Origin of the sequence: Pseudomonas berkeleyensis, from assembly GCF_014109765.1 — a bacterium.
GTDB lineage: Bacteria > Pseudomonadota > Gammaproteobacteria > Pseudomonadales > Pseudomonadaceae > Aquipseudomonas > Aquipseudomonas berkeleyensis.
Genome location: NZ_CP059139.1, coordinates 2,223,388 through 2,279,777, shown reverse-complemented (window position 1 = coordinate 2,279,777; position 56,390 = coordinate 2,223,388). Strand labels below are relative to the sequence as shown.

Annotated in this window: 54 protein-coding genes, 1 tRNA gene and 1 riboswitch (2 of these 56 only partly in view); of the genes, 17 read left to right on the top strand and 38 right to left on the bottom strand. The window is 63.5% G+C overall.

Going from position 1 to position 56,390, the window contains the following annotated elements; translation table 11 throughout:
- A protein-coding gene (locus tag HS968_RS10685) for a glutathione S-transferase family protein (RefSeq protein ID WP_182371225.1) crosses the window boundary here: on the top strand, positions 1 to 392 show its 3' portion. The gene continues 271 nt to the left of window position 1, outside the view; 392 of the gene's 663 nt are visible here — the last part of the coding sequence; its start codon lies off the left edge, out of view; the stop codon is at positions 390 to 392.
- Between the two features lie 29 nt (positions 393 to 421).
- On the opposite strand, the gene ligA is transcribed toward HS968_RS10685, so the two are convergent.
- The 4 genes from ligA to HS968_RS10665 form a co-directional block, all read right to left on the bottom strand.
- Positions 422 to 2,782 carry an NAD-dependent DNA ligase LigA gene (ligA, locus tag HS968_RS10680; protein WP_182371224.1) on the bottom strand — a complete coding sequence of 787 codons (2,361 nt, stop codon included), beginning with the start codon at positions 2,780 to 2,782 and terminating at the stop codon, positions 422 to 424.
- Between the two features lie 60 nt (positions 2,783 to 2,842).
- A complete protein-coding gene (gene zipA / locus HS968_RS10675; RefSeq protein WP_182371223.1) occupies positions 2,843 to 3,664 on the bottom strand; it encodes a cell division protein ZipA in 822 nt (273 codons plus the stop codon).
- 214 nt (positions 3,665 to 3,878) lie between these two features.
- Complete coding sequence (gene smc / locus HS968_RS10670) at positions 3,879 to 7,367, bottom strand: chromosome segregation protein SMC (protein WP_182371222.1); 3,489 nt, start codon at positions 7,365 to 7,367, stop codon at positions 3,879 to 3,881.
- 6 nt (positions 7,368 to 7,373) lie between these two features.
- A complete protein-coding gene (locus tag HS968_RS10665) occupies positions 7,374 to 8,033 on the bottom strand; it encodes a GntR family transcriptional regulator (RefSeq protein ID WP_119695092.1) in 660 nt (219 codons plus the stop codon).
- 234 nt (positions 8,034 to 8,267) lie between these two features.
- On the opposite strand from HS968_RS10665, the gene HS968_RS10660 reads away from it, so the two are divergent.
- The 5 genes from HS968_RS10660 (at position 8,268) to guaD (ending at position 16,089) form a co-directional block, all read left to right on the top strand.
- Positions 8,268 to 9,401 (top strand): alkane 1-monooxygenase, encoded by a 1,134-nt coding sequence (locus HS968_RS10660; protein WP_182371221.1) that lies wholly within the window; start codon positions 8,268 to 8,270, stop codon positions 9,399 to 9,401.
- Between the two features lie 381 nt (positions 9,402 to 9,782).
- Positions 9,783 to 11,222 (top strand): xanthine dehydrogenase small subunit, encoded by a 1,440-nt coding sequence (gene xdhA, locus HS968_RS10655; protein ID WP_182371220.1) that lies wholly within the window; start codon positions 9,783 to 9,785, stop codon positions 11,220 to 11,222.
- 17 nt (positions 11,223 to 11,239) lie between these two features.
- Positions 11,240 to 13,636 (top strand): xanthine dehydrogenase molybdopterin binding subunit, encoded by a 2,397-nt coding sequence (gene xdhB / locus HS968_RS10650; RefSeq protein WP_182371219.1) that lies wholly within the window; start codon positions 11,240 to 11,242, stop codon positions 13,634 to 13,636.
- A gap of 209 nt (positions 13,637 to 13,845) precedes the next feature.
- Positions 13,846 to 14,676, top strand: a complete 831-nt coding sequence (gene xdhC, locus HS968_RS10645) for a xanthine dehydrogenase accessory protein XdhC (protein WP_182371218.1) — start codon at positions 13,846 to 13,848, stop codon at positions 14,674 to 14,676.
- A gap of 105 nt (positions 14,677 to 14,781) precedes the next feature.
- Positions 14,782 to 16,089, top strand: a complete 1,308-nt coding sequence (gene guaD / locus HS968_RS10640; RefSeq protein WP_182371217.1) for a guanine deaminase — start codon at positions 14,782 to 14,784, stop codon at positions 16,087 to 16,089.
- A gap of 80 nt (positions 16,090 to 16,169) precedes the next feature.
- Here the strand turns inward: guaD and HS968_RS10635 are convergent, their stop codons facing one another.
- The 3 genes from HS968_RS10635 to rnd are packed head-to-tail and all read right to left on the bottom strand — an operon-like array spanning position 16,170 to position 18,529.
- The gene (locus HS968_RS10635; RefSeq protein ID WP_182371216.1) at positions 16,170 to 17,102 is read right to left on the bottom strand and encodes a D-2-hydroxyacid dehydrogenase; all 933 of its coding nucleotides are present in this window, start codon (positions 17,100 to 17,102) and stop codon (positions 16,170 to 16,172) included.
- 3 nt (positions 17,103 to 17,105) lie between these two features.
- The gene (locus HS968_RS10630; RefSeq protein WP_119695085.1) at positions 17,106 to 17,399 is read right to left on the bottom strand and encodes a YcgL domain-containing protein; all 294 of its coding nucleotides are present in this window, start codon (positions 17,397 to 17,399) and stop codon (positions 17,106 to 17,108) included.
- Positions 17,396 to 18,529: a ribonuclease D gene (gene rnd / locus HS968_RS10625; protein ID WP_182371215.1), complete on the bottom strand. Its 1,134-nt coding sequence runs from the start codon at positions 18,527 to 18,529 to the stop codon at positions 17,396 to 17,398. Before rnd ends, HS968_RS10630 begins: the two co-directional genes overlap by 4 nt.
- Before the next feature lie 162 nt (positions 18,530 to 18,691).
- On the opposite strand from rnd, the gene HS968_RS10620 reads away from it, so the two are divergent.
- A complete protein-coding gene (locus HS968_RS10620) occupies positions 18,692 to 19,744 on the top strand; it encodes an SMP-30/gluconolactonase/LRE family protein (protein ID WP_182371214.1) in 1,053 nt (350 codons plus the stop codon).
- Positions 19,745 to 19,823: 79 nt separating this feature from the next.
- Here HS968_RS10620 and HS968_RS10615 read toward each other — a convergent pair whose 3' ends face one another.
- Both HS968_RS10615 and HS968_RS10610 read right to left on the bottom strand, forming a co-directional pair.
- The gene (locus HS968_RS10615; RefSeq protein ID WP_182371213.1) at positions 19,824 to 20,300 is read right to left on the bottom strand and encodes a PaaI family thioesterase; all 477 of its coding nucleotides are present in this window, start codon (positions 20,298 to 20,300) and stop codon (positions 19,824 to 19,826) included.
- A gap of 29 nt (positions 20,301 to 20,329) precedes the next feature.
- Positions 20,330 to 21,073, bottom strand: a complete 744-nt coding sequence (locus HS968_RS10610) for a sulfite exporter TauE/SafE family protein (RefSeq protein WP_182371212.1) — start codon at positions 21,071 to 21,073, stop codon at positions 20,330 to 20,332.
- A 93-nt stretch (positions 21,074 to 21,166) separates the two neighbouring features.
- Between HS968_RS10610 and HS968_RS10605 the strand changes: the two genes are divergently transcribed.
- The gene (locus HS968_RS10605; protein ID WP_182371211.1) at positions 21,167 to 22,066 is read left to right on the top strand and encodes a LysR family transcriptional regulator; all 900 of its coding nucleotides are present in this window, start codon (positions 21,167 to 21,169) and stop codon (positions 22,064 to 22,066) included.
- A 70-nt stretch (positions 22,067 to 22,136) separates the two neighbouring features.
- Here the strand turns inward: HS968_RS10605 and gdhA are convergent, their stop codons facing one another.
- Positions 22,137 to 23,474 (bottom strand): NADP-specific glutamate dehydrogenase, encoded by a 1,338-nt coding sequence (gene gdhA / locus HS968_RS10600; RefSeq protein WP_182371210.1) that lies wholly within the window; start codon positions 23,472 to 23,474, stop codon positions 22,137 to 22,139.
- Positions 23,475 to 23,782: 308 nt separating this feature from the next.
- On the opposite strand from gdhA, the gene HS968_RS10595 reads away from it, so the two are divergent.
- The 4 genes from HS968_RS10595 (at position 23,783) to HS968_RS10580 (ending at position 27,417) form a co-directional block, all read left to right on the top strand.
- A complete protein-coding gene (locus HS968_RS10595) occupies positions 23,783 to 24,637 on the top strand; it encodes a sulfurtransferase (RefSeq protein ID WP_182371209.1) in 855 nt (284 codons plus the stop codon).
- Between the two features lie 200 nt (positions 24,638 to 24,837).
- Positions 24,838 to 25,317, top strand: a complete 480-nt coding sequence (locus HS968_RS10590; protein WP_182371208.1) for a hypothetical protein — start codon at positions 24,838 to 24,840, stop codon at positions 25,315 to 25,317.
- Between the two features lie 150 nt (positions 25,318 to 25,467).
- Entirely contained in the window at positions 25,468 to 26,742 is a 1,275-nt protein-coding gene (locus HS968_RS10585; RefSeq protein ID WP_182371207.1) for an OmpP1/FadL family transporter, read from the top strand.
- A gap of 63 nt (positions 26,743 to 26,805) precedes the next feature.
- Positions 26,806 to 27,417, top strand: a complete 612-nt coding sequence (locus HS968_RS10580) for a response regulator transcription factor (protein ID WP_182371206.1) — start codon at positions 26,806 to 26,808, stop codon at positions 27,415 to 27,417.
- On the opposite strand, the gene HS968_RS10575 is transcribed toward HS968_RS10580, so the two are convergent.
- The 22 genes from HS968_RS10575 to moaB form a co-directional block, all read right to left on the bottom strand.
- Positions 27,418 to 29,166 (bottom strand): hybrid sensor histidine kinase/response regulator, encoded by a 1,749-nt coding sequence (locus HS968_RS10575; RefSeq protein ID WP_182371205.1) that lies wholly within the window; start codon positions 29,164 to 29,166, stop codon positions 27,418 to 27,420.
- Positions 29,167 to 29,177: 11 nt separating this feature from the next.
- Positions 29,178 to 30,236, bottom strand: coding sequence for a lipase secretion chaperone (locus HS968_RS10570; RefSeq protein ID WP_182371204.1), 1,059 nt, complete (start codon positions 30,234 to 30,236; stop codon positions 29,178 to 29,180).
- Between the two features lie 44 nt (positions 30,237 to 30,280).
- Positions 30,281 to 31,207 carry an esterase/lipase family protein gene (locus HS968_RS10565; RefSeq protein WP_119695072.1) on the bottom strand — a complete coding sequence of 309 codons (927 nt, stop codon included), beginning with the start codon at positions 31,205 to 31,207 and terminating at the stop codon, positions 30,281 to 30,283.
- A gap of 267 nt (positions 31,208 to 31,474) precedes the next feature.
- The gene (locus tag HS968_RS10560) at positions 31,475 to 32,026 is read right to left on the bottom strand and encodes a glutathione peroxidase (protein WP_106736089.1); all 552 of its coding nucleotides are present in this window, start codon (positions 32,024 to 32,026) and stop codon (positions 31,475 to 31,477) included.
- A 62-nt stretch (positions 32,027 to 32,088) separates the two neighbouring features.
- Positions 32,089 to 32,214, bottom strand: a complete 126-nt coding sequence (locus HS968_RS26515) for a hypothetical protein (RefSeq protein ID WP_267895744.1) — start codon at positions 32,212 to 32,214, stop codon at positions 32,089 to 32,091.
- Positions 32,211 to 33,416 (bottom strand): MFS transporter, encoded by a 1,206-nt coding sequence (locus HS968_RS10555; RefSeq protein WP_106736091.1) that lies wholly within the window; start codon positions 33,414 to 33,416, stop codon positions 32,211 to 32,213. Before HS968_RS10555 ends, HS968_RS26515 begins: the two co-directional genes overlap by 4 nt.
- A 52-nt stretch (positions 33,417 to 33,468) precedes the next feature.
- On the bottom strand, positions 33,469 to 33,873 hold the full coding sequence (locus HS968_RS10550; protein ID WP_182371203.1) for a MarR family winged helix-turn-helix transcriptional regulator: 405 nt from the start codon (positions 33,871 to 33,873) through the stop codon (positions 33,469 to 33,471).
- Positions 33,874 to 33,946: 73 nt separating this feature from the next.
- Entirely contained in the window at positions 33,947 to 34,678 is a 732-nt protein-coding gene (locus HS968_RS10545) for an adenosylcobinamide-GDP ribazoletransferase (protein WP_182371202.1), read from the bottom strand.
- Positions 34,675 to 35,250 carry an alpha-ribazole phosphatase family protein gene (gene cobC, locus HS968_RS10540; protein WP_202884214.1) on the bottom strand — a complete coding sequence of 192 codons (576 nt, stop codon included), beginning with the start codon at positions 35,248 to 35,250 and terminating at the stop codon, positions 34,675 to 34,677. The genes HS968_RS10545 and cobC overlap by 4 nt, the downstream gene beginning before the upstream one ends.
- Positions 35,247 to 36,302, bottom strand: a complete 1,056-nt coding sequence (gene cobT / locus HS968_RS10535) for a nicotinate-nucleotide--dimethylbenzimidazole phosphoribosyltransferase (protein WP_182371200.1) — start codon at positions 36,300 to 36,302, stop codon at positions 35,247 to 35,249. The genes cobC and cobT overlap by 4 nt, the downstream gene beginning before the upstream one ends.
- Positions 36,299 to 36,820: a bifunctional adenosylcobinamide kinase/adenosylcobinamide-phosphate guanylyltransferase gene (gene cobU / locus HS968_RS10530; protein WP_182371199.1), complete on the bottom strand. Its 522-nt coding sequence runs from the start codon at positions 36,818 to 36,820 to the stop codon at positions 36,299 to 36,301. Before cobU ends, cobT begins: the two co-directional genes overlap by 4 nt.
- 57 nt (positions 36,821 to 36,877) lie before the next feature.
- A complete protein-coding gene (locus HS968_RS10525; protein ID WP_182371198.1) occupies positions 36,878 to 38,329 on the bottom strand; it encodes a cobyric acid synthase in 1,452 nt (483 codons plus the stop codon).
- Positions 38,329 to 39,339 carry a threonine-phosphate decarboxylase CobD gene (gene cobD, locus HS968_RS10520; protein WP_179621874.1) on the bottom strand — a complete coding sequence of 337 codons (1,011 nt, stop codon included), beginning with the start codon at positions 39,337 to 39,339 and terminating at the stop codon, positions 38,329 to 38,331. The genes HS968_RS10525 and cobD overlap by 1 nt, the downstream gene beginning before the upstream one ends.
- Positions 39,332 to 40,240: an adenosylcobinamide-phosphate synthase CbiB gene (cbiB, locus tag HS968_RS10515; RefSeq protein ID WP_182371197.1), complete on the bottom strand. Its 909-nt coding sequence runs from the start codon at positions 40,238 to 40,240 to the stop codon at positions 39,332 to 39,334. Before cbiB ends, cobD begins: the two co-directional genes overlap by 8 nt.
- A gap of 3 nt (positions 40,241 to 40,243) precedes the next feature.
- Positions 40,244 to 40,897 carry a 5,6-dimethylbenzimidazole synthase gene (gene bluB / locus HS968_RS10510; RefSeq protein WP_182371196.1) on the bottom strand — a complete coding sequence of 218 codons (654 nt, stop codon included), beginning with the start codon at positions 40,895 to 40,897 and terminating at the stop codon, positions 40,244 to 40,246.
- Positions 40,894 to 42,186, bottom strand: a complete 1,293-nt coding sequence (locus HS968_RS10505) for a cobyrinate a,c-diamide synthase (protein WP_182371195.1) — start codon at positions 42,184 to 42,186, stop codon at positions 40,894 to 40,896. The genes bluB and HS968_RS10505 overlap by 4 nt, the downstream gene beginning before the upstream one ends.
- Positions 42,186 to 42,797: a cob(I)yrinic acid a,c-diamide adenosyltransferase gene (gene cobO / locus HS968_RS10500; protein WP_182371194.1), complete on the bottom strand. Its 612-nt coding sequence runs from the start codon at positions 42,795 to 42,797 to the stop codon at positions 42,186 to 42,188. The genes HS968_RS10505 and cobO overlap by 1 nt, the downstream gene beginning before the upstream one ends.
- A 192-nt stretch (positions 42,798 to 42,989) precedes the next feature.
- A riboswitch (cobalamin riboswitch) is annotated at positions 42,990 to 43,199 on the bottom strand.
- A gap of 33 nt (positions 43,200 to 43,232) precedes the next feature.
- Positions 43,233 to 43,553: a hypothetical protein gene (locus HS968_RS10495; RefSeq protein WP_182371193.1), complete on the bottom strand. Its 321-nt coding sequence runs from the start codon at positions 43,551 to 43,553 to the stop codon at positions 43,233 to 43,235.
- A 6-nt stretch (positions 43,554 to 43,559) separates the two neighbouring features.
- Positions 43,560 to 44,084 carry a C40 family peptidase gene (locus tag HS968_RS10490; protein WP_182371192.1) on the bottom strand — a complete coding sequence of 175 codons (525 nt, stop codon included), beginning with the start codon at positions 44,082 to 44,084 and terminating at the stop codon, positions 43,560 to 43,562.
- A gap of 128 nt (positions 44,085 to 44,212) precedes the next feature.
- Positions 44,213 to 44,833: a C40 family peptidase gene (locus HS968_RS10485; RefSeq protein ID WP_182371191.1), complete on the bottom strand. Its 621-nt coding sequence runs from the start codon at positions 44,831 to 44,833 to the stop codon at positions 44,213 to 44,215.
- 149 nt (positions 44,834 to 44,982) lie between these two features.
- On the bottom strand, positions 44,983 to 46,197 hold the full coding sequence (locus tag HS968_RS10480; RefSeq protein WP_182371190.1) for a molybdopterin molybdotransferase MoeA: 1,215 nt from the start codon (positions 46,195 to 46,197) through the stop codon (positions 44,983 to 44,985).
- Positions 46,194 to 46,733, bottom strand: coding sequence for a molybdenum cofactor biosynthesis protein B (moaB, locus tag HS968_RS10475; RefSeq protein ID WP_182371189.1), 540 nt, complete (start codon positions 46,731 to 46,733; stop codon positions 46,194 to 46,196). The genes HS968_RS10480 and moaB overlap by 4 nt, the downstream gene beginning before the upstream one ends.
- Before the next feature lie 68 nt (positions 46,734 to 46,801).
- Between moaB and mobA the strand changes: the two genes are divergently transcribed.
- The 3 genes from mobA to HS968_RS10460 all read left to right on the top strand — a co-directional run bounded on the left by mobA (position 46,802) and on the right by HS968_RS10460 (position 47,910).
- The gene (gene mobA, locus HS968_RS10470; RefSeq protein WP_182371188.1) at positions 46,802 to 47,392 is read left to right on the top strand and encodes a molybdenum cofactor guanylyltransferase MobA; all 591 of its coding nucleotides are present in this window, start codon (positions 46,802 to 46,804) and stop codon (positions 47,390 to 47,392) included.
- Positions 47,393 to 47,480: 88 nt separating this feature from the next.
- A complete protein-coding gene (locus HS968_RS10465; protein ID WP_106736126.1) occupies positions 47,481 to 47,702 on the top strand; it encodes a YgdI/YgdR family lipoprotein in 222 nt (73 codons plus the stop codon).
- Positions 47,703 to 47,833: 131 nt separating this feature from the next.
- Positions 47,834 to 47,910: transfer RNA gene (locus HS968_RS10460), tRNA-Pro, on the top strand.
- 62 nt (positions 47,911 to 47,972) lie between these two features.
- On the opposite strand, the gene HS968_RS10455 is transcribed toward HS968_RS10460, so the two are convergent.
- Both HS968_RS10455 and HS968_RS10450 read right to left on the bottom strand, forming a co-directional pair.
- On the bottom strand, positions 47,973 to 48,209 hold the full coding sequence (locus tag HS968_RS10455; protein ID WP_106736128.1) for a glutaredoxin family protein: 237 nt from the start codon (positions 48,207 to 48,209) through the stop codon (positions 47,973 to 47,975).
- A 48-nt stretch (positions 48,210 to 48,257) separates the two neighbouring features.
- Positions 48,258 to 49,397: a DUF5610 domain-containing protein gene (locus tag HS968_RS10450; RefSeq protein ID WP_182371187.1), complete on the bottom strand. Its 1,140-nt coding sequence runs from the start codon at positions 49,395 to 49,397 to the stop codon at positions 48,258 to 48,260.
- Between the two features lie 320 nt (positions 49,398 to 49,717).
- Here HS968_RS10450 and HS968_RS10445 point away from each other — a divergent pair, with 320 nt between their 5' ends.
- Entirely contained in the window at positions 49,718 to 50,965 is a 1,248-nt protein-coding gene (locus HS968_RS10445) for an OprD family porin (protein WP_182371186.1), read from the top strand.
- A 121-nt stretch (positions 50,966 to 51,086) separates the two neighbouring features.
- The gene (locus HS968_RS10440) at positions 51,087 to 51,359 is read left to right on the top strand and encodes a Rho-binding antiterminator (protein WP_119695049.1); all 273 of its coding nucleotides are present in this window, start codon (positions 51,087 to 51,089) and stop codon (positions 51,357 to 51,359) included.
- Positions 51,360 to 51,462: 103 nt separating this feature from the next.
- Here HS968_RS10440 and HS968_RS10435 read toward each other — a convergent pair whose 3' ends face one another.
- The 4 genes from HS968_RS10435 to rlmD form a co-directional block, all read right to left on the bottom strand.
- Positions 51,463 to 52,002, bottom strand: coding sequence for a DUF2058 domain-containing protein (locus HS968_RS10435; RefSeq protein ID WP_182371185.1), 540 nt, complete (start codon positions 52,000 to 52,002; stop codon positions 51,463 to 51,465).
- A gap of 179 nt (positions 52,003 to 52,181) precedes the next feature.
- On the bottom strand, positions 52,182 to 53,012 hold the full coding sequence (gene mazG, locus HS968_RS10430; protein ID WP_182371184.1) for a nucleoside triphosphate pyrophosphohydrolase: 831 nt from the start codon (positions 53,010 to 53,012) through the stop codon (positions 52,182 to 52,184).
- A gap of 12 nt (positions 53,013 to 53,024) precedes the next feature.
- Positions 53,025 to 55,268 carry a GTP diphosphokinase gene (gene relA, locus HS968_RS10425; protein WP_179621889.1) on the bottom strand — a complete coding sequence of 748 codons (2,244 nt, stop codon included), beginning with the start codon at positions 55,266 to 55,268 and terminating at the stop codon, positions 53,025 to 53,027.
- Positions 55,269 to 55,402: 134 nt separating this feature from the next.
- Positions 55,403 to 56,390: the 3' portion of a 23S rRNA (uracil(1939)-C(5))-methyltransferase RlmD gene (gene rlmD, locus HS968_RS10420; protein WP_182371183.1), read on the bottom strand. It continues 371 nt past the right edge of the window; only the last 988 of its 1,359 coding nucleotides appear in the window; its start codon lies off the right edge, out of view — the gene reads right to left on this strand; the stop codon is at positions 55,403 to 55,405.

Sequence of the window (56,390 nt, the reverse complement as noted above, 5' to 3'; positions counted from 1 at the left end):
AGGTACGCTGGCTGGAGAAGTACGCCGACTACGAGCTGGCGCCGCTATGCACCTTTACCGTGTTCCGTAACCGCGTACTGAAAGCCACCATGGGCCTGCCCTGCGACGAGGACAAGGTGCAGCAGGCGCTCAAGGACAAGCTGCCCAACCACTTCGATTACTTCGAAGCGAGCCTGGGCAATGAGCCCTACTTTCTCGGCCAACAACTATCCATGGCCGACCTGGCATTGGCCAGCCAATTGATCAACATGGAACACGGCGGCGAAAACCTGGACGCCGCTCGCTGGCCGAAGCTGTTTGCCCACTATCAGCGCATCAAGGCGAGCGCCTCCGTACAGCAGGTGCTGCCGCGCGAACTGCGCACGCTGGAGAAGATCGGCGCCAAACACTAACGCGCACGAAGCCCCCCAGGCGCTATCGTTCAGGCGTCGATACCGTAGGCCTTGAGCTGGTCGATAAACTGCGCCTCGTCCAATACCTTCACGCCCAGCTCGCTGGCCTTGGCCAGCTTCGAACCGGCGCCAGGCCCGGCCACCACGCAGTGGGTCTTGGCCGACACCGAGCCGGCTACCTTGGCGCCCAGGCTCTCCAGCTTGCCCTTGGCCACATCGCGACTCATCACCTCCAGCGTGCCGGTCAGCACCCAGGTCTGGCCGGCCAGCGGCAAGCCTTCGGCGATCTTCTTCTCACTTTCCCAGTGCATGCCGAACTCGCGCAGCTGCTGTTCGATAGCACGGGCACGCTGGGCGTTTTCCGCGCTGTCGAAGAACTCGCGCACGGCCTTGGCCTGCTTCTCCGGCAAGGTCTGGCGCATGTCCAGCCAATCGCCGCCGAGTACACCTTCCAGGCTGGCGAAGCGCTCGGCGAGCTTCTGCGCAGCACCCGGGCCAACGCTGGGAATATTGAGTTTGTCGAGCATGCCGCCGAGGGTGGCGATGGCGGTGAACTCGGCACTCAGCTCGCCCTCCTCCTGCAATTGCAGGCCGCATTCACCCAGCAAGGCATCAATCACCTGCTCGTTGTGGTCATCTTCGAAGAAGCTGTGAATCTCGTGCGCCACTTCCAGGCCGATATCGGGCAGGTAGGTCAGCACTTCAGGCAACGCCGTGCGCACGCGCGCCAGCGCAGCCAGGGAGCGCGCCAGCACCTTGGCGGTTTCCTCCCCCACATCGGGGATGCCAAGCGCGTAGATGAAGCGTGCAAGCGTCGGTCGCTTGCTGTCTTCGATGGCCTTGAGCAGCTTGTTGCTGGAGACCTCGGCAAAACCTTCCAGGCCGATGATCTGTTCGTACTGCAGCTTGTACAGATCCGCTGGCGAGCCGATCAGCTTCTCGTCCACCAGTTGCTCGATGGTCTTGTCACCGAGGCCTTCGATGTCCATGGCGCGGCGTGAGACGAAGTGGATGATCGCCTGCTTGAGCTGCGCCTGGCAGCTCAGGCGACCGACGCAGCGGTACACCGAACCGTCGCTGACCGATTCCTTGCCCTTGCTGCGCTTGATCAGCTGGGTACGTTCCACGGCCGAACCGCATACCGGGCACTGCTCGGGAATATGCACCGGACGCGCGTCCGCCGGGCGCCGTTCGGGCACCACGGCCATCACCTGCGGGATCACGTCGCCAGCGCGGCGAATGATCACCGTGTCGCCGATCATCAGCCCAAGGCGCGCCACCTCATCCATGTTGTGTAGGGTGGCGTTGGCCACCATGACACCAGCCACCTTGACCGGGTTGAGCCGCGCCACTGGCGTGACGGCGCCGGTACGACCGACCTGGAACTCCACGTCGAGCAGCTCGGTGAGTTCTTCCTGTGCAGGGAATTTATGGGCGATGGCCCAATGCGGCGTACGTGCACGGAAGCCCAGCTGCTGCTGATCCTCGATATTGTTGACCTTGAACACCACGCCATCGATGTCATAAGCCAGGCTCATGCGCCGCGCGCCGATATCGCGGTAGTACTCCAGGCAGGCCTCGACACCCTTGGCCAGCTTCAGCTCGCGGCTGATGGGTACGCCCCAGGCCTTCAGCTGTTGCAACATCCCCACCTGAGTGGCTGGCAGCTCGCCGCTGACCTGGCCAACGCCATAGCAACAGAACTCCAGCGGGCGGCTAGCGGTAATGCGCGGATCAAGCTGCCGTAGGCTGCCAGCGGCGGCGTTGCGCGGGTTGGCGAAGGTCTTGCCACCGCTCTCCGCCTGGCGCGCGTTGAGTTCCTCGAAGCCGGACTTGGGCATGAACACCTCGCCACGCACTTCCAGCACCTGCGGCCAGCCCTCGCCCTGCAGCTTGAGCGGCACATTGCGGATGGTGCGCACGTTGCTGGTGATGTCTTCACCCGTACTACCGTCACCACGCGTGGCACCGCGCACCAACTGGCCATTCTCGTAGCGCAGACTGACAGCCAGACCATCGAGCTTGGGTTCACAGCTGTACTCGACCTCGGCGCCGCCGCCGAACAAATCGCCGCCCGAAAGGCCCAGGCCATTTTGCACACTACGGTCGAACGCCAGCAGATCATCTTCTTCGAAGGCGTTGCCCAGGCTGAGCATCGGCACTTCGTGACGCACCTCGCCAAAGGCGCTCAACGCCTCGCCACCGACACGCTGGGTCGGCGACTCCGGCGTCACCAGCTCCGGGTGCTCGGCTTCCAGCGCCTGCAACTCACGGAACAGACGGTCGTACTCGGCGTCGGGCACGCTCGGCTCGTCCAGCACGTAATAACGGTAGTTGTGCGCGTCCAGTTCATTGCGCAGTTCGGAAATACGTTGGGCGGCGTCGGTCATGCTCGGTCTCTCAAACGAAAAGAGCAGCCTTGGCTGCTCTCTTTTGACTTCGTGTACGGGTCAGCGTTTCTGTGTCAGTTGCCGGCGTTCGAACTCGACGATGCGCTGGCGGTAGTGTTCGATGGTCTGCGCGGTCATCACGCTGCGCTGGTCGTCCTTCAGCTCGCCACCCAGCTCATGAGCCAGTTTGCGCGCGGCGGCGACCATCACGTCGAAGGCCTGCTTGGGATGACGCGGGCCAGGCAGGCTGAGGAAGAAGCTCACGGCGCGGGTACTGAAACCTTCGATATCGTCGAGATCGAAAGTGCCAGGCTTGAGCGCGTTGGCCATGGAGAACAGCACCTCGCCATTACCGGCCATGCTCTCGTGGCGATGGAAGATGTCCATTTCGCCGAAACGCAGGCCGCTCTCGAGGATGTTCTGCAGCAGGGCCGGCCCCTTGAAACCAATCTCGTCACGCGCCACCACGTTGATTACCAGCACCTCTTCGACCGGTGTGGCATCGGCAGCCGGCTTGGCAGATTTCTTCGGTTCTTGCGGTTCATCATCGACCGGGTTGAGCAAGGTCGGTACCGGCTCGTCGACGGCCAGATTGAGGTCACCCTGCTGCGGCTCGTTGCGCGTGCGGCGCGGCAGATCCTTGGCGCTCATCGACGGCAGGTCGTCTTCATCCAGTTGCGGTTCGTGATCACGATTGACGACACGCGGTGGGCTGAGCAGATCCGGATCGCTGTCGTCATCCGGCATATTGGCGAAACTGCGATCCAGCTTGAACTTGAGCCGACCCTTGCCGCCGCGCATGCGACGCCAGCCGTCGAAAAGAATGCCAGCGATAACGATGATGCCAATAACGATCAGCCATTCGCGCAGACCGAATTCCATGAAATACCCGACCCTTTAAAAATTCTGGTGAAAAAAAGATCCAATCAACCGGATCACAACTCAACTATAAAACGCGGCGCCAACTCCATGTTCTATCTGACGTTTTCCGCGTGTAACAAAAGTGGGCAATAAGCTAGCACGACGAAAGACAACTTTACACAGGGAGCCACATAAGGTTTTGCCTATATTCAGTTAACCTAACAGCGTTCTGCCATCACGCATCCACCATGGCCAGCGCCTCCTCGACATCCACCGCCACCAGGCGCGAGCAACCCGGCTCATGCATGGTAACCCCCATCAATTGATCGGCCATTTCCATGGCGATCTTGTTGTGGGTGATGTAGATGAACTGCACCGTCGCCGACATCTCCTTGACCAGTCGCGCATAACGACCGACGTTGGCATCGTCCAGCGGCGCATCCACTTCGTCCAACATGCAGAACGGCGCCGGATTGAGCTGGAAGATGGAAAACACCAGTGCCAAAGCGGTCAACGCCTTCTCTCCACCGGAGAGCAAATGAATGGTGCTGTTCTTCTTGCCCGGGGGCCGCGCCATGATGGTTACACCGGTATCGAGTAAATCTTCGCCGGTGAGTTCCAAATAAGCGTTGCCGCCACCGAAAACTTTTGGAAAGAGTGCCTGCAAACCGCCATTGATCTGATCGAAGGTATCCTTGAAACGGTTGCGCGTTTCCTTGTCGATCTTGCGGATGACGTTTTCCAGGGTCTCCAGCGCCTCGACCAGATCGGCGTCCTGCGCATCCAGGTAGCGCTTGCGCTCGGATTGCTGCTGATACTCGTCGATGGCCGCCAGGTTGATCGGCCCGAGACGGGCGATACGCGCAGCCATGCGCTCCAGCTCCTCCTCCCAGGCGCTCTCGCTGGCTTCGGCCGGCAGCGTAGCGATCACCCCGTGCAGGTCGTAGTTATCCTCGGCGAGCTGATCGGCCAAAGCCTTGCGCCGCACGTTGAGCGACTGCCAGTCCATGCGCTGCTGCTCCAACTGGCCGCGCAGCAGTTGCGCCTGCTGCTCGGCCTGGGTGCGGCGCTTCTCCGCATCGCGCAGTTCGCGGTCGGCATCTTCCAGCGCCAGGCGCGCCAGCTTGAGTTCGTCCTCGACCGCCATGCGCCGGTCGAGCAGTTCCTCGAGCTTCATGCGCAGCTCTTCCAGCGGCGCCTCACCCTCCTCCAGATTCAGCGACAGCTGTTCGCGACGCTCATGCAGGCGCTCGGCCTGCATTTGCAACCGTTCCAGCGCCTGGCGGGTGGAGTCGTGCTGCGCCTTGAGCGAGCCGACCCGCACCGCCAACTGATGGGCGTGATCCTTGTGCTGACGCGCCTCCTGGCGCACGCGATCAAGCCGCTCGCGCAGGTTGTCGCGGCTGGCCAGCAGGCTTTCGCGCTGCTCGTTGTCCAGCTCCATTGCGTCCAGGGCATCCTGCAGTTGCAGGCGCGACTCGCCCAGTTGCTCCTGTTCGATCTCGCGCTGCTCAGCCGCTTCCTGCAACTCGTCCTGCAAGCGACGACGGCGCAGACCCAGTTGCTCGGCCTTGGCCTGACTGGCGGAAAGGCGCGCCTTCAACTCGCCAAGCTGGCGACCGAGCTCCTGCCCCTGACGGCGCTGTTGCTCACGTAATTCTTCCTGGCGGCGCTGTTCGTCGCGCAGCCCCAGCAGGCGTTCGTCCAGCTGCGCCAACCCCGCCTCACGCTCCTCGCGCTCCAACTGCAGACGCTCAAGCTCCTGGCCACGCGCCAGCACGCCGCTGTCCGCCTCGGCAGCGCGGCGCACTCGCAGAAAGTGCCGGCCAACCCAATAACCGTCGGGGCTGATCAGGCTCTCGCCTTCAGCCAACTGTGCGCGGGCAGCCAGGGCCTGTTCCAGCGACTCCACCGGTCGTACACCAGCCAACCAGGGCGCCAGGTCATGGCTCGACTCGACCTTGTCCAGCAGGCTACCGGCACGGCGCGTACCGCCTTTGCCGGGATTGGCCAGGCGCAGCTCGCCCTGTTCCAGCGCGGCGAAATCCAGCCCGGCGAAATCATCCAGCAGCACCGCTTGCAGATCGGCGCCAAGCACGGTCTCCACCGCCAGTTCCCAGCCGACCTCAACCCGCAGGCCTTCGGCCAGACGCGGGCGTTGTAGCAGGTTCTGCTCGCGCAGCCATTCACCAGCCCCCTGTCCCGGATCGAGAGCAGCCTGCTGCAAGGCTTCCAGCGAGGCCAAGCGACCGTTCAGACGTTGCAGCTCACCTTGGGCCTGCTGCTGGGCCTGGCCGGCCTGCTGCAGTGTTTCGCGCAGTTGCTGCAGGCGTTCGCCCTGTTGCTCTTCAGCCAGTTGCAGGGCTTCGTGTTCCAATTCGCCGGCGGCCAGTTGCTCGCTCAGTTCAAGAATGGCGGCGTCTTCTGGGTCTGCGGCCAGTTGCTGCAGTTCTTCATTGAGGCGTCGCTGGCGTTCGGCCACACGCTCCAGGCTTTGCTCCAGCTGGGCGATGCGCGACTGCTGCACTTCGGCCTGACGGCGCGGCTCGGCGCTGCGCTGATTGAAGCTGTCCCATTGTTCCTGCCAGCCATGCATGGCGGCTTCGGCCTCTTCCAGCGCGGCAGCGGACTCTTCGGCGGCGACGGCGGTCATCTCCTGCTCGGGCAGGAGCATCTCCAGTTCTTCGCCGAGGGTGGCCAGCAAAGTGCGGTCGTGGCCGAGGTGCGACTCGGTCTCCAGGCGCGCCTTCTCCGCTTCGCGCAGGTCGTCCTGCAGCTGACGCAGACGCTGCTGGCCGTGCTGGATGCTCTGCTCGACGCGGGCAATATCGCCGCCCACCGAGTAGAAACGGCCCTGAACCAGATTGAAACGTTCCGACAGCTCGTGATGACCGTCGCGCAGGCGTTCGATACTGGCATCGGCGCTGCGCTGCTCGGCCACCAGCGCCTCGAAGGCGACTTCCTGATCGCCGATCACCTGCTCGCGGCTGCCGACCTGCTGGTTCAGCGTCTGCCAACGCAGGGCCAGCAGTTGCGCCTTGAGCTGGCGCTCCTCGGCCTTGTACTCCTGGTACTTCTCCGCCGCCTGGGCCTGACGGTGCAGGCGTTCGAGCTGGCGCTCCAGCTCCTCACGCAGGTCGGTCAGGCGCGCCAGGTTTTCCTGGGTGCGGCGGATGCGGTTCTCGGTCTCGCGGCGACGCTCCTTGTACTTGGAGATGCCGGCCGCTTCCTCGATGAAGTTACGCAGTTCCTCGGGCTTGGCCTCGATCAGCTTGCTGATCATGCCCTGCTCGATGATCGAGTAGCTGCGCGGCCCCAGGCCGGTGCCGAGGAAGATGTCGGTGATGTCGCGGCGCCGGCACTTGGTGCCGTTGAGGAAATAGGTGTTCTGCCCGTCGCGAGTCACCCGGCGACGGATGGAAATCTCGGCGAAGGCCGCATATTCGCCCACCAGCGAGTTGTCGCTGTTGTCGAAGATCAGTTCGATGGAGGCCTGGGTCACCGGTTTGCGGGTGTTGGAGCCGTTGAAGATGACGTCGGTCATCGACTCGCCACGCAGGTTCTTCGCCGAGCTTTCGCCCATCACCCAACGCACGGCGTCGATGATATTGGACTTGCCGCAACCGTTGGGGCCGACCACGGCCGCCATGTTGCTGGGAAAGCTCACCGTCGTCGGATCGACGAAGGACTTGAAGCCCGCCAGTTTGATGCTTTTCAGGCGCATCGCGGCTTAGCGCTCGGCCAGGGTCGCCAGCACCAGCTGGCAGTTGTGCTGACCGTAGGCCTGCAGCACTTCGCGGGCACGCTCGTGGTCACGGGCGATAATCGCTTGCAGCAGGCTGGCGAAGGTGCCCATGAACTGGCCCATCTCGCCTTTGCGTCGCTCCAGCGCCAGGTGATAGGTGCGGCTGATGGCCGGCAGCAGATTTTCCAGGGTTTCCTGCAGATAAGGATTGTCGGCAAAGGGAAAGGCGGCGCGCATCACATCGAAACTGCCCTCGACGAAGGCACCGATGTCTCCACGTTCCAGGCTGCCCAGAAGACGCTGCTGGATATCGATGAACGGCGCCAGGTCGGTTTCCACCTTCCAACGCTCGATCACCGCGCGGGCCAGCATGACGTACAACTCGATGCTCAGTGCATAAAGGCTGGTGACCTGGTGCGGGGTCAGCTCGGTGACCTGGGCGCCACGGCGCGGCAGGATCACGATCAGGTGGCGACGTTCGAGAATCAGCAGCGCTTCGCGCACCGAACCGCGGCTGACGTTGAGTGCCTGGGTGACCTTCTGCTCCTGAATGCGCTCACGCTCCTTGAGCTCACCACGAATGATGCGTTCGGCCAGGTAATGGGCAATTTGCTCGGCGAGGCTGTCCGGGGCCTTGAACGTCATGACATTCCTTATTTGCGTCGATCTAGCGGGCAGGCGGTCGAGTCTGGGAGCCCCGCCACGGCTGGGCGCAGGCCAAAAAATCAGTTGGCGAGTGTAACACAGGGTGTTACCGGGCCAAGCGTCCCGGTGAAGCGCTTTCCGTTCGAAAGGCTGGGCCTGGAAGTCTGGTCACAAAAACTGATTGTCCTACAATCCTACATATCAACCACAACAACAATAAATGAGGATTTTCCAATGTTCGAACGCCTTCCCTCACGCTGGATGCTCGCCTTGAAAAAGGTCGGCTACTGGATCTGGCTGATCCCGGTACTGGGCATTCCATTGAGCTATCACTGGTCTCTGGACAGCGCCCATGCCGACGCCTGGGCCTGGCTGGTGATCACGGTGGTGTTCGGCGTCATTCCCCTGCTGGATTTCATCGTCGGCCGTGACCCGGCCAACCCGGATGAACGCGACGAAGTGCCGGCGCTGGAAGCGCAGGGCTACTACCGCCTGCTGAGCCTAGCCACAGTACCGCTGCTGCTGGCAATGCTGCTCTGGAGCGGCTGGATTTTCGTCAGCTACGAAGGCTGGAGTTGGGTCGGCCAGCTCGGCTGGGTGCTGTCGGTGGGCACGGTGATGGGCGCTATCGGCATCACCGTCTCGCACGAACTGATCCACAAGGACGCGGCGCTGGAGCAGAACGCCGGCGGCCTGTTGCTGGCCGCGGTGTGCTACGCCGGCTTCAAGATCGAGCATGTACGCGGTCATCACGTGCACGTTTCAACGCCGGAAGACGCCTCCTCTTCACGCTTCGGCCAGAGCCTCTATTCGTTTCTGCCACACGCCTACAAGCACAACTTTCTCAATGCCTGGAGACTGGAGGCCGAGCGCCTGCGTCGCCGCGGCCTGCCGGTGCTGCACTGGCGCAACGAACTGATCTGGTGGTACGCCATCAGTGCACTGTTTCTACTCGGCTTCACGCTGACCTTCGGCTGGCTCGGCGCGCTGTTCTTCATCGGCCAGGCGGTGATGGCGTTCACCCTGCTGGAGATCGTCAACTACGTCGAACACTATGGCCTGCATCGACGCAAACTGGAAAACGGCCGCTATGAACGCACCAACCCGCACCACTCCTGGAACAGCAACTTCCTGCTGACCAACCTGTTTCTGTTTCACTTGCAGCGCCACTCCGACCATCACACCTACGCCAAGCGCCGCTACCAGGTGCTGCGCCACTTCGACGACAGCCCGCAACTGCCCAACGGTTACGCCGGGATGATCGTCCTCGCTCTGTTTCCCCCGCTGTGGCGCGCCGTGATGGATCCCAAGGTTCGCGCCTACTACGCCGGCGAAGAGCACCAGCTGAGCGAATCGCAGCTGACCTGAGCCCTGCTCGCCCTCATCCAGCCAACCCCGGCAGCGCAAGCTCCCGGGGTTTTGTCTTTGTAGGGTGCCGCGGGCCGTCCAGGTCGTGCGCAACAGCCATTCGCCATCTGGCATCGGTGCGCACGGCGCCCCCTACGGGAAGCCTGCAGCAGAGCCATTCCTGGCACGAAAACCGCTAGTCTGAAGTAATGAATCCCGCCCGCTGCGCTCATAACCGAAGTGCATGACAAGCAGCTGACCACAAGGTCAAATATTTGTTGACCCAAAAGTCAGAAAACTCTAGATTGCCTTTTATGGCCAGCCACGCCAGGGCCTTGCAATGCGTGCACATCACCTGGCGAGCCAACCGATTCATAACAATAAAGTGCCTGGAGGTCGTCCTTGATCCAGTTTTTACTCAACCGGGAGCTGCGCACCGAGCATGCCCTGGATCCCAACGTCACCGTGCTCAACTACTTGCGTGAACACGTCGGCAAAACCGGAACCAAGGAAGGCTGCGCCTCCGGCGACTGCGGTGCCTGCACCGTAGTAGTGGGCGAGCTGATTGGGGAGCGCGTACGCTATCGCACGCTCAACTCCTGCCTGACGTTCGTCTCCAGCCTGCACGGCAAGCAGCTGATCACCGTCGAAGACCTCAAGCACCAGGGCAAGCTGCACAGCGTGCAGCAGGCGATGGTCGACTGCCACGGCTCGCAGTGCGGCTTCTGCACCCCCGGCTTCATCATGTCGCTGTTCGCCCTGCAAAAGAACTCCAGCGGCTACGACAAGGGCGCCACGCTGGAAGCGCTGGCCGGCAACCTGTGTCGCTGCACAGGCTACCGCCCGATCATCGACGCCGCCGAGCAGGCCTGCTGCCAGAAGCAGCCGGATCAATTCGATGCCTTCGAAAGCACCACCGTCGCCCAGCTCAAGAGCATCGCTCCGCGTGAAACCGCCGAACTCAACAGTGGCGACAAGCGTTGCCTGGTGCCGCTGACCGTAGCCGATCTGGCCGACCTTTACGCCGCCAACCCCGAAGCCCGCCTGCTCGCCGGCGGTACCGACCTGGCCCTGGAAGTCACCCAGTTCCACCGCGAACTGCCGGTGATGATCTACGTCGGCCATATCGAAGACATGAAGCGCATCGAGGTGACCGACAAGAACATCGAGATCGGCGCCGCAGCGGCCCTCTCCGACTGCTATGAAGCACTGGCCAGCGAGTACCCGGACTTCGGCGAGCTACTGCACCGCTTCGCCTCCCTGCAGATCCGCAACCAGGGCACCCTGGGCGGCAACATCGGCAACGCCTCGCCCATCGGCGACGCCCCGCCCCTGCTTATCGCTCTCGGCGCGCAGATTGCCCTGCGTCAGGGCAACAGCCGGCGCATCCTGCCACTGCAGGACTACTTCCTCGACTACAAGGTAACTGCCCGCCAGGAAGCCGAGTTCATCGAGAAGATCATCGTGCCGCGCGCCCAGCCGAATCAGGCCTTCCGCGCCTACAAGGTATCCAAGCGCCTGGACGACGATATCTCCGCCGTCTGCGCGGCATTCAATCTGACCATCGAAAATGGCGTAGTCAGCGAGGCCCGCATCGCCTTTGGCGGCATGGCCGCCATCCCCAAACGTGCCGCAGCGTGCGAAGCCGCGCTGGTCGGCTCGGCCTGGTATCCGGGCGTGATCGAACGCGCCTGCAACGCACTGGCTGAGGACTTCACCCCACTGTCGGACTTCCGCGCCAGCAAGGAATACCGCCTGCTCGCCGCGCAGAATCTGCTGCGCAAGTTCTTCCTGGAACAGCAATCGCCCGAGGTCGAAACCCGGGTCACTGCCTACGCATAAGAGTTGGGGATAGAAAGATGTCCAGTCATATTCAGCACAAATCCCAGGAAGAGCTGGCCGAACTGTTCCGCGCCGGCATGACCAGCGGCGTCGGCCGCAGCGTCAAGCACGAGAGCGCGGACAAGCACGTGTCCGGCGAAGCGATCTATGTCGACGACCGCCTGGAGTTCCCCAACCAGCTGCACGTCTATGCGCGCCAGTCCGACCGCGCCCATGCGCGCATCCTGCGCATCGACACGAGCCCCTGCTACGAATTTCCGGGCGTGGCCATCGCCATCACCAAGGATGACGTACCCGGCCAACTGGATATCGGCCCGGTGGTCGCCGGTGATCCGCTGCTGGCCGATGGCAAGGTCGAGTACGTTGGCCAGGTGGTGCTGGCAGTGGCCGCCGACAGCCTGGAAACCGCACGCAAGGCAGCCATGGCCGCCATCGTCGAATACGAAGACCTGGAACCGGTGCTCGACGTGGTCGAGGCCTTGCGCAAGAAGCATTTCGTGCTCGACAGCCACACCCACCGCATCGGCGACTCGGCCAGCAAGCTGGCCGGAGCCAAGCACCGCCTGCAAGGCAGCCTGCATATCGGTGGCCAGGAGCACTTCTACCTGGAAACCCAGATTTCCTCGGTAATGCCCAGCGAAGACGGCGGCATGCTGGTCTACACCTCGACGCAGAACCCCACCGAGGTGCAGAAGCTGGTGGCCGAAGTGCTCGGTGTGCCGATGAACAAGATCGTCATCGACATGCGCCGCATGGGTGGTGGCTTCGGCGGCAAGGAAACCCAGGCCGCCGGCCCGGCGTGCCTGTGCGCGGTGATCGCACACCTGACCGGTCGCCCGACCAAGATGCGTCTGCCGCGCATGGAAGACATGAGCATGACCGGCAAACGCCACCCCTTCTACGTCGAGTACGACGTCGGCTTCGATGACGACGGCCTGCTGCACGGCATCGAGATGGATCTGGCCGGCAACTGCGGCTACTCACCGGACTTGTCCGGCTCCATCGTCGACCGCGCCATGTTCCACTCGGATAACGCCTACTTCCTCGGCAACGCCACCATCAACGGTCATCGCTGCAAGACCAATACCGCGTCGAACACCGCCTACCGTGGCTTCGGCGGCCCGCAGGGCATGGTCGCCATCGAGGAAGTGATGGACGCCGTCGCGCGCAGTCTGGGCAAGGATCCGCTCGAGGTGCGCAAGCTCAACTACTACGGCAAGACCGAGCGCAACGTCACCCATTACCACCAGACCGTCGAACACAACGTCATCCACGAGATGACCGCCGAGCTGGAAGAAAGCGCCGAGTACGCCCAGCGCCGCCGCGACATCATCGCGTTCAACCAGAAAAGCCCGGTGCTGAAAAAAGGCCTGGCAATGACCCCGGTGAAATTCGGCATCAGCTTTACCGCCACCTTCCTCAACCAGGCCGGCGCGCTGATCCACATCTACACCGACGGTTCGATCCACCTGAACCATGGCGGCACCGAGATGGGCCAGGGCCTCAATACCAAGGTCGCCCAGGTGGTGGCCGAAGTGTTCCAGGTCGATATCTCGCGCATCCAGATCACTGCCACCAATACCGACAAGGTGCCCAACACCTCGCCCACCGCAGCCTCCAGCGGCGCCGACCTCAACGGCATGGCAGCGAAGAACGCAGCCGAAACCATCAAGCAGCGCCTGGTGGATTTTCTCGTACGCGAATACAAGGTCACCCCGGAAGACGTCGAATTCCGCAACGGCCAGGTGCGCGTGCGTGACCACTTCCTGTCGTTCGAGGAGATGATCCAGAAGGCCTACTTCGGCCAGGTGTCGCTGTCCTCCACCGGTTTCTACCGCACGCCGAAGATCCATTACGACCGCAACAAGGCTGCCGGCCGTCCCTTCTACTACTACGCCTACGGCGTGGCCTGCGTGGAAGTGCTGGTGGACACCCTGACCGGCGAGTACCGCATGCTGCGTGGCGACATCCTGCATGACGTCGGTGACTCGCTGAACCCGGCCATCGACATCGGCCAGGTCGAAGGTGCCTTCGTCCAGGGCATGGGCTGGCTGACCACCGAGGAGCTGGTGTGGAACGCCAAGGGCAAGCTGATGACCAATGGTCCTGCCAGCTACAAGATTCCCGCCATTGCCGATATGCCCATCGACCTGCGGGTGAAGCTGGTGGAAAACCGCAAGAACCCGGAAGACACCGTGTTCCACTCCAAGGCCGTTGGCGAGCCGCCGTTCATGCTCGGCATCGCCGCCTGGTGCGCCCTGAAGGACGCCGTGGCCAGCCTGGCCGACTACAAGGTGCAACCGCAGATCGACGCGCCAGCCACGCCCGAGCGCGTGCTGTGGGGCGTGGAGCTGATGCGCAAGTTGAAAGCACAGACCAAGGCGGCCAGCGCTGCCGAGGTCGAACCGGCCTGACACGTAGCCCGGATGAAATCCGGGGGAACCCTGCCCCGGATTGCATCCGGGCTACGACTGGAAACAATGAGGTGTACAACAATGACAAAACACACCGAACCGAATAATCCACCCGCTCGCCCGGCGCCGGAGCCGATTCTCGATCCATCGCCGAGCAACTGGCGCCTGCCGCGCCCGGGACAGACCACGCCTTCCTGGAGGCTGAGCAAATGAGCTGGATCAGCGCTCTCGCCGAGCTGCAAGACAAAGGTGAAGCCTGCGTGCTGGTGACCATCATCGAGGAGCGTGGCTCGACGCCGCGCAACGCCGGCTCGAAGATGGTGGTCACCGCCGAGCGCATCTTCGAGACCATCGGCGGCGGCCATCTGGAATACAAGGCCATGGAGCTGGCCCGCGAAATGCTCGCCAGCCGCAGCCTGGACACTCGCCTGGAGCGCTTCTCCCTCGGCGCCAGCCTGGGCCAGTGTTGCGGCGGCGCCACCGTGCTGCTGTTCGAACCCATGGGCCAGCCGCAGGCGCAGATCGCCGTGTTCGGTGCCGGCCACGTCGGCCGCGCGCTGGTACCGCTGCTCGCCAGCCTGCCGTGCAAGGTGCGCTGGATCGACTCGCGGGAAAACGAATTCCCCGAGCAGATACCGGCCGGCGCGGAGAAGATCGTCAACGATGAAGTGGTCGATGAAGTGGATAACATGCCGCCCGGCAGCTACTACATCGTCATGACCCACAACCATCAGCTCGACCTTGAACTGACCGCAGCCATCCTCAAGCGTGATGACTTCGCTTACTACGGCCTGATCGGCTCGAAGACCAAGCGCGTCAAGTTCGAGCACCGCCTGCGCGAACGTGGTTTCACCGAGGATGTGATGGCGCGCATGCGTTGCCCGATGGGTCTGCCCGAGGTGAAGGGCAAGCTGCCGGTGGAAATCGCCGTGTCCATCGCCGGCGAAGTGATCGCCACCTACAACGCCACCTTTGGCCAAGAGGTGAAGAAAGGCGAGTCCAGCGTCGCGAGGTTATTGCCGGCCTCACGCCGTTCCTGATCCGGGCCGCCATGGCGCGTAGGGTGTCGCGGGGCCGCCTAGGCTGCGCGCACCGCCCCTATTTTTCCGGTGCGCATGGCGCACCCTACCCATGAGATTCGAACGATGAGCAACACCCGCAAAGCCTACCGCGCCGCCATCCTGCACAGCCTCGCCGACCCGGCCGTCGTCGGCGTCGAGCAGTCCTACCAGTATTTCGAGGACGGCATCCTGCTGATCGAGAATGGCAAGGTCGCCCAGGTCGGCGCTGCTGCCGATTTGCTGCCGAAGTTGACCGGCGTCGACGTCCAGCACTACCGCGACGCGCTGATCACCCCCGGCTTCATCGACACCCATATCCACTACCCACAGACCGGCATGATCGCCTCCTACGGCGAGCAGTTACTGGACTGGCTCAATACCTACACCTTCCCCACCGAAAAACAGTTCGAAGACAAGGCGCACGCCGCCGAGGTCGCGGACATTTTCCTCAAGGAACTGCTGCGCAACGGCACCACGACTGCGCTGGTGTTCGGCAGCGTGCATCCGCAATCAGTGGACGCCTTCTTCGAAGCGGCGCAGAAGCTCGACCTGCGCATGATCGCCGGCAAGGTGATGATGGATCGCAACGCCCCAGACTATCTCACCGACACCGCCGAATCCGGCTATGCCGAGAGCAAGGCGCTGATCGAACGCTGGCATGGCAAAGGCCGCCTGCACTACGCCGTCACCCCGCGCTTCGCCCCTACCAGCACGCCACAGCAACTGGATCTGGCCGGCAAGCTGTTCGGCGAATATCCCGACCTGTACATGCACACCCATATCTCGGAGAACAAAGCCGAGGTGGCCTGGGTCAAGGAACTGTTCCCGGCGCGGAAGGGCTATCTGGACGTCTACGACCACCACAAGCTGATCGGCCCGCGCGCGGTGTTCGCTCACGGCGTGCACCTGTGCGACGAGGAATGCGCGCGACTGGCCGAAACCGGCTCGGCGGTGGCGTTCTGTCCCACCTCCAACCTGTTCCTCGGCAGCGGCCTGTTCGACCTGAACAAGCTGGAACAACACGGCGTGCGCGTCGGCCTGGGCACCGATGTCGGCGCCGGCACCAGCTTCAGCCAGCTGCAATCGCTGAACGAGGCGTACAAGGTGATGCAGTTGCAGGGCAAGAAGCTCGACCCGTTCAAGTCGCTGTACCTGGCCACCCTCGGCGGTGCCAACGCCCTGTATCTGGACGACAAGCTCGGCAACTTCCTGCCCGGCAAGGATGCCGACTTCCTGGTGCTCGATTACAACGCCACACCGCTGATGAGTTATCGCATGCAACAGGCGCGCAGCCTGGATGAAAAGCTGTTCGCCCTGACCATGCTCGGCGACGATCGCGCAGTGAAGGAAACCTTTGCCGCCGGGGTATCGGTGCACCAGCGCGAAGGCTGAAGGAAAGCACTAAACACCGTAGGGCGGGTGCAACCCGCCACAGCGCCAATGGCGGGTTACACCCGCCCTACGAGAGCAACTCAATAACCGCGTGAAAAATCCACTTCGCCGCGCAGGCTCTCACCGGCCTGCCAGCGCGCCAGGTTGTCGAGAAACAGATCGGCCATCAGGGACGGATCGGTAGGCGCCGAACTGTGGCCAGTGAGCAGCAGACGCGGCGCTGTCCAGAACGGATGATCCGCAGCTGGCGGCTCTTCACGACAGACGTCGATCACCGCCCCCGCCAGTTGCCCCTGCTCCAGCGCCGCGACCAGATCGGCATCCACCACCGCACTGCCGCGTCCGGCGTTGATCAACAGCGCCTGCGGACTGAAACGCGCCAACAGCGCGGCATCGTAGAGATCGCGTGTGGCCGGGGTGTCCGGCAACAGGTTGATCACGTAATCAGCCCAGCCGACCTGCTCCGGTAAATCCTGCACACCCAGCACTTCGGTAAACGGCGCCTGCTGACGCGGCTGGCTGGCGACGCCGCGCAGCACGATGCCGAACGGAGCGAGAAACTCGGCGACGCGCTGACCGATATCGCCGCAACCGACGATCAATACCCGGCGGCCACTCAGACTGCGTGGCAGGGCATGATCCCAACGCTGCTCCACCTGGGCCGCCAGGCGGGCGAACAGACGCCGCTCATGCGCCAACACATGGCCGAGCACATACTCGGCCATCACCTGACCGAAAATCCCTACGGCACGGCTCAAGCGGTAATCGCGCGGCAGATCAGCCGCCAGCAGCGGCGTGATGCCCGCCCAGGTGGACTGCAACCACTGCGGGCGGTGGCCCTGGCGTAGCAGCGGCACCAGCAGATCCGGCTGGCCCAGCCATACGTCGCAATTGCCTGCGGCCGAGCTCAGCGCCCGGACATCACCGCCAGTCACCAGTTGCACTTCGGGACAAACGGCGTTGACGCGCTTGGCGTAGAGCGCGTGGTCATCCTCGGCAATCAGCAGGCGCATGGCTCAGACCGGATCGTTGCGACGCAGCAACTCGTCCGGAAGGTGCTCGATGTACTCCTCCTCGGGCGGCGGCATCTGCAGGTGGTAGCCCTGTTTCTCCAGGTTATCCAACACCTGGGTGATGTCCTCGCGGGCCAGTTGCCGCTCGGGGCTCAGCACCAGGTCGAAAGCATGCGCAGGGGCGCCAAACACGCTCAGCAGACCTTCGGGAACACGGCTCAGGGCGTCGGCCTTGAGCACGTAGAGGTACATCTCGTTCTTGCGCGTACTCTTGTAGATGGAACAGATGCGTTTCACGCGGATTCTCCTTCGCTGGCCAGACAATCGAGTAGTGCCTGGCCCATCAACTCCCGGCGCCAGCCGCGCAGGGAATCGGGCAATTGATACGGGCCGTTGGGGTAACCGCTTTTCAGCAGGGCCTCCAGGGTTTTCTTGCGCAGCATCAGCTCGGGCACGATGTCCAGGCGCTCACCCTCCTGCTGGCCAATGGCGCGCAGTTTCTTCAGCAGGGCCGAGGCTTCGATCGGCAGCGGCTCGGGCAGTGCTTGCGGCCACTGTTCCGGCGGCAGCGCAGCAGCATCGCGAATCAGCTGCAGCAGGGTCTCGCCATCCTGACGCACGGTTTTCGGATGCATGTCCTCGATCCGCGCCAGCGCCACCAGGTTGTCCGGCTGGGTGCGCGCCAACGGCCACAGCGAATGCTCGCGCAGAATGCGGTTGCGCGGTTGATTGCGCGCACGCGCCTCACGCTCACGCCAGGCGCACAGCGCACGCAGCACAGCCTGCTGCTGACGCGACAGTTTCCAGGCCAGCTTGGCATCCCGCCAGGCATCTTCGGGAGCGACTTCACGACCGAGGTTGGCGACCAGTTCGGCGCCATCCTCCAGAATCCATTCGACCTTCTGCGGCGCCAGGCGGGCCATCAGCGCGCGGTACACCTCGACAAGGTGCAGCACGTCCTCGGCAGCGTAGCGCACCTGCAGTTCGGACAACGGCCGCTGCAGCCAGTCGGAACGGGTCTCGCCCTTAGGCAGTTCGATGTCCAGCAGCGCCTGCACCAGGCGCGAGTAACCCATGGAGAAACCGAGATTGAGGTAACCGGCTGCCAGTTGCGTATCGAACAGCGGTGTCGGCAGGCTGCCGGTCAGGCGCAGGAAGACTTCCAGATCCTCGCTGCACGAATGCAGCACCTTGACCACGCCCGGCGCCTGGAGCAATGCAGAGAACGGTGTCCAGTCACTGATGCGCAGCGGATCGATCAGATAGGCCTGTTCGCCACCGCTGACCTGCAGCAGCCCGGCGATGGGGTAGAAGGTGTCGACGCGCATGAACTCGGTATCGAGCGCGACGAAGGGCAGCGTCTGCCAGGCAGCGCAGTGTTCGGCCAGGCTGGCGTCGTCGAGTATCCAGTGAATGTCGTTAGCCACGCGGCTCTCCCGTAAAGAATGGCGCGCAGTATATATGCCCTGGCCGGATGCTGGGCATTCGGCCCGTCGATGCCCGCCGACAGCATTCATCGATACCTGTAAGCTTGGCCGCGACCAGGTCTGCCAGATACCTGGCAGTCTCCACGACACGGAACCCCAATAATGAAAAAACTGCTGCTCCTGCCGTTGGTCGCCGCCATCGGCTATATCGCCTTCTTCCCCAGCCCCATCGACCCGCTGGCCTGGGAAGCGCCCAAGGCGCCAGCCATGACCGGCGTACTGGAACCCAACGACACCCTGATGAAAGCCGAGCTGCTCGCGCGCGGCCAAGTGCATGGCCCGGAAGATACCGCCGTGGATGCCGAGGGTCGCGTCTATGCCGGCCTGCATGACGGGCGCATCGTTCGCGTGCTGAAGGACGACAGCGTGGAAACCTTCGCCGAGACCGGAGGCCGACCGCTGGGCATGGATTTCGACGCCAGCGGCAACCTGATCGTCGCCGATGCCTATAAGGGCCTGCTAAGCATCGATGCGCAGGGCAAGATCAAGGTGCTGAGCACCGAAGCCGACGGCCTGCCCTTCGCCTTCACCGACGACCTGGACATCGCCAGCGACGGCACCATCTACTTCAGCGATGCCTCCTCGCGCTTCGAACAACCCGACTACCTGCTCGACCTGCTCGAGGCTCGCCCGCACGGCCGCCTGCTGGCCTTTGATCCGGCGACCGGCAAGACCCGCGTACTGCTGAAGGATCTGTACTTCGCCAACGGCGTGGCACTGTCAGCCAACGAGGATTTCGTGCTGGTCAACGAAACCTATCGCTATCGCATCACCCGCTACTGGCTCAAGGGCGACAAAGCCGGCCAGCACGATATTTTCATCGACAACTTGCCCGGCCTGCCGGACAACCTTCAGGGTGATCGCAAAGGCACCTTCTGGGTCGCCCTGCCCACGCCGCGCAAGGCCGATGCCGACTTCCTCCACCGTCATCCCTGGCTCAAGGCACAGCTGGCCAAGATGCCGCGCTTCATGTGGCCGAAGGCGACGCCCTACGGTTTCGCCATCGCTCTCGACGAGCAGGGCAATATCGTGCGCAGCCTGCACGACACCAGCGGCACGCATCTGCGCATGGTCACCTCGGTGAAACCGGTGGGCGACTACCTGTACTTCGGCAGCCTGGACAACGACCGCATCGGCCGACTGGAACTGCACTGAAATACCAATGCCCCGATCCGCTGGGTCGGGGCAGCTTCCCGGTGCGCACGGCGCACCCTACGAGATTCCGCGCCGCTGCTCATCGCCCTTCGGCAGACGCCCCGCGCAGGGTCATCATCGCGCTGGTGACGATGGCGATCACCTTGCCGTCCTCACGGCGAATCTCGCACCGATAGTGGCTGACCGTCCGACCGCGATGCTCCGCCCAGGCATGGGCTTGCAGCCGCGCCTGCCAGACAGGCCGCAGGAAGGTCGTCTTCAGTTCGATGCTGGTGAAACTCTCGCCTTCCTGCATCAGCGTCGAGTGCGCCGTACCGATGGCGGCATCGGCCAGTTCGCAGAGCAGGCCGCCGTGCACTGTCCCCTGCTGATTGCCATGGCGCTGCGCGTCGGCATCCAGTTCGATGACGGTCATGGCCTCGCCGATGGCGACGAGGCGAAAACCCAGCAACTGCGAAATCGCGGTGGGGTAGCGCATATGCGTCACCTCGTTCTCGGCCAGCGTGCCGGACAACTGCCGCTGCAGGTACTCCAACACGGGAAGGGTCTGGCTCATGCGATCTCCTGTTTGCGCCGAATTGCAGGTCAGAAAAAAGGCCGTGATATCAGCTCCAGCCCCAACAGCAGCAGAAACAGCAGGAAGCACTGACGAAAGCGCCGAGCGCTGATGCGCGCGCGAATCCGCTGCCCCAGCCACATTCCGGCAAGTGCCGGCAGGATGGCCAGTGATGACAGACCCAACTGATCAACCTGCAAGGCGCCATGCACCAGCAAGCCAGCGGCCAGCGCCAGGGTCGAGACCGTGAACGACAGCCCCAGCGCCTGCACCAGCTCGTCCTTGTCCAGGCGCAGCGCTTGCAGATAAGGCACCGCCGGCATCACGAAAACACCGGTCGCACCGGTGATGATCCCGGTGACCAGGCCGATCAGCGGCGACAGCCAGGGCTCGGCGCGCACCGGAATCGAAAGCGACGGGGAGATCAGCGCGTAGCCTGCATATCCCATCAGGGCGATGCCCAGCGCCAGGCCCGACCACAGCGGATCGACCCGCACCAGCAGCGCCGCTCCGCCCACGGTGCCCAGGACAATGCCCAGCATCATTGCCCAGAAGCGCCGCAGCAGACTTAGCACCGCCGGCCCGGCCAGCAACTGCCAGAGATTGGTCAACAATGACGGGATCACCAGAATCGCCGCCGCCGCGGCAGGTGCCATGGCAGTGCCCAGCAGGCCCATGGCCACGGTGGGCAAGCCCATGCCCGTGACGCCCTTGACCAGGCCGGCGAGCAGGAAGGTGAGCGTTAGCAGGAGGAAGAAGGCGTATTCGTTCATGCCGGTATTGGAGCCGGACGGGCCACTTGGCACAATGCGGTTCTTGCCCTCTATCCTTCGGATTATCCGAAGTCAGAACCCACGAGCGACGATATGCGCCTCGACCTTGCCGATCTTCAGTTATTCCTTTGCGTGGTGGATGCCGGCAGCATCACCCAAGGCGCCGTGCGCGCCAACCTGGCACTGGCCTCGGCCAGCGAGCGGCTGCGCAGCATCGAGGCCGCAGTGGGCGTCGCCCTGCTGGAACGGCGGCCGCGCGGCGTGATCACCACCGAGGCTGGAGATGCCCTGGCCCACCACGCACGCCTGATCCTGCGTCAGCAGGCCTTGCTACGCGGGGAGTTACGCGATTTCGCCACAGGTGCTCTGGGCACCTTGCGCTTGTATGCCAATACGTCGGCGCTGACGCAGTTCCTGCCTCACAGGCTGGCCCCCTGGCTGGCCGCGCGCCCTCGCCTGCATGTCGAACTGAAAGAGCGCACCAGCGCCGAGATCGTCCGAACCATCGCTGCCGGGTTGGCCGAAGCCGGTGTCGTGTCCGATGCCATCGAGGCGGATGGCCTCATCCTGCAAGCCATCGCGAAGGATCACCTGGCCCTGATCGTGCCTGCCACATACCGGCTCGCCGAACGCACCAGCATCCGTTTCGCCGAGGCCAGCGACGAGCCCTTCGTCGGTCTGTCACCCGGCAGCGCCCTGCAGGATCACGTGGACGCGCACGCACGCGACATCGGCAAGACGCTGAACGTGCGCATCCGCATGAAAACGTTCGAAGGGGTGTGCGAGATGGTTGCCGCAGGCGTCGGCCTGGCTATCGTCCCACAGGCTATCGCCAGACGGCAGCAGCGCCGGCATGGCTACCGGACGCTAGCGCTGGCCGACGACTGGGCGCGCCGGCAACTGTGCCTGTGCTACCGGGACTGGGAACAGCTGTCTGCACCGATGCGCAGCCTGCTCGAGCACCTGGGCGGTGTGCCGTGTGCGCTCAAGTAGGGTGCGCCATGCGCACCAGCGTTCCCGGACGATCGGTGCGCGCAGCGCACCCTACGGGGAAACCTGACGATCAGACCACGCCCTGCGCCAGCATGGCGTCGGCCACCTTGACGAAGCCGGCGATGTTGGCGCCCTTGACGTAGTTGATGCGGCCATTTTCCTCGCCATGGTGTACGCAGGCGTGGTGGATGTTCTGCATGATGCCGTGCAGACGCTCGTCCACCTCACCGGCGCTCCAGTGCAGGCGCATGGCGTTCTGGCTCATTTCCAGACCACTGGTGGCCACGCCGCCAGCGTTGGACGCCTTGCCCGGCGCGTAGCAGATGCCGGCCTCGACGAACAGATCCACCGCTTCCAGGGTCGAGGGCATGTTGGCACCCTCGGCCACACAGATGCAGCCGTTCTTCAGCAGCGTGCGGGCGTCTTCACCGTCCAGTTCGTTCTGCGTCGCGCAGGGCAGTGCGATGTCGCACGGCAGGTCCCAAGGGCGCTGCCCGGCGAGGAACGGCAGGCCATAGTGCTCGGCCATTTCGCGCAGGCGGCCACGGCGTACGTTCTTCAGATCCATCAGGTAGAGCCACTGCTCCTCGCTCAGACCGCCCTCGGCGTACAGCGTGCCTTCGGAGTCGGACACGGAGATGACCCGGCCACCCAGCTCCATCACCTTCTGCGCCGCGTACTGGGCGACGTTGCCGGAACCGGAGATGGCCACGCGCTTGTCCTCGAAACCCTGATCGATGCGCTTGAGCATTTCCTGGGCGAAGTACACGCAGCCATAGCCAGTGGCTTCCGGGCGAACCAGGCTGCCGCCGTAGCTCAGGCCCTTGCCGGTCAGTACCGAAGTGAACTGGTTGGACAGGCGCTTGTACTGGCCGAACAGGTAGCCGATCTCACGGCCACCGACGCCGATGTCACCGGCCGGCACGTCCAGATCCGCGCCGATATGGCGGTACAGCTCGCTCATGAAGGATTGGCAGAAGCGCATCACTTCGCCTTCGCTCTTGCCCTTGGGGTCGAAGTCCGAGCCGCCCTTGCCGCCGCCCATGGGCAGCGAGGTCAGGGAGTTCTTGAACACCTGCTCGAAGGCGAGGAACTTGAGCACACCCAGGTTCACCGACGGGTGGAAACGCAAGCCGCCCTTGTACGGGCCGATGGCACTGCTCATCTGCACGCGATAACCGCGATTGACCTGTACCTGACCGCGGTCATCGACCCACGGCACACGGAACAGAATGGCGCGCTCCGGCTCGACCATACGCTCGAGAATACCGGCCTCGCGGTAACGCGGGTTGGCCTCGAGGAAAGGCCACAGGCTGCGCACCACCTCTTCCACCGCCTGGTGGAATTCGGGCTGGTCAGGATCACGCTGCTTCAGACGCGACAGGAAAGAATCGACGGACAAGGACATGCGGCACCTCGACACCACAAAGAAAAAGTGGCCGGCACTCTATCAGGCGGCAAAGCACCAAAACAGATCAAAATGTCGCCTTGATGAAACTTTTTAGTGCATTTACTCGCACAGCAAGACTGGATACGGCTCTATATCGCGACTCTAATGGCCTTATGGCGCACCAAAACAAAACCATCGCCGCACACATTTTGCCCACCCATCTGACCTGCTGTGCACGACGGGGCCACGGCGCGATCTCAATGGAGGATCGAACAGCAGGCTAGACGGTATGATTGGGCAAACGTTGCTACGACACAGGAGGCACCATGCCACTCGCTCAACTGATCAGCACGGAACAACTTCAACAACGTCTAGGGCAGGAAAACCTGCTGATCCTGGACTGCCGCTTTGCCCTCGAAGACCCGGCATACGGACGCCGCAGTTATCTTGACGGACATATTCCGGGCGCCCACTTCCTCGATCTCGAACAGGATCTGTCCGCGCCGGTGATCAAGGGCGTGACCGGCCGCCACCCCTTGCCTGATCCCAGTGCGCTGGTCGAACGGCTGCGTGCCTGCGGCCTGCGTGACGATAGCCAGGTAGTGCTGTATGACGACGGCCCCGGCGCGTTCGCCGCTCGTGCCTGGTGGCTGCTGCTGTGGCTGGGCAAGCGTGATGGCCTTTATCTGCTAGATGGCGGCCTGAAAGCCTGGCGCGCAGCGGGCCTAGAAGTGGACACACAGCCACCGGGCAACGCCCCCGGCGACTTCAGCGCCAAGCCCGACAGCAGCATGCTGCTGAGCGCCGAACAACTGCTCTTGCGCCTGGGCAGCAGCGACCTGACCTTACTGGATGCCCGCGCCCAGCCGCGTTTTCGTGGCGAAGTCGAACCCCTCGACCCGGTTGCCGGACACATCCCCGGCGCCCAATGCGCAGTCTTCACCGACAACCTGGGCGCCGATGGACGCTTTCTGCCTCAGGAAGTGCTGCGCGAGCGTTTCGACACACTGCGTGGTGCTCGCCCGGTCGAACAGTTGGTGGCCTATTGCGGTTCCGGCGTCACCGCCTGCCACAACCTGTTCGCCATGAGCCTCGCCGGTTATCCGCTGGCACCGCTCTACGCCGGCTCCTGGAGCGAATGGATCACCGATGCTGCACGCCCGGTCGCCACCGGCGACTGACTGGCGGCCTTAAGCACAAATCGAAATATGCCCAATAACTCAAATCCGGAATCAATTTAAAAACAGCCCTTTACAGCTGAAATATCGCACTAGACTTGAAAATGAGCGGCTAACCCCGCTTCCGGTGGGGCCTTTATCGAAAGAGCCACTAGAAAAGCTGCCACGCGCCCGGCCCCACCGGCCCCCTTCGCGAGGATGCCATGGGAATAGCCGCCTGCGATCTCAGCCAGCATGTGATCCGCCCTACCCTGCTCTATCTCGACCGCCACTCGGCCCCTGCCGAAGCCTTGTTGCTAGGCGCTGCCGCCTGCCAATCGGCACTGGGCAGTGCGCTGGACGCCGCCACGGGTCATGGCCTCTACCGCATCAGCCAACAACAGCACCTCACACTCTGGGATCAGCACCTGGCCCGTGATCCGGAACTCGCCAGCCGGGTACGCGGCCTGGCCAGCCAGCATGCCTTTCTCGATGCTCCCCACCTCGAGCTGACCGTCAACCTGCGCTACGCCACGGCGATCGCCTGGTTACTGGTGGAGAGCGAAGAGCTGGAGCTGCCCGCCGCCGATGACTTGCTGGCAATGGGCCGAATTTGGTGCAAGGTTTTTCAACCGCAAGGGCGCCAACATGACTTCCTCGATGCCTGGCAGCGCTGTATCGCCCCCGCCAGCCAAGCGGCTTGACCAAATAGTCAGAAAAAATTTCTAGAAGATCCGCACAGAATCACGCCAACTGTCCGACAAAGCCCTCTATTTCGGGAACCTCAGCGCCTTGGCAGGGGTCAGGAAAAACTGTAGCGTGCGCGCCCCTCGCCTCACCATAGGAGTTCCCCCGTGAGCAAACGCCTCCTCAAGACCGGTCTGGCCGTTGCCATCACCGCCACATCGAGCCATGGCTTCGCCAGCGGCTTCGCCCTCAACGAGCAAAGCATTTCCGGCATGGGTACCTCCTTCGCCGGTCGCTCTTCGTCCGCCGATGACGCCAGTACCGTGTTCGGTAACCCGGCCGGCATGTCGCGCCTGAAACGCGATGAAGTGTATGTCGGTGCTGCCGTGATCCACGCCAAGAGCGATATCAGCAACGCCAGCGCCAATGCCGGCCCGCTTTCGCTGGCAGGCAGCAATGATGGCGACATGGTGCCGACCACCGGTGTGCCCATGGGTTATTACGTCAAGCCTCTGGACGACAAGGTCGCCTTTGGCCTTGGCGTTTACGTGCCCTTCGGCCTGATGACCGACTACGAAAGCAATTTCCAGGGCCGTTACCACGCCAACAAGAGCTACGTGCGCGTGATCACCGTGCAACCGACCCTGAGCTACCGCTTCAACGACAAGTTGTCGGTCGGTTTCGGTCCGACCTTCAACCATATCGAAGGCGAACTCAGCTCCTCCGTGCTCAACCCGCTGAGCCCTGGCAGCAACGACGGCAAGGTGAAGGTCAAAGGTGATGACACCGCCGTCGGCTTCAACGTCGGTGTGCTCTACGAGCTCACGCCACAAACCCGCGCCGGCCTGGTGTACCGCTCACGAGTGAAATACGAACTGGAAGGCGATACGCGGGTTTCCGGCAGCGGCGCGCTGGCGGGCATCGCCGGCAAGTACGACGCCAACCTGGATCTGACCACCCCCGAGTCGGTGGACATGTCCATCACCCACGAACTGAACGATGCCCTGACGCTGTATGTCGGCAGCACCTGGACACGCTGGAGCCGTTTCAAGGAAATCCGTGTGGAGAACGACTCCACCACCCTGCCGGCCAACCTCGCCACCATCGTCGAAGAACAGAACTGGCATGACACCTGGGCACACGCGATTGGCCTGTCGTACAAGGTCAACCCGCAGTGGACGCTGCGCACCGGTATCGCCATCGACCAGTCACCGATCAATAACGTCGACCGCTCGCCACGCGTACCCTCTGGTGACCGCACCATCTTCAGCGTCGGCGCCGGCTGGAGCCCGACCCAGGACATGACCATCGACGTGGCCTACTCCTACCTGCAGGAAGAGTCGGTGGACGTGAACCATCAGAGCGCGACCCGTGGCGACTACCGCGCACGCTACAAGAACAGCGCGCACGGCCTGGGGGCATCGCTCAGCTATCGCTTCTAATCGCAGCGCAGCATTGGCTACACTCACGCGGCAGAACAACAATAAAAGCCGCGTGAGAACATCATGACTGCCCTCTGCACCACCCTGCCCGACAACCTCCGCCTGTTGCTGGTCGACGACCACCGCATCTTCCTCGACGGCCTGTCCCTGGCGCTGTCGCCACTGAGCCAGAACGTGCAGATCCATACCGCGCATAACGCTGCCGAAGCGGAGCAATGCCTGCGCCAGCATGGCTACGACCTGATCCTGCTCGACCTGCGCCTGCCCGACGAACCGGGCCTCGACCTGCTGCAACGCTGGCTGGCACGCGGCGAAAGCACGCCGGTGGCGATCCTCAGTGCCAGCGACTCGGCACTCGACGCCCAGGCCGCGCTGGCGGCCGGCGCCCTCGGCTTCATCCCCAAGAGTTCCGACGGCAACGCCCTGCGCCAGGCGGTAACCCGCGTCCTGCTGGGCGAAACCCTGCCGGCACCGAGTAGCACCTCACCACTGACACCCAGGCAGCTGGAGATTCTTCGACTGCTGGCAGAAGGTTTGCCGAACAAGGCCATCAGCCGTCAGTTGGGCCTGGCCGAAGACACGGTGAAAACTCATCTCAAGGCGCTGTTCGAAACCTTCGCCGTGCACACCCGCACCGCCTGCGTCAGCGCCGCTCGCCAGCGTGGCTGGCTGTGATCAGCTGAGCACCGGGCGGACTTGCAGCTGAGTGGCCAGCACCTGACGCAAGCGCGCCGGTAACAAGGGCTTGCCCAGAGGAATGACGTGCGCCGGCAGACAACGCTCGTGCAGTTCAGGGCTCAGGTCGGCCGTGATCAGCAATGCCGGCAACATCTGCCCGGCCGCCTCGCGCAAGCGCTCGATGGCCTGCAATCCATCCCCCTTCTCGGCCAACCGATAGTCGCTGATCAGCAACTGCGGCGCCTCCTGCTGCAGGGCCTGCAACGCACTGGCCAGATCGGCGCAGGCCTGCACCTCGCAGCCCCAGCGGCGCAGCAGACCGGCCAAGGCTTCGCGTCCGGTGGCGTCGTCCTCGAGCAACAGGATGCGTCCGTGCAATGCCTGCACAGCATCGACACGTGGCGCTTGCGCCGGCACCTCGGCAAGCGGCAACTGCAGGACGAAGCGTGCACCAGCACCAGGCTGGGAGTGCAACTGCAAGGGGTGCTCCAGCACCTCGGCCAGTTGCCGCACGATGGCCAGCCCCAGACCGAGACCGCGCTCGGCATTGCGACCGGGATTGTCGAGCTGACGGAACTCCTCGAACACCAGTGCCTGCTCCGCCTCGCTGAGGCCCCGGCCATCGTCCGCCACCGTTAGCACGAGCGCATCGCCATCACGTCTTGCACTCAAGCTCAGATGCTGTGCCTGCGCGTGCAGCAGAGCATTGTTCAGCAGGTTGCGCAGCAGTCGCTCGAGCAGCAGCGGATCGCTGTGCACGCCACAATCGTCGCAGTGCAACTCCAGGTGCAGGCCCTGTTGATGCGCCTCCGGGGCCACTTCAGCGATCAGCCGTTCGAGCAAGGGACGCAGGGCGAATGCATGCGGCCTGGCCTGCACGCCACCTGGCAAGGTCAGGCGGGTGTAGTCGAGCAGCGACTGCAGCAGGCGCCCCAGCTGTTCCACCGAAGCGGCCAGACGCGCGCTGATGCGCCGGGTCTGCTGGTCACCGCCCTGCTCCACCAGGTGTTCGGCGTACAACCCCATGGCGTTGAGCGGCTGGCGCAGATCGTGGCTGGCCGCTGCCAGCAGGCGCAGCTTGCGGGCGTCATCCGCTTCGGCACGCTGGCGCGCCAGATCGAGCAAACGCAGGTTCAGCCAGGCACCGCGCTGTCCATGCTCCTGCATATAGGCACCGACGCTGCCGATCAGGTTGGCGCAGAACAGAAACAGCCCCTGATAAGCCAGCTCGCCCCCGGTTTCACCGAACAGCACACCGATGACGATGAACAGCAGGCAGAAGCTCCAACTGCTCAAACTGATCGCACGAAATGACAGCCCCGTCAGGGCGTAGCCGAACAACAGGATGAGGAACAGGCCGTCATAGGGCATCGGCACGCCCTGCTGCCAGCACAGGTGCACGATCAGTGCGACGCTGACACCGTTGATCCAGTAGGCCGCGGCGTAGGTCAACGGCACCCTGGCAGGTGGCGCCTCGGCCCGCCGACAGTAGAAAAAGGACAACGCCAGCGCCACCAGTGCAAGCATGCGTAGCGGTAGCACCGACAGGCTGACCGCCAGCGGCATGAGCAGAAAATCGAGCAACGCATAGATCAGCTGGAACAACGCGGCGGTAGGCGCAATCAGGGGCAGACGCCGGCGAATGCGCTGCACCCGGTGCTCGGCGAAACCCGCCTCCAGCTCGGCGACGAAACGCAGTGAGCGATAACCTCGGCGCTGCTGAGCCAGGAGCAGACGCTCACTCATGGGCAGCGCCCTCAGGGTTCGAGCGGCTCCGGCTGTTTCGCAGCGATGGCGTCATAGGTTTCCACACGGTGTCGGTCTTCACTGCTGAACAACCGCTCGCGCAGCTGACGCTGCAGTTGCTCGCCATCTGCTTCGCTCAGCCCCCTGCCTTGCAGGCTGGCCAACTCATTGCGATAGGCCTGGTAGTGCTGCTGCCAATCGCGCTCGCGGCGCTGTTCATCCAGCAGGCGCTGCACGGTGTGCGGATCATAGGTCATCGCCAGGAATTCGCGCACCTGCTGCTCGTCCGCGCCATCACGCCAGAGTTGCTCGCTGCGCTGCAGTTGCTTCAGGGCCAGTTGCTGGCGCTGCTCGCTTGCGCGCAGCGCGTCAGGCAGACGCTCACGCAATTGTTCGAGCATCTGCGTGCGCTGGGCTTCACCGAGATCATCGCGCTGCTGCAATGCCAGGCTATCGAGTGTGAAACGGGCATAGGCCTGTTCGGCGCCGAATAGCGCCTCCTGCGCGGCCGCAGAGAAATGGGCACGGCGCAACTCGTCGAGACGGGCAAAAGCCGACTGCAGTGCCTGCAACTGCGCCTTCGGCTCGATCTGCTGTTGCGCATCCAGCGGCTGCTGCATCAGCGCCATGCTGGCGCGTTTGTAGTCCAGGTAATCGCCGAGCAGGCTGATCATCTGCCCAAGCGCCGGCTCCGGCAGACGCCGCCCGGCATCGGCCAGCAGCGCCTCGATCACCGTATCGAGCCCGGAATGATCGACTGCACTGAGGAAGTAATCGAAGTAGTCACGAACCGCCAGATCCAGCACCAGATTACCGGCTGCGTCAGTGCGCAACTGGCCATCGACCTCGGTATCGACCAGGCTGGGCAAGGTCGCGGCCACTGGCGTCTGCGTATCATCGGGTGTTGCCGCGGAGAAGGCTGAAACCTCGCCCGGCGCGGCCTGCATCGGCGCTACCGTGAGCGCCGTGACGGGTGCTGTTTCGGGCACGGCCGCCGGCCAGCGCCAGTACAGGGTAAGTCCACCCACCAGCACCACGGCAACCAGGGAAAGGCTGAAGAACCTGGACATGCAACCTCATTGCGGCGGGCATTACCCCGCCGCGTTCATCTGGATCAGACGCCCTTGTTCTTCAGGCGGTTGGCATGCTGGCGATACAGCGAAACCGGCTCGGTCCAGCCACGAATGCCGAACAGGTGGTTGATCGCATCGACATGGTTCATGTTGTAGCTGTCGTCGATCACCTGCCCCAGGTAAGTGGAGCACACGCCCACCAGGCCATCGTTCTTCTCGCTGCCGAACACCAGACCGGTGAAGGCCAGGAATGGGTCGGCGGCGTCGAGCACGTTGGTGTAGGACGAGTTACCGGTCCACGAGTAGTAGCGGATGCTGTGCCCGCGCACGTTGTGCACTTCAGTGGATTTGGCGCAGTAGCTGCTGGTATTGACGCCCCAGGGATGACGGCTGTTGAGCGCGGCGGTGCCCGAGGTGGTCAGGGTACCCAGGGCGTTGATGCCGCTCTGCGGATTGCTTGCTCCGGAAAGCAGGTTGATCACCGCGCCAAGAGCATTGGCGATGGCATTGGCGCCGCCTTCGATACCGCTGCCCGGCGGCAGCACACCGCGCACCACATCGGCCACTTTCGAGCCCTTGTTGACGCCGTTGATCGAGGTCACCGAGGCCACCAGATCCGGACGTAGCGAAGCGGCCACACGCGAAGTCGGCGACCCCTGGCTATGGCCGATCAGGTTGACCTTGCCACCACCGGCCGCGGCCCAGGGCACGATCTGCCGGGCCAGCTCGGCGCCGCGCTGCTCGCTGTCGTTGAACGCCGCCACGCTGGCGACATGCACGCGGGCACCATCGCGTTCGAGGTTCCAGGGAATGGTATGGAAGTAATTGACCAGACCACCGATGGTGTTGAACCCGGTCACGCCGTGCACCAGCACGATCGGGTACTTGGTCTTGGTGTAGTTGGCCTGGGCCTCGACGGCGCCAAGCAGAGCGAGTGTTGCAAGGGCAGTTGTATAGACGCGACGCATGGGTGCCTCCTTATTGTTCTTGTGGGCACGCCGGGTGAACTGCGTCCGGCGCCTGGCCAGTCTAGGCAGGCAGGCGGATACGGCCCATCGCCCAGATGGGTGAAGGACCGTGAAACAAAAAAGACCCAGAACCTGTTCAAAGTCTCGCGAGCTAGAGTCATGCAAGGCAAAAGCAGGGGAGGAAGCGGAGTGTGCTGTAGCACATGAGCATTCCGAGCCTGTTTTTAACGCAGCAGGGCCGACGCGCAGCAGACTTTGAATAGGTTCTCAGGGTTGCGAAGCGATCGCCTTCTCAACCGCGGCGATCAGCTCAGGATCGTCCGGTTTGGTCAGGCTGGAGAAACTGGCCACCACCTTGCCCTGGCGGTCGACCACGTATTTGAAGAAATTCCAGCGCGGTTGCCGGCTCTGCTCGGCCAGTCCCTTGAACAACGGAATGGCGTTGGCACCCGAGACCGGCTGCGGTTCGGTCATGGTGAAGGTCACGCCGTAATTGACGTAGCAGACGGTAGCCGTCTCCTTGCTGTCGGCGGATTCCTGGCGGAAATCGTCGGACGGCACGCCCAGCACTTCCAGGCCCTGATCCTTGTAGCGCTGATAGAGCGCTTCGAGCCCTTTGAATTGCGGGGTGAAGCCGCAGAAGCTGGCCGTGTTGACCACTACCAACGGCTTGCCGGCGTACTGACAGAGATCGACGCTGCTGTCCTTGCTACGCAGCTTGGGCAGCTCGCCCTGGAGCATGGCCGGGCATTCAGCGGCCAGCACCGGCAACGCCAGACTGGAGAGCAACAAACAGCAGGCAAAACGATGCAGTGACATGACCGTGACCTCGAGCGATAACGCGATTTCATCACGCTACTCGCAGGTCACGCCCCAGGCAACTAGCAGATACCCACGCCCAACTGCAACAGCGCCAACCCACCCTGACGCCAGCCCCACCAGGCCAACGCCAACAATAGGCCGAGGCCCAAGGTCAGACCGGCGAAGAGCAATGCCTTGCGGCTCACGCCGGTGCACCTTGCAGACGTGCGACCGGTACCTCACGCACCGGCCAGTTCAGGGCTGCTGCCATCACACTCAGACCGATGGAGATCTGCCAGACCAGGTCGTAGCTGCCGGTGGTGTCGTAGAGATAACCGCCCATCCAGCCACCGAGAAACGAGCCGAGTTGATGGAACAGGAAGACGATGCCGGCCAGCATGGACAGGTTACGCACCCCGAACATCGTCGCCACCGTGCCATTGGTCAGCGGCACCGTCGACAGCCACAACAGGCCCATGGCGATGCCGAACACGTAGGCGCTCCACTGCGTCAGGGGCGCCACCAGGAACAGGGTGATCACCACACCACGTGCCAGGTACAGGGCGCTGAGCAGGCGAGGTTTGGACATGCGCCCACCGAGCCAGCCAGCGATGTAGGTGCCGAAGATGTTGAACAGCCCTACCAGCGCCAGCACCGTGGTGCCAGTCAAGGCTGGCAAGTGATGATCGACCAGGTAGGCTGGCAGGTGCACGGCAACGAACACCACCTGGAAGCCGCAAACGAAGAAACCCAACGCCAGCAGCCAGAAACCCGAGTGACTGGTAGCCTCGCGCAGTGCTTCGCCCAGCGTCTGCTGCGGGACATTGCTAGTGGGTGGAGGTGTTTCCTTGATCATCGCCGCGAGCGGGATCATCAACGCCACCAGCAGCCCCAAGGCCAGTAGCGCAGCCGACCAGCCGAGCCAGCCGATCAGCCCGAGCGTACCCGGCAGCATGGCGAACTGGCCGAACGAGCCTGCCGCCGCGGCGATGCCCATGGCCATGCTGCGTTTCTCCGGCGGCACGGCGCGCCCGACCACACCCAGAATGACCGAGAACGAGGTGCCGGACAGGCCGATACCGATCAGCAGACCGGCGCTCAACGACAGCGACAGCGGCGAATCGGCCATGCCCATCAGCACCAGGCCGAGCATGTACAGCACCCCGCCGGTAACGATGGCCTTGCGCGCACCGAAGCGGTCGGCCAGCGCACCAGTGATTGGCTGGGCGATGCCCCAGATCAGGTTCTGCAGGGCAATGGCGAAAGCGAAGACCTCACGCCCCCAGCCAAACTCGGCACTCATCGGCGGCAGGAACAGGCCAAAACCGTGGCGTGTGCCGAGCGAAAGCGCCAGGATCAGCGACGCGCCAAGCAGCAGCCAGGTGGTTGAACGCCATACAGTTGTCATCGTTATCTCCAGCGTACGGCCGTTAGCGACCGTGTAGGCAGTGACTCGGCCATCAGGCCAGCTCTTCAAGTAGTTTCATCAGTTCGGCACGGCGTTCCTCACCCAACTGCGCATTCAACTCACGCTGGGCCTGTTCCCACAGTGGCAGCCCTTGTTGGATGCGTTGCAGGCCGGCTTCTGTGAGCCGTACCTCGCGGGCGCGCAGGTCGCGCCCCTCCCCCAGCTGTAACAGTCGCTGCTCCTCCAGCACCCGCAGATTGCGTCCCAGGGTGCTGCGATCGAGCCCCATGGCTTCGGCCAGCACGGAAATGCTCGGCTGCCCGAGCCGTTGCACATGACGCAGCAGGGAAAACTGCGCGACACCGAGCCCGACGGCAGCGAGGGCGTCATCGTAGAGACGGGTAACGCCGCGACTGGCGCGGCGTAATTGGGTACAGAGGCAGGAGGTCGGTAACATGGATACAGGTATATACCCGCATCAACCATTCACACTCATACAGTTGCACGCTGCATCGGCATAACAGTTGTGTTCAGAGGCTGAGAGCCAGGGCCAGCAACGCGCCGCACTCGGCCAGTTCGACCAGCGCACCGGCCGTATCGCCAGTGGTACCGCCGAGGCGTTGCAGCAGGGCTCGACGCAACCAGGCGAACAACAGCAAACCAGCCGCCAGGGCCAGCAGCCCTTGCCAGCCGAACAGCAGCATGCCCACCACGTGAGCACCCAGCACCCAGGGCAGTTGCCGACGCGGCAAATGATCGGCCAGCGCCTGGCCAAGCCCACCGGCCCGCACATAGGGCGTGGTCGCCAACAACAACGGCAACAGGCTGCGTCCCAACCAGGGCAGCAGCAGCAGGTAAATGCCCTGCCCGGCTTGCAGCAGCGTGAACAGAGCGGCGAACTTGAGCAACAACAGCAGCACCAGCACCACGACCGCGATGGGGCCACTACGCGGATCTTTCATGATCGTCAGCGTCCGCTCGCGATCACCGAAGCCGCCCACCCAGGCATCGGCCGTATCGGCCAGGCCGTCCAGGTGCAGGCCGCCACTCAGCGCGACCCACAGCGCCAGAATGATCGTCGCCTGCAGTAGCGCCGAAGTCTGCCCCAGTAACAGATGAGCCCCCCACAGCAGCAGGCCGAGCAATAATCCCACTGCCGGGTACCAGAGCAGCGAGCGCCCCATCTGTTCCGGCGTCGGCATGCCCGGCAGGCTGACCGGCAAACGGGTGAGAAACTGCAGAGCGATCAGTAGCGCGATCATGGCAATTCCGTCAGTTGCCCGTCGGCAGCCAGGCTCAGGCGAAAACGCTGGGCATAGCCGACGTTGACCTGCAGCAGATCCTGGCGTGGCAGGCCGCGTGCCCGCGCCAGCAGCAGGCGCATCACGCCACCATGAGTGACCAGCAGCAGACGCTCCCCCGCATGGTTGTGCTGCAATCGTTGTAACGCAGCCAGTACACGCGCCTCGAATTGCAGCAACGGCTCGCCATTGGGCGGCGTGAAACCATAGGGGTCGGCCCAGAACTGGCCCAGTGCTTCAGCATCGCTCTGCATCAGTTCGGCAGCGCTGCGCCCTTCCCAGTCACCGAAATGCAACTCCTGCAGGCCTGGCTCATAGTGCAGCGGCAGGGCATGGGCCGTGGCCACTTCCTCGGCAAACCGTGCGCAGCGCTGCAGCGGCGAGCTGATCAGGCGGTCCCAGGGGCCGGCATCCTGCACGGCGGCACGCAACTGTGCCCAGCCTTGCTCGGTCAGCGCGTCGTCCAGGCTACCGCGCAGCCCACCACCCTGCTCGGTCTCGCCATGGCGCAGCAGTTCCAGCTGCAGCATCAGCTCGGCCTCTGCGCCACGGCGGCTTCGGCGAAGGTCGCCATCTGCCCATGCAGGGCGCAAGCCAGGCGCAGCAACGGCACAGCCAACGCGGCCCCGCTGCCTTCACCCAGGCGCAAACCGAGCTCCAGCAACGGTTGCGCCTCCAGCGCCTGCAGTACGCGCACATGCCCCGGCTCGGCGCCGTGATGGGCGAACAGCAGCCAGTCGCGGCAGCCAGGGTTCAGGCGCACGGCAAGCAAGGCCGCAACGCTGCAGATGAAACCATCGACCAATACCGCCATACCTTGCTGCGCGGCGGCCAGATAGGCGCCGGTGAGCGCGGCGATCTCGAAACCGCCAAGGTGGATCAGTGCCTGCAACGGCCCGTCGATTTGTGCCCGGTGCAGTGCCAGCGCGGCATCGATCACCCGCGCCTTGTGCGCCACACCGGAACTGTCCAGGCCGGTGCCGGGGCCGGCCAGGTCGCTCGCCGGGCAAACCAGCAGCCAGCAGGCCAACGCCGCCGCTGCCGTGGTGTTGCCAATGCCCATCTCACCGCCAACGAACAGATCACAACCAACGGCACGGGCGCGCTGGATGCTGTCGCGCCCAGCCTCCAGACAGATCAGCGCCTGGGCCAGGGTCATCGCCGGTTCGCGGGCAAAATTCTGCGTACCGGCGCCGACCTGCAGGTGACGCACGCCAGGCAACGCTGGCAACGGCTCAGCGGTTCCCAGGTCGATCACCTCGAGCGCCGCATCCAACTGGCGGGCGAGCACGCTGATGGCTGCGCCGCCGCTGACGAAGTTGGCCAGCATCTGCCCGGTCACCGCTTGCGGATAGGCGGAAATACCCTCGGCTACCACGCCATGGTCACCGGCAAAGATGCCGATCCACAACTTGTCCAGGCTCGGCCGCTCACGCCCCTGCAACGCCGCCAGATGGATGGCGAGATGCTCCAGGCGCCCCAACGACCCCGTGGGTTTGGTCAACTGCTGTTGCCGCGTTTCGGCCTTGGCCCTTGCAACATGATCGAGCGGCTGACACGGCCCTTGCCACCATTGCAGACTCATAACGCATCCCCCTTGAGCACCATGGGCAGCCCGGCCACGGTGAACAGCACACGCTGGCTGCGTTCGGCCAGCGCCTGGTGCAGCCAGCCGGCCTCATCGACATAACGGCGAGTCAGCTCGCCCAACGGCACCACGCCCAGCCCGGTTTCGTTGCTGACCAGCAGAATGCGCCCTGGCAACGCATCCACACAGCCGAGCAACAGCTCGCGCTCAGCCTCAAGCCGCGCCGAATTCTCCAGCATCAGCAGATTGGTCAACCACAGGGTCAGGCAATCCACCAGCAGGCAACGACCGGGCGCAGCCTGCTCGCGCAGCACCCGGGCCAACGCCAGTGGCTCCTCGACCAACGCCCAGTGCGCAGGCCGACGTGCGCGATGCTGAGCGACGCGCGCATTCATTTCGCCGTCGAGCGGCTGGCTGGTGGCGATGTAGACGACCTCCAAACCGGACTCGTCGGCCAGCTTCTCGGCCAGCCGGCTCTTGCCGGAACGAGCACCGCCGAGGATCAATTCAAGCATCTTCACTCCGTAGGGTGCGCTGTGCGCACCATTTCAAAACCTGCGGGTGCCGCGCCCCTACCCCAGGCCGCAAAGCGCCTTGAGCTTTTCGATGTCCAGGTGCAATTCCACCTGGTCGGCCAGGCGTTCGATATCACGCTCGCGCAGCGCCTGGTAATCCACCGTCTGCACCTCACGCAGCCCGGCCCAGCGCAACAACGCGGCGAACGCCGACGGTTGCTCGAACAGGCCATGCAGGTAGGTAGCAAGTACCTGCCCATCGGCACTGAGACCACCGTCACTGCGGCCATCATCGAGCTGCACGGCGCCATTGAGCCCTGGCCCGCTACTGACGCCGGCATGGATTTCGTAACCGCCGACCTGCGCCTGCTCCAGGCACAACCGACCGCGCACATTACGCAGCTGTTTTTCCGGCTCCAGCACCGTCTCGAAATCCAGCAGGCCGAGGCCTTCGCTACTGCCGGCAACACCTTCCAGGCCATGCGGATCGTGAATCTGCCGGCCAAGCATCTGCAGCCCACCGCAGATACCCAGAACCTTGCCGCCATAGCGCAGGTGGCGGGAGATGGCTGCATCCCAGCCCTGTTCACGCAGCCGCGCGAGGTCGGCACGTACGCTCTTGGAGCCAGGCAGGATGATTAGGTCGGCCGGTGGAATGGCCTGGCCCGGCCCGACGAAGGTCAGCTGCACCTGCGGGTGCAGGCGCAACGGGTCGAAATCGGTGTGATTGCTGATACGCGGCAGAACCGGCACCACTACGCGCAACGCCTGTGCGTCCTTGGCCTGCTGACGGGTATCGACGGCGTCTTCGGCTTCCAGGTGAAAATCCATCAGGTACGGCAGCACGCCCAGCACCGGCTTGCCGGTACGCTGTTCGAGCCAGTCCAACCCCGGTTTGAGCAACGCGATGTCACCCCGAAAACGATTGATCACGAAGCCCTGGACGCGCGCCTGCTCGCTCGGGCTGAGCAGCTCCAGGGTGCCGACCAGATGGGCGAACACGCCGCCCTTGTCGATATCGGCAATCAGAATCACCGGGCAATCCACCGCTTCGGCAAAGCCCATGTTGGCGATGTCGCCGGCGCGAAGGTTGATCTCGGCCGGCGAGCCGGCGCCTTCGACCAGCACCAGTTCATGACGCTCCAGCAACCGTGCATGGGATGCCAGCACCGCCGCCATGGCTACCGGTTTGTAGCCGTGATAGGTCAGCGCCTGCATGTTGCCGATGGCGCGGCCGTGGATGATCACCTGGGCGCCCATGTCGCTATTGGGCTTGAGCAGCACCGGGTTCATGTCGGTATGCGGCTCCAGGCCGGCGGCCTGTGCCTGCACCGCCTGTGCACGACCGATCTCGCCGCCGTCGGCGGTCACAGCGGAATTGAGTGCCATGTTCTGTGGCTTGAACGGCGCAACGGAAATGCCCTGGCGCCGCGCCCAGCGGCACAGCGCCGTCACCAGCGTGCTCTTGCCGGCGTCGGAGGTGGTGCCCTGCACCATCAAGGTCGGCATCAGGGCGTTTCCTCGAGATTCGCCAGCATCGGCGCACACTCAAGCAGCCCCTGCTCCAAACGCAACCAGCCACATTCGTCGGCCGGCAGACCGAAGCGCAGACTGTCCAGCTCGGCGAACAGCCGCACCAGGATACCGCGACGCGCCAGCAGCTCGGCGCAGGGCACGGCGCGACGGGTGCAACAGAACTGGAACAGCGACGAGCCACCGGTGGACGGCAAGCCACAGTCACGCAGCAACGCCGCCAGGCGCTCGCCGTCGGCCAGCAGGCGCTCACGCTGGCGGCGCTGCCCCTCGCTATCGACCAGCAAGCTGAGCGCCACGCTGCGCGCCGGGCCGCTGACCGCCCAGGGGCCGAGCAGCGCCTCCAGCTCATCCAGTAAGCTCTGAGCGGCCAGGACAAAGCCCAGACGCAGGCCGGCCAGGCCGAAGAACTTGCCGAACGAGCGCAACACGATCAGCCCCGGCATGTCGCTGTAGGCGGCTAGGCTGTGCTCCGGCGTGCAATCCATGAAGGCTTCGTCGACTACCAGCCAGCCGCCGCGCTCGACCAGTTCATCGTGCCAGTCGAGCAAGCGGGCCGGTTCGATCAGGCGGCCGGTCGGGTTATTCGGGTTGACCACCAACAACACATCCAGCTGCGGCAGCGCGCGATGCACCGAACCCTCGCTGAGCTTGGTGACACGATGGCCTTCACGACGCCAGGCCGCGGCGTGCTCGGCGTAAGTCGGCGCGATGATGCCGACGCTGGCATTGCGGCGCAGACGTGGCAGGGTCTGGATCGCCGCTTGCGAACCGGCTACCGGCAGCAGGCTGACGGCGCCGTAGTAGTCGCGCGCCGCCTGCTCCAGGCCGTCATCCGCCTCAGGCAGGCGCGCCCAGGCAGACCCCGGTACGGCCGGCAGATCCCAGCCGTAGGGCGCAACACCGGTGGACAGATCCAGCCAGTCCTCCAGAGGGATGCCATAGCGCTGCGCGGCGGCGCGCAGTCGACCTCCATGCTCAAGCAACCCAAACCTCCCACAGCGTCAAAATCACCAACCACAAACCCACGCCAGCGACGACCCGATTCATCGCCCGCTCGATATCCCGCGCCTGTGGCGGCGGGCCTTCGCCCAGTTGCGGGCGCTCATGCCGCTCGCCGTGATACTCCGCCGCGCCGCCCAGGCTCACACCCAGGCTGCCTGCGCCAGACGCCATTACCGGGCCAGCATTGGGACTGTCCCACAAGGGTGCCTGCCTGCGCCAGCAGCGCAGCGCCAGAGCCGTACGCCCAAGCAGTGCATAGGTCAGCGCCACCAGGCGCGCTGGAATGTAATTGAGCAGGTCATCGATCTTCGCCGCCGCCCAGCCAAAGCGCTCGAAGCGTTCGTTGCGGTAACCCCACATGGCGTCGAGGGTATTGCTCAGGCGGTACAGCACGACGCCGGGGGCGCCGGCGATGATGAACCAGAACAAGGCGGCGAATACCGCATCGGAGCCATTCTCCAGCACCGACTCGGTGCCGGCGCGGGCCACACCGGTAGCGTCCAGCTCCGCCGTGTTGCGGCTGACCATCCAGCCAACACGCTCGCGTGCCAGGGCCAGATCGCCCAGGCGTAGCGCCTGCGCCACCGGCTGTGCGTGCTCATACAGGCTGCGCAGACCAAGGGCGAAATACAGGGCGAAGACCTCCACCGCCCAACCAAACGAGCTGACCTGCACCAGCAACCAGGTGATGAGGGTCAGCGGCAGCACTGCCAGGCACCAGGCCGTCACGCCATGACTGCGCCAGCCACCACCAGCAGGATTGAAACGCTGCTCCAGGCGCCCGGCCAGGCGGCCGAAGGCGACCAGCGGATGCGCGCGGCGTGGCTCGCCCAGCACGGCATCCAGCGCCACGCCGGCCCAGGTGATCAACGCCAGGCTCATCGTTCACTCACCAGAGGATCCCCATCGATTCTCGAACAGCAATTCGGACAGCGGCCGAGGCGTGGCCCAGCCCTCTTCCACCAGCATCGGTTTTTCGTAGAAGGCGTGCACCGGCCCCAGGCACAGCAGCGCCACCGGCTTGCTACCAGCCGGCATGCCCAGCAGCTCGGCCAACGCCTCGGGGTCGAACAACGACACCCAGCCCAGGCCCAGCCCTTCGGCCCGCGCGGCCAGCCACAGATTCTGAATGGCGCAGGCCACCGAAGCCATATCCATTTCCGGCAACGTGCGTCGCCCGAAGACATGCGCCTCGCGCCCCTCCATCAGCGCCACCGCCAGCAGCTCAGCGCAATCGCGGATGCCTTCGACCTTGAGCTGCATGAACTCATCCGAACGCTCGCCCAAGGCTTCGGCGGTGCGAACGCGCTCCGCCTCCACCAGCGCATGGGCCGCCTCCCGCAATTGCGGATCGCTGATACGCAGGAAGCGCCACGGCTGCATCAGGCCGACGCTGGGCGCGTGGTGCGCCGCTTCGAGCAGTCGCGCCAACACCTCGGCAGGCACCTGCCCGCCAGCGAAGTGGCGCATGTCGCGGCGCTCGGCGATCACGCGGTACACCGCCGCACGCTCTGCCGGGGTGAAGGCATGCTCGCTCATGGACGCAGCAGCGCGGCGGCCGCCTCCGGATTGGACGGCAGATAGAAGTGGATATAGCTGGCCGTCAGCCGGCCAAGGCGATACACCGCCTCGGCCACTGGCTTGCCGTTCGGACAGCGGCCGAGCGCCAGAGGCTGCAATGGACTCTCCAGCCGCGAGTGGTGGTAACTGTGGCCGCGCAACTCGCCTTCCGGCAGCGTCACTTCCTGCAGAGCCAGTGCCGTCAGCCGTGGCTGCAAAGCCGCACTGCCACTGAGCAGGCCAAGCATGCGGCCACTGCCGCCCTGCTTGTCGCGCAGCTCATCGAGCAGATAGAGCATGCCGCCACACTCGGCGAGCAGTGGCTTGCCGGCCTGGTGATGAGCACGGATCGCCTTAGCCATGGCCTGGTTGCCCTCCAGCTCTGCCAGGTACAGCTCGGGATAACCGCCAGGCAAGTAGAGGCTGTCCACGTCCGGCAGAGCCTGATCGGTCAGCGGCGAAAAATAGCGCAGTTCAGCCCCCAACGCCTGCAGCAGGTCGAGATTGGCCTGATAAAGGAAGGCGAAGGCGGCATCGCGCGCCACACCGATGCGCACGCCGTTGAGCAAGGGCGCAGGTTCATCGATCTGCGGCGCAGCGAAGCTCACAGCCGGCGGCAGATCGACATCGGCGCTGGCCGCCAAGGCACCGGCGGCGGCGTCCAGACGTGCATCCAGATCGGCCAACTCAGCTGCCTGCACCAGGCCCAGATGCCGACTCGGCAACTCCACCGCGGCACTGCGCGGCAAGGCGCCGAACCAGCGGATGCTCGATGGCAAGGCATCACGCAGAATATCGCCATGGCGCGTACTGGCGACGCGGTTGCCGAGCACCCCGGCAAACGGCAAGTCCGGCTGGAAGGTGGCCAAGCCGTGAGCCAGCGCGCCAAAGGTCTGGGCCATGGCCGCGCCGTCGATCACGCCCAGTACCGGCACACCGAAATGGCGGGCAAGGTCGGCCGCAGATGGCTTGCCGTCGAACAAGCCCATCACCCCTTCGATTAGGATCAGATCGGCCTCGCCCGCGGCCTGCCACAACAGCCGGCGGCTCTCCGCTTCACCCACCATGGCCAGATCGAGCTGGTACACCGGCGCGCCGCTGGCACGGGCGTGGATCATCGGATCGAGGAAGTCCGGGCCGCACTTGAACACCCGCACCCGGCGCCCCTGACGCGTATGCAGGCGCGCCAGCGCGGCGGTGACGGTGGTCTTGCCCTGGCCCGAAGCCGGCGCGGCAATCAGCAGCGCCGGACAGTGACGTGCTTCCATCAGAATTCGATGCCCTTCTGCGCCTTCACCCCGGCCTTGAACGCATGCTTGACCAGGCTCATCTCGGTGACCGTGTCGGCCGCCTCGATCATCCCCGGCAAGGCGCCCCGCCCCGTCACCACCACGTGCTGCAGCAGCGGCCGCGCTTCGATATCGGCCAACACCGCATCCAGTTCGAGATAGCCATGCTTGAGGGCGATGTTCAGTTCATCCAGCACCACCAGGCCGATGGACTCATCGCCAAGCAAGCGTCTGGCAATGGCCCAGGCTTCCTGCGCCTTGGCGATATCACGCTGGCGATCCTGGGTTTCCCAGGTGAAGCCCTCGCCCATCACGTGATAGCTGACTTCCTCGGGAAAGCGGCGGAAGAAGGTTTCCTCGCCGGTGCTGGCCGCGCCCTTGATGAACTGCACCACACCGACCTTGATGCCATGACCGAGGGCACGCGCGACCATACCGAAGGCGCTGCTGCTCTTGCCCTTGCCATTGCCGCTGTGCACCAGCAACAGGCCGTATTCGTCCTGAGCCTGGGCGATCTTCTCGTCGATCAGGGCTTTCTTGCGCTGCATGCGCGCCTTGTGGCGGGCATCGCGCTCGGTGGACTCGCTCATGCTGTGCTCCTGTACGTCAGGCACCCGCGCCGCCTGTTGATCGATAAACAGTGCGAACGGCAATGAGCAAGAAGGTTGCGATGATCCGCATATCCTCACCCAGGCGCCAATGGCTGGTCAGGCGAGCGGAAGACAGAAAACACGAACGCCCCGACCAAACCGGAGCGTTAGCCGGACAGCGCCCTCCGCGATGCCGTGAAATTGCGACAGGCCGGTCTCCGGGCTCGTGAGCGAACCAAAGGTTCGACGCCGCGCCTTCCCGTGCAAATACACAGTGGCTTTGAGCAGCGTTTGACTCACCTACCGTTGCGGGGGCAGCGCCGGCATTCGAACCGGCTTCCCTGTTTCACCCCTCGGCCGTCATTCGCAGCGACTCGGGGCACCTGAAGCAAGGCGCGCAGGGTAGAGGCTGGCAGCCCTACCCGTCAACGCCGCTCAGTGCCTGGGCATGAACCCAGGCGGTTTGCTCGCCAACCAATCGACGAAAGTCCGCAAACGCTCATCACTCAGCAGCGCCTCGCGACTGTTGTAAGTCAGCGCCAGCTCCTTTTCGCTGAACAGGCGGTGAATCTGGTTATGACAGGCACGACAGACCCAAAGCGTGGCGGTAATGCGCTCATGACGAGCGAAGCGTTTCTGCACATACACCTTGTCGTGCAGCGCCTTGGGAATCAGGTGATGACGGGTCAGTGCGACAGGCCGCGCGCACAGCTCACATGCCTCGGGCTGAGGCGGCAGGCGAATGGGCTCGCTCATGAAGGGTCAGGGGTTACGAGCGAGCTCTGGAGTGATGACTCGTTTGGCATCGAGGTAGACACGCTGCCAGTAGACGTTATCGAGGCTGTCCAGGCGCACGGTACCGCCACTGGACGGGGCATGGACGAAACGCCCCTCGCCGACATAGATGCCGGCATGACTGACGGCGCGACCGCCATTGGTGGCAAAAAACACCAGATCACCACTCTGCAAGGCATCGCGCCGAACATCCGGAGTACGCATAGCGCTCAGCTCACGGGTCGAACGTGGCAGGCTGATACCGGCCGCATCGCGGTAGACGTAGCCGATCAGGCCACTGCAGTCGAACCCCCCTTCCGGGGTATTACCGCCATAACGATAGGGCGTACCGACCAGACCGAGGGCGCGAAACAAGACATCTTCGGCGCCGCCCTGATAGGACGAAGAAGAGACTGGAGGACTGTAGGTAGGCTGAGGAGAGGGAGCACGACTGCTACAGGCACTCAGCAGCAGAACGAGGGAGATAAGGGCGACACGGGTCGTGACGGGCATAAGCGAGGCGATCCTGAGCCTGAATGCGCTCTACTCTGCCGTCTACAGACAAACGGCGCAACCCTCAGTACCCGCTCAAGACCTATAGAGACAGCCCTTGAGCAGATTCTGCGGTTACGCCGTGTACATCAGTTATGACGCTTGGCAGCGATCTGATCTTCAACCGGCGCCAGGGCGAGGACGCGCTTGGCTTGCAGATAACTGCGATTCCAGTAGCTGTCGTCCAGGCTGTCGATGCGCACGCCACCACTGCGACTGCTGCTGGAGTGGATGAATTGATCATCGCCCAGGTAGATGCCGGCGTGACTGACGCGACCACGGCCGCGATCGTTGAACAGAATCAGGTCACCTGGCTCCAGATCGGCACGAGCCACCTTGGGAGCATCCAGATTGATCAGTTCGCGAGTGGAGCGCGGCAATTCGAGGCCGACCTCTTCGCGGAACAGGTAACCCACGAAACCGCTGCAATCGAAACCGGACTGTACCGAGGTACCACCGTAACGATAGCGAGTACCGATCAGCGAACGCCCGAGGTCGAGCAGGCTGTCAGCCAGCTGCGGCATTTCGTAGGGTTTGTCGTCGATCAGCGCGGTGATTTCATCGTCGGCAGGCTCAACCTGCTGAGAGAGCGGACGAGCGATTGGCTCGGCCGCGGCTTCGCTGATCTGCGGTTGCGGCGAGTGGCCGGCGCAGGCAGCGATAAAGACTGTGAGTGCAAGAGGCACGAGGGGTGCGAAGCGTTTTAGCATGGGCACGACCGTGTCGGTTGAATTTACAAGTTGGCGACTATGCCTTCTATAACGCTCATTTGCAAATTCTATCGTTAGAAATGTGACCCAGTGGTTTCGCCGCGTCATCTAAAGCGCCCGACCATCTGCCTGACCGGGCGAATCAGAACCTAGCCGAGAATCTCGCTCAACGGGATAAACCGCAGCATCTGACCCTCGGCCAGCGTACTGCCCTCCATGACCTCGGCCAGCCCCTCAGCCCAGGCGGCGCTGCGCAGCACGCCGGAACTCTGGTTGGCATAAGGCACCACGCGGCCATTCTCCAGACGTGCTCGCAGGTACTCGCGGCGCATGCCCGGCTTGCCCCAGGTAAAACCAGCCGGCACCGCGAAACCCAAGGGTTCGACACGCTGCACGCCAAGACGACGCAGCATGTAAGGGCGCGCCAGCAAGCCGAAGGTGACCAGCGTCGAAGCCGGGTTGCCCGGCAAGCCGATGACCGGAACCCCCTGATAATGACCGAACGTCAGTGGCTTGCCCGGTTTGATCGCCAGCTTCCACAGCGACAGTTCGCCCGCCTCACGCAGGGCCATGCCGAGAAAATCCGCCTCCCCCACCGAAACACCACCCGTGGAAAGGATCAGGTCGACTTCGCCCAAGGCACCCAACGCTTCACGGGTGCGCTGCAGGTCATCGGGCAATATCCCCGCATCCACCACACTGCAGCCCAGGCGCTGCAACCAGGCAATCAGCAGACGCCGGTTGCTGTTGTAGATCTGCCCAGGGCCAAGCGCCTGACCCGGCTCGACCAGTTCATCGCCCGTGGACAACACGGCAACGCGCAAGCGCCGACGCACGGACAATTGCGCAGCGCCCAAAGACGCTGCCAGCCCCAGTTCGATAGGCCCCAGACGCGTGCCGGCCGGCAGCACGCATTCGCCGATACGGGTTTCCTGACCTTGAGCACGTACGTTCTGCCCGACCTTCAGCGACTCGCGGAAATACACGCGTCCGGCCTCATCCAGCTCGACGTTTTCCTGCATCTCGACGGTATCGGCACCTTCGGGTAGCGGCGCACCGGTAAAAATGCGCGCACAGGTTCCCGGCGCCAACGAGGCAGGTGCAGTGCCAGCCTGAATACGCTGGCTGACCGACAACGCCTGGCCCGTCCAATCAGCCAGACGCAGGGCGTAGCCGTCCATCGCGCTATTGGCCCAGGGCGGCAGATCCAGCGCCGCGATCAGCGGCTCGGCCAGCACACGGCCATCCGCTTCGGCCAGCGCAACCTGCTCGATCTGCTCGATGGGCGCTGCATCGGCCAAAGCCAACAACCGTACCAGCGCTGCCTCCATCGGCAGCAGGCCGGGATGATCGCAAGCGCTCATCCGCGGGTCTCGCAGGCGCCCACCTGTTTCAGATGGGGCACGAAGTTACAGGGGCGATGCCGCGCGTCCAACTGCTCGCCGAGAATGCCGTCCCAGGCGGTGCGACAAGCGTTGGTCGAACCCGGCAGGCAGCACACCAGCGTACCGTTGGCCAAACCGGCCAATGCGCGCGACTGGATGGTGGAGGTGCCGATATCGGCCACGGAAATCTGCCGGAACAGCTCACCGAAGCCATCGACCTGCTTGTCCAGCAAACAGGCAACCGCTTCCGGCGTGCTGTCACGCCCGGTGAAACCGGTACCACCAGTGATCACCACGACCTGCACCTGATCCTCGGCGATCCACGTCGCTACCTGAGCGCGAATCTTGTACAGGTCATCCTTGAGCAGTACACGTGCGGCCAGTTGATGCCCGGCACCGATCAGACGCTCGACCAGCAATTGGCCCGAGGTGTCGGTCTCCACAGTGCGGGTATCGCTGACGGTCAGCACGGCGATGTTCAGCGGCACGAAAACCGCGTCGGCCTTATGGTTCATGGCAGGCATCCAATTGGGAGAGAATGGGCGCTGTTATATCACACCGCCTGCCACCGGAGACTGCCCGCATGCCCGCACCCAACGCCCTCCCCACCTGCTCGGTGCTACTGCTTTCCGGTGGCCGAGGCCAGCGCATGGGCGGGCGCGACAAGGGCTTGCTGGAGTGGCGCGGCCAGCCGCTGATTGCCTGGCTGCATGAGCTGACCAGGCCACTGAGCGACGACCTGATCATCTCCTGCAACCGCAACAATGACCGCTATGCACCTTATGCCGATCAACTGGTGACCGATCAGAATCAGGACTTCCAGGGCCCGCTGGCAGGAATTCGCGCCGGCATGAGCGCAGCGCGTCATGAACAGATGCTGGTGCTGCCGTGCGACGCCCCACTGGTAGACCGCGCACTGATCGAATCACTGCTCAGCCATGCCGGGAGCCGGCCGGTGGTGATCCGCCAGGGCAACTATTGGCAGCCACTGTTCTGCCTGCTGCCCACGGCGCTCAAAGAGGATCTCGAACGCGCCTGGCAGTCTGGCGAGCGCAGCCCGCAACGCTGGTTCGGCCGACTTGAGCCAGTGGCCATCGACTGCGCGCTCGACGACCCTCGCCTGGCCAACCTCAATACACCGGAGATGCTCGCGAGCACGCCATCGGAAGACTAGGCTGAAATAGCCTTGGCGGAACTCGCACGATGGTTTTACGTCTGAGCCAGGGTAAAGCACACCTTTGTATTACCCAAGGAGACAGACCATGAACCAACGGATCATCCCCGCCCTGCTGATTGCCCTCGGCCTTGCCGCTTTGGCCGGCTGCTCCAGCCCGTCGGTAATAACGCTGAATGACGGCCGTGAGATCCAGACCGTGGACAAGCCCAAATTCGATGAAGAATCCGGCTTCTACGAGTTCGAGCAGCTCGACGGCAAACGTGCCACGATCAACAAGGATCAGGTTCAGACCGTCAAGGAGCTCTGAGGCGAAAGCCTGAAGCGCCTGGATCGGCCAGCCAGAAGGATGATACGAGTCGGCAACCGGGTTGCCGGCTCGTAGTTTTTTCGGGCTAACCCCTTGTGCGGTAAAAGTTTTTCGGTAGAATACGCGGCATTCGGAGTGTAGCGCAGCTTGGTAGCGCGTCTCGTTCGGGACGAGAAGGTCGCAGGTTCGAATCCTGTCTCTCCGACCAAATCTAAAACCCGCCTTGATCGGCGGGTTTTTTATTGCCTGCGTTTCGTTGAAGCGCCCTTCTCAGCTCAGAAAGGCCACCACCTGCTCGGCATCGAACGGCCAGTTCAGTTCGCTTGCGTTGTCGCAGCGACGCAGTACTGGAATGCGTAAACCGTACTGCTCGACCATCCCTTCATGCTCGGCAATATCGATCAACTCGACCAGCAGGCCGTTCTCGACGAATGGCATGAGCAGCGCCTCGGCTACCTCACAAAGATGGCAGCCCAGGGTTCCGAAAAGTTGGCATTCAGGCGTCATGAGCGCACCTCACTATCAGCAAGGTGCGCAGTTTAGCACTGGCAGTAATCAGCTCGCGTCAGCGTCCTTGCCAGGCTGACCAGCGATCAGCGACTGCAGGCCATCGAGCAGACTGCGGTTGAGGCTGTCGGCCTTCTCCAGGCGCGGCAAATCGAAGCGCTCATCGAGCGAGAAGCCGCCCTTGAGCAGTTCCTTGAGCATACCGCCGGCATCCTGAGCCAGGTCACTGGCACTGCGCAGCGCATCGAGCAGCCCCTGGGCATATTCCTGCAGCCCACTATTGATCGCGCTGGCGCCCTGCCCGGCCACTGCGCCATAGGCATCGGTGGCCTGGCGCACGCTGGTCTGGGTCAGGCGCAGCGACATCGACGCCAGTTGCTCGCCATCCATATCCAGCGCCATGGCGCGATCGAAGGCGCCTGCCAGATCACCGGCGTAGAACTTGTCGGAGAGATCCTGTACCTGACTGAAGAGCTTCTCCAGCGCCTTGATCTCGTCATCGTCCAGCTCACCTTCGACATCCACCTGCCAACCACCGATGCGCATGCTGCCAGACTGGCTGCTGCCGCTCACGGTGGTGGACTTGCCATCGCTGGAGGCGGCGAAGCTGCTCTGCGACCAACTGGCCGAAGCCTGCGCCACGGAAATACGCAGGCGGTCGCCATCGCGGGTGGTAACGGACAGGTCGAAGGTTTCCGCCAACGCGCTGAAGCGCTCGCTGTAACCCGCTACCGCCACCTTATCCGGGGCGCCTGGGGCGGCGCTGCCGAAACGCTTGTCGAGATCGCCGAAGCCATCCTGAATACGTTTGTAGGTGTCGTCGATATCACCCGCCACCTGGCCTTTCAGCACGCCCATACCATCGAGAATCTTGCGCGCCTCGGCGAAGCCTTTCTCCACACCCTCACGGGCCTGGGTCAGCAGCTTGTCCAGCTTGGCCGGGTCAGCACCGGCAGCCGCCTCGCTTTGCAGGCGCTGCTCGATGAAACCGAGAATCCGCCCGGCAACCTTTTCAGGGGTGTAGTCATCACGCGACCCAGAGAGCGAGCCCGGCGGCACGCCGAGCTTCTCGGCGAGGCGATTGGCCAAGGTGGCCTGTGCATCGGCAGCATTGTTGCGCGAGGCCATCGACTGACTGGCCTGCGCAGTGCGGGAGGCGGCGGAATTCAGTGAGCTCAAAGGATTCATGAGTTGGGTACCCGAACAGGTTATCTGCCGAACTTAGCGGCCGGACGGAGGCAAGCTTTAACCTTTATCGACCAACGGTTGCCGATTTTTCTCAGCTCGACTTCGTTCGAGCGAAATTTTCCCGATAGATGGCCCAACCCGGAAAACCCCTGCTAACCACGAGCTAGAGCCTATGCGCAGCAATACGCCAACTCCGCTCGAAGCCCCGCCAGACTAAAGTCTTACAGTCGACTCGCAGGCTAAGTGCTTTATTTCACCGCGCCGTAACTGATCGGTCATTTCGTGGCCGACCTGCTTATAACAACGAGGAGACAATAATAATGAGTAAGACTCCCCTCGCCCGTGCCGTGGCCCTCGCCACGCTGGGCGCAAGCATGACCCTGCCGAGCCTGGCACAGGCTGACTTCATCGGCGACAGCAAAGCCACTCTGGAACTCCGTAACTTCTATATGAACCGCGACCTGCGCGATACGACCGCTGCACAGCAGTCCAAGCGCGAGGAGTGGGCACAGGGCTTCATCCTCAAGGCCGAATCCGGCTTTACCGAGGGCACCGTCGGTTTTGGCCTGGACGCCTATGCAGGCCTGGGCCTGAAACTCGATTCCTCTGACGAACGCGCCGGCACCGGGCTGCTACCCAACAGTTTCGGCAACGAGGGGCCGGACGAGTATTCCGAGCTCAGCGGGGCAGTCAAAGCGCGCATCTCGAAAACCGTCGGCAAGGTCGGCGGGCTCATGCCGAAGCTGCCAATCGTGAGCTCCGGCGACTCGCGCCTGCTGCCACAGGTTTTCACCGGGGGCATGATCACCTCGCAGGAGATCGACGGCCTGACCCTCAATGGCGGTCAACTGCGTGAAGTGAACCAGCGCGCTTCCACCGACCGGGTCGACATCACCGCCAGCAACGTAGGTGGCGAGAGCGACCGCTACAACTTCGCCGGCGGCGATTACAAGTTCAATGGCGGCAACACCACCGTCGGCCTGTGGTATGGCGAACTGGAGGATATCTACGACCAGAAACTGTACAACCTAATCCATGTACAGCCGATCGGCGACTGGAAACTGGGCGGCAACCTGGCCTACTTCGACTCCCAAGACAACGGTCGAAAACTCGGCGGCAACCTGGACAACGACCTGACCTCGATCAACCTCTGGGCCGGCATCGGCGCGCACACCTTCCGCGTGGGCTACCAGAAGGTCGGCGGCGACAACGCCTTCCCCTTCCTGACCGAAACCGATCCGTACATCGTCAACTACATCCAGATTCTCGACTTCACCCGCAAGGACGAGAAATCCTGGCAGGCGCGCTATGACGTCAACTTCGCCAGCTACGGCATCCCGGGCCTGACGGCCTTCGTCCGCTACGTCACCGGTGACGGCTTCGACGGTGTGGGTGGCGCAAGCGGCAAGGAATGGGAGCGCAACGTCGACATCAGCTACATCATCCAGGAAGGCCCGCTGAAGAACCTCGGCGTACGCTGGCGTAACGCGATGGTGCGCTCCAACGCGAGCATCGGTGACCTGGACGAGAACCGCCTGATCGTCAGCTACACCATTCCGCTGATGTAAGGCTCACCAGCGAAACGAGAACGCCGCAACCCTGTATCGGGTTGCGGCGTTTTTTATCGCGTATGGAAAACAGCCAGGGTCGTTTCTCGGCTAGGCTCTAGCCAGCGCGGAGGACGACTCGATGGACGACTACCAACCCCTGGCCTGCGATCTCTATGACTACCTGGAGATCGCCTGCATGCACCGCTATCAGCTGGCTATCGAACTGGTCGATGGCTCCCGCATGCTTGGTCAGGCGCTGACCACGGAAACCACGGCGAGCAAGGAAGAGTTTCTGCTGGTGCGTACGGCCGATGGCGAGCAGCGCCTGCGTATGGATCGCCTGCTGGCGATCACGCCACAAGACGCAGGCGCCAGCTTTGGCCGAGTGCTTTTGAACGGCAATCGCTGCTGAAGGCGGCGCACCTACGAGCAAGGTGCGCCATTCACACCCGCAGCAACCGCACTATTCTGCGGTGCGCACAGAGCACCCTACGCGAGCGTGCAGAAACGCAGCGTTACCACATCAGGTCGTCAGGGATCTGATAGGCCGCGTAAGGATCATCGGCATCCGGCTCTTCAACGTGGGTGTTGAGCAGGACGATACGCGAGGCATCACGCTCCTGAATCTTCAGCGCCGCCTCACGCGGAATGATTTCGTAACCACCGCCATGACGAACGATGGCCAACCAGCCGTTGGACAGCTTGTTGCGCACCAGGGTGTTGACCGGCAGGCGCTTGACCTTCTTGTCGTCGACGAAGTTGTAGTAGTCCTCGCCGTCGAGCTTGGGCAGACGCGAACGCTCGATCAGTTGCTTGACCTGTGCCGTGCGGGCCTTCTGCTCGGCTTTTTCCTGCTGCTGGCGGTTCAGCTCCTGGTCGCGTGCAGCCTTTTCGGCCTGCGCCTGCAGCGCGGCCTGACGCGTGCTGTCATCCAGCTCGGCCTGGCCCTTTTGCACCAGACGTTTCTGTTTTTGCTGCTGCTTGCCAGCCTGCTTGGCCTGTTTTTCATTGACCAGGCCGGCTTTGAGCAGCTGGTCGCGCAGGGAAAGACCCATGACTAAAGATCCCGAACATGATTCAGTTGCGGCAGCGACGCAGATTCGCGCTGCCAATCCAAGGCACCCAGCATAAGGGCTAAGGCGCAGCGGCTCCAGCCCGAAAACCCATCGTAGCCCGGATGAAATCCGGGAAGGGGCTGATTCGTCTCTCCCGGATTTCATCCGGGCTACGGTGCTCAGCAGCCGGGAGACTGCTTCTCCAGTTTCTTCGCCTCGCCCCAGAGCGCGTCCAGCTCCTCCAGCGAGCAGTTGTCCAGGCGGCGGCCGGCCTCACGCACGCTTTGCTCAATGAAGCGAAAACGCCGCTCGAACTTGCCATTGGCAGCACGCAACGCGCTTTCAGGGTCGACCTTCAGATGTCGCGCCAGGTTGGTGACAACGAACAGCAGGTCGCCGATCTCTTCGGCCACCGCCTCGGCATCGTTCTCACTCATGGCTTCGAGCACTTCATCCAGCTCTTCGCGCACCTTGTCCACCACCGGCAACGCATCGGGCCAGTCGAAGCCGACCTGGGCCGCACGCTTCTGCAGTTTGGCCGCACGCGAGAGCGCCGGCAGCGCCGTCGGTACATCATCGAGCAGGGATAGCTGCTCGGGGGCAGCGGCCTTTTCGGCGCGCTCCTCGGCCTTTAGCTCTTCCCAGCGCTGCTTGACCGCAGCCTCCTCCAGCTGCGCCGCGTCAGGCGCCCCGTACAGATCACCGTCGGGAAACACGTGCGGGTGGCGACGAATCAGCTTGGTGGTGATGCCATCGACTACCCGGGCGAAGTCGAAGCGCCCTTCCTCTTGCGCCAGCTGGCTGTAGTAAACCACCTGGAACAGCAGGTCGCCGAGTTCGCCCGGCAGGTGATCGAAGTCGCCACGCTCGATGGCGTCAGCGACCTCGTAAGCCTCTTCCAGGGTATAGGGCACGATGGTCGCGTAGGTCTGCTTCAGATCCCACGGGCAACCGAACTGCGGGTCACGCAGACGCGCCATCAGGTGCAGCAGGTCGTCGAGTCGATACATGAAAGCTTCCTGCTAAGCCACGCGGTGACGACGCGCCTCGATGATATTGGGCAACTGACCGATACGCGCCAACAGACGACCCAGGGCATCGAGCCCCGGAATCTCCACGGTGATCGACATGGAGGCGGTGTTGTCCTCCTTGTTCGAACGGGTGTTGACCGCCAGCACGTTGAGCTTCTCGTTGAGCAACACCTGGGTCACGTCACGCAGCAGACCGGAACGGTCGTAGGCCTTGATGACGATTTCCACCGGGTAGGTCTGCACCGGCACCGGGCCCCAACTCACCTGGATCATCCGCTCCGGCTCGCGTGCAGTCTGCTGCAACGCCGTTGGGCAGTCTTGGCGGTGAATGGTGACACCACGCCCCAGGGTGATGTAACCGACGATGGGGTCGCCCGGAAGCGGCTGGCAGCAGCCGGCCATCTGCGTGAGCAGGTTGCCGACCCCCTGGATCTGGATATCGCCACGCTTGCCCGGCTTGAAGCCCTGCGCCTTGCGTGGAATCAGTTCCAGTTGTTCGTTGCCACGCTCTGGCTCGACCAATTGCTGAGCCAGGTTGACTGCATGGGCCAAGCGCACATCGCCAGCGCCGAGTGCGGCGAACAGGTCTTCGGCAGTTCTCAGGTTGGCCTTTTCGGCCAACTTGTCGAAGTCCGCGCCGACCAGCGCCATGCGCGCCAGCTCGCGCTCGAGCAGTTGCTTGCCGGCGGCGACGTTCTGATCGCGATCCTGCAGCTTGAACCAGTGGACGATCTTCGCCCGCGCGCGGCTGGTGGTGACGTAGCCGAGGTTGGGATTGAGCCAGTCGCGACTGGGCGTGCCCTGCTTGCTGGTGATGATCTCCACCTGCTCGCCAGTCTGCAGGCTGTAGGTCAGCGGCACGATACGGCCGTTGATCTTGGCACCCCGGCAGTTGTGGCCAATCTCGGTGTGCACACGGTAGGCGAAGTCCAGAGGCGTGGCGCCCTTGGGCAGGTCGATGGCGTGACCATCAGGGGTGAACACGTAGACCCGATCCGGCTCGATGTCGACACGCAGCTGCTCGGCCAGGCCGCCGATATCGCCCAGTTCCTCGTGCCACTCGATGACCTGACGCAACCAGGAAATCTTCTCTTCGTAGTGGTTGGAACCAGATTTGACGTCGGTGCCCTTGTAGCGCCAGTGCGCGCAGACACCCAGCTCGGCCTCTTCGTGCATGGCGTGGGTGCGGATCTGCACCTCCAGCACCTTGCCTTCCGGGCCCAGCACGGCGGTGTGCAGCGAACGGTAGCCGTTCTCCTTGGGGTTGGCGATGTAGTCGTCGAACTCCTTGGGAATGTGTCGCCACAAGGTGTGCACGATGCCGAGGGTGGTGTAGCAGTCACGCACCTCCGGAACCAGCACGCGCACCGCGCGCACATCATAGATCTGGCTGAACTGCAGGCCCTTGCGCTGCATCTTGCGCCAGATCGAATAGATATGTTTGGCCCGGCCACTGATATCGGCCTTGATGCCGGTGGCTTCCAGCTCCTGGCGCAGATTCGCCATGGCGTCGTTGATGTACTGCTCACGATCGAGGCGACGCTCGTGCAGCAGCTTGGCGATCTGCTTGTACTGCTCCGGCTCCAGGTAGCGGAAGGACAGATCCTCCAGCTCCCATTTGATATGGCCGATACCGAGGCGATGCGCCAGCGGCGCGTAGATGTCGAACACCTCACGCGCCACGCGCTGACGCTTGTCTTCGTCGGCTTCCTTGACCGCACGAATCGCGCAGGTACGCTCGGCCAGCTTGATCAAGGCCACACGCACGTCGTCGACCATCGCCACCAGCATCTTGCGCAGGTTCTCCACCTGCGTCTGCGAGCCGACCACGACCGATTCACGCGGGTTGATACTGGCGCTGATCGCGGCCATGCGCAGCACACCTTCGATCAGCTTGGCCACCACCGAGCCGAAGCGCTGATGCACGGCAGCCAGGGTGACCTGACCCTCACGTACGCCGCGATAGATGACCGCGGCGACCAGCGAGTCCTGATCGAGTTTGAGATCGGCGAGGATTTCCGCGATATCGAGGCCGGCGCGGAAACTCGATGCGCCTTCGCTCCAGTGATGCTGGATGCTGTTGGCATGCTGCTCCACATCACGGGCGAATTCGCAGGCCTCCTTGAGCGCCTGACGATCCAGCGCCGGATCGACGCTGGCGACATGATCCAACCAGGCCTCGAGATTGATGCTGCCGTCATCGTTGACCGGCTGATGCGCCCTTACCTGAACCATCGTCTTACCTTCCCTACGGTGCGCATACGGCGCACCGAGCAGTCGCCGGCCTTCTCTGAGCCGGTCGGATTAACTGAAAGGATGCGCATCCTGCGCATCCCTGCGGTACCGAACGTACCGCTTTGGACCGAGGCCTAGGCCTCGGCTTTCTCGAATAGAGCCATTGCCTCGACATGCGCCGTTTGCGGAAACATGTCGAGAATCCCGGCGCGGCGCAGGCGATAGCCCTGCTGCTGCAACTCGGCGGCGTCACGCGCCAGGGTGGTCGGGTTGCAGGAGACATAGACCAGGCGCCGTGCGCCCAACCCACTCATCTCACGCACGACCTCCAACGCGCCATCGCGTGGCGGGTCGAGCAACACGGCATCGAAGTCCTCACGCGCCCAGGTTTCATCGGCCAGCGGGTTGGACAGGTCGGCACGGAAAAAGTGCGCATTGCCCAAGCCATTGTTTTGCGCGTTGGCAGCCGCCCGCGCCACCATCACGTCGACACCCTCCACAGCCACGACCTCGGCCGCCTGGCGCGCCAGCGGCAGAGCAAAATTACCCAGCCCACAGAACAGATCCAACACTCGCTCGCCCGGCTGCACTGCCAACCAGTCTAGCGCCTGCACGACCATCGCCTCGTTGACCAGACCATTGACCTGCACAAAGTCGCCTGGCTGGTATGCCAGGCGCAGTTGCCAGTGAGCCAGTTCGAACCCCAGTTCGGCGCTCGCATCATCGGCCTGCGGCTGCCCTTCGCCGTGCAGCCACAGCTGTGCTGCATGCTCGACGCAGAAAGCCCTCAAGCGAAGCAGATCATGTTCTGTCAGCGGCGCGGTGTGACGTAGCAACAGTGCTTCGGCGGTGCCGCTGAACAACTCCACGTGCCCCAATGCCTGTGGTTTTTCCAGGCTCCGTAACAGCGCGGGTAGCGCCTTGAGGATCGTTTGCAAGGGCTGTACCAGCACCGGGCAGTCATCGATGGCAACGATGTCCTGACTGGCTTCGGCGCGAAAACCGACATGCAGTTGACGCGCCTTGGCATCCCAGCGCACGGCGATCCGTGCGCGACGCCGGTAGGCGAACTCAGGGCCCGTCAGCGGCGCCGCCCACTCCTGCGGCTGAACCCCGCCCAGG

Bases quoted from the DNA above. Each gene is read 5' to 3' on its own strand.
- ligA (WP_182371224.1), bottom strand. From the start codon at position 2,782: ATGACCGACGCCGCCCAACGTATTTCCGAACTGCGCAATGAACTGGAC.
- zipA (WP_182371223.1), bottom strand. From the start codon at position 3,664: ATGGAATTCGGTCTGCGCGAATGGCTGATCGTTATTGGCATCATCGTT.
- smc (WP_182371222.1), bottom strand. From the start codon at position 7,367: ATGCGCCTGAAAAGCATCAAACTGGCGGGCTTCAAGTCCTTCGTCGAT.
- HS968_RS10665 (WP_119695092.1), bottom strand. From the start codon at position 8,033: ATGACGTTCAAGGCCCCGGACAGCCTCGCCGAGCAAATTGCCCATTAC.
- HS968_RS10660 (WP_182371221.1), top strand. From the start codon at position 8,268: ATGTTCGAACGCCTTCCCTCACGCTGGATGCTCGCCTTGAAAAAGGTC.
- xdhB (WP_182371219.1), top strand. From the start codon at position 11,240: ATGTCCAGTCATATTCAGCACAAATCCCAGGAAGAGCTGGCCGAACTG.
- xdhC (WP_182371218.1), top strand. From the start codon at position 13,846: ATGAGCTGGATCAGCGCTCTCGCCGAGCTGCAAGACAAAGGTGAAGCC.
- guaD (WP_182371217.1), top strand. From the start codon at position 14,782: ATGAGCAACACCCGCAAAGCCTACCGCGCCGCCATCCTGCACAGCCTC.
- HS968_RS10635 (WP_182371216.1), bottom strand. From the start codon at position 17,102: ATGCGCCTGCTGATTGCCGAGGATGACCACGCGCTCTACGCCAAGCGC.
- HS968_RS10620 (WP_182371214.1), top strand. From the start codon at position 18,692: ATGAAAAAACTGCTGCTCCTGCCGTTGGTCGCCGCCATCGGCTATATC.
- HS968_RS10615 (WP_182371213.1), bottom strand. From the start codon at position 20,300: ATGAGCCAGACCCTTCCCGTGTTGGAGTACCTGCAGCGGCAGTTGTCC.
- HS968_RS10610 (WP_182371212.1), bottom strand. From the start codon at position 21,073: ATGAACGAATACGCCTTCTTCCTCCTGCTAACGCTCACCTTCCTGCTC.
- HS968_RS10605 (WP_182371211.1), top strand. From the start codon at position 21,167: ATGCGCCTCGACCTTGCCGATCTTCAGTTATTCCTTTGCGTGGTGGAT.
- gdhA (WP_182371210.1), bottom strand. From the start codon at position 23,474: ATGTCCTTGTCCGTCGATTCTTTCCTGTCGCGTCTGAAGCAGCGTGAT.
- HS968_RS10595 (WP_182371209.1), top strand. From the start codon at position 23,783: ATGCCACTCGCTCAACTGATCAGCACGGAACAACTTCAACAACGTCTA.
- HS968_RS10590 (WP_182371208.1), top strand. From the start codon at position 24,838: ATGGGAATAGCCGCCTGCGATCTCAGCCAGCATGTGATCCGCCCTACC.
- HS968_RS10580 (WP_182371206.1), top strand. From the start codon at position 26,806: ATGACTGCCCTCTGCACCACCCTGCCCGACAACCTCCGCCTGTTGCTG.
- HS968_RS10575 (WP_182371205.1), bottom strand. From the start codon at position 29,166: ATGAGTGAGCGTCTGCTCCTGGCTCAGCAGCGCCGAGGTTATCGCTCA.
- HS968_RS10570 (WP_182371204.1), bottom strand. From the start codon at position 30,236: ATGTCCAGGTTCTTCAGCCTTTCCCTGGTTGCCGTGGTGCTGGTGGGT.
- HS968_RS10565 (WP_119695072.1), bottom strand. From the start codon at position 31,207: ATGCGTCGCGTCTATACAACTGCCCTTGCAACACTCGCTCTGCTTGGC.
- HS968_RS10560 (WP_106736089.1), bottom strand. From the start codon at position 32,026: ATGTCACTGCATCGTTTTGCCTGCTGTTTGTTGCTCTCCAGTCTGGCG.
- HS968_RS10555 (WP_106736091.1), bottom strand. From the start codon at position 33,416: ATGACAACTGTATGGCGTTCAACCACCTGGCTGCTGCTTGGCGCGTCG.
- HS968_RS10550 (WP_182371203.1), bottom strand. From the start codon at position 33,873: ATGTTACCGACCTCCTGCCTCTGTACCCAATTACGCCGCGCCAGTCGC.
- HS968_RS10545 (WP_182371202.1), bottom strand. From the start codon at position 34,678: ATGATCGCGCTACTGATCGCTCTGCAGTTTCTCACCCGTTTGCCGGTC.
- cobT (WP_182371200.1), bottom strand. From the start codon at position 36,302: ATGAGTCTGCAATGGTGGCAAGGGCCGTGTCAGCCGCTCGATCATGTT.
- cobU (WP_182371199.1), bottom strand. From the start codon at position 36,820: ATGCTTGAATTGATCCTCGGCGGTGCTCGTTCCGGCAAGAGCCGGCTG.
- HS968_RS10525 (WP_182371198.1), bottom strand. From the start codon at position 38,329: ATGCCGACCTTGATGGTGCAGGGCACCACCTCCGACGCCGGCAAGAGC.
- cbiB (WP_182371197.1), bottom strand. From the start codon at position 40,240: ATGAGCCTGGCGTTGATCACCTGGGCCGGCGTGGCGCTGGATGCCGTG.
- bluB (WP_182371196.1), bottom strand. From the start codon at position 40,897: ATGAGCGAGCATGCCTTCACCCCGGCAGAGCGTGCGGCGGTGTACCGC.
- HS968_RS10505 (WP_182371195.1), bottom strand. From the start codon at position 42,186: ATGGAAGCACGTCACTGTCCGGCGCTGCTGATTGCCGCGCCGGCTTCG.
- cobO (WP_182371194.1), bottom strand. From the start codon at position 42,797: ATGAGCGAGTCCACCGAGCGCGATGCCCGCCACAAGGCGCGCATGCAG.
- HS968_RS10495 (WP_182371193.1), bottom strand. From the start codon at position 43,553: ATGAGCGAGCCCATTCGCCTGCCGCCTCAGCCCGAGGCATGTGAGCTG.
- HS968_RS10490 (WP_182371192.1), bottom strand. From the start codon at position 44,084: ATGCCCGTCACGACCCGTGTCGCCCTTATCTCCCTCGTTCTGCTGCTG.
- HS968_RS10485 (WP_182371191.1), bottom strand. From the start codon at position 44,833: ATGCTAAAACGCTTCGCACCCCTCGTGCCTCTTGCACTCACAGTCTTT.
- HS968_RS10480 (WP_182371190.1), bottom strand. From the start codon at position 46,197: ATGAGCGCTTGCGATCATCCCGGCCTGCTGCCGATGGAGGCAGCGCTG.
- moaB (WP_182371189.1), bottom strand. From the start codon at position 46,733: ATGAACCATAAGGCCGACGCGGTTTTCGTGCCGCTGAACATCGCCGTG.
- mobA (WP_182371188.1), top strand. From the start codon at position 46,802: ATGCCCGCACCCAACGCCCTCCCCACCTGCTCGGTGCTACTGCTTTCC.
- HS968_RS10465 (WP_106736126.1), top strand. From the start codon at position 47,481: ATGAACCAACGGATCATCCCCGCCCTGCTGATTGCCCTCGGCCTTGCC.
- HS968_RS10455 (WP_106736128.1), bottom strand. From the start codon at position 48,209: ATGACGCCTGAATGCCAACTTTTCGGAACCCTGGGCTGCCATCTTTGT.
- HS968_RS10450 (WP_182371187.1), bottom strand. From the start codon at position 49,397: ATGAATCCTTTGAGCTCACTGAATTCCGCCGCCTCCCGCACTGCGCAG.
- HS968_RS10445 (WP_182371186.1), top strand. From the start codon at position 49,718: ATGAGTAAGACTCCCCTCGCCCGTGCCGTGGCCCTCGCCACGCTGGGC.
- HS968_RS10440 (WP_119695049.1), top strand. From the start codon at position 51,087: ATGGACGACTACCAACCCCTGGCCTGCGATCTCTATGACTACCTGGAG.
- HS968_RS10435 (WP_182371185.1), bottom strand. From the start codon at position 52,002: ATGGGTCTTTCCCTGCGCGACCAGCTGCTCAAAGCCGGCCTGGTCAAT.
- mazG (WP_182371184.1), bottom strand. From the start codon at position 53,012: ATGTATCGACTCGACGACCTGCTGCACCTGATGGCGCGTCTGCGTGAC.
- relA (WP_179621889.1), bottom strand. From the start codon at position 55,268: ATGGTTCAGGTAAGGGCGCATCAGCCGGTCAACGATGACGGCAGCATC.